The organism is Salipaludibacillus sp. HK11 (genome assembly GCF_047795645.1).
Lineage (GTDB): Bacteria > Bacillota > Bacilli > Bacillales > Salisediminibacteriaceae > Salipaludibacillus.
In genome coordinates this window covers 2,652,889-2,710,559 of the sequence record NZ_CP181045.1, presented here as the reverse complement: position 1 = coordinate 2,710,559, position 57,671 = coordinate 2,652,889, and the positions used below count along the sequence as shown (strand labels likewise).

Sequence of the window (57,671 nt, the reverse complement as noted above, 5' to 3'; positions counted from 1 at the left end):
ACGACTTACTTATTTGAGGAAGGTGTCGACAAGATTTTGAAAAAAGTCGGTGAAGAAGCTTCCGAAGTGATCATTGCTGCGAAAAATCGTGATAAAGAGGAATTAACGTGGGAAAGTGCCGATTTACTTTATCACTGGCTCGTATTGTTACGTGAACAGAAATTACCACTTGATAACGTTTTGCAGCGTCTAGCAGATCGTCATGCAGGAAAATAAATCAGGTTGTAGCCGTTACTTTCGGGTGGCGGCTATTGTTTTGTATATTGGAGTTTTATAGGTGAGGGGGCCGATTCGGACAGATAGGAACCAACTTCCAACAAATTTCGTAACGAGGTTTTATGAAAAAGAGGATGCCCGGGGGCAACCTCTTTTATATCTACTTCTGAAACTATTAACCGTTTTTTTGTTTCGTCTCGCTATCTTCCACATCATGCTTAATAAGATCAGCAGTAAGTTGTCCAGATAATGTGACCATTGGAACGCCGCCTCCTGGGTGTGTCGATCCTCCAGTAAAATAAAGGTTCTCGTATAAAGAACTTTTCGCGGGAATTTTGAAGCCACCATTCGTTGCTTTGTTAGCGGCAATACCATAAATTGAGCCACCGTTCGCTCCGTATAATTCTTCTATCGTATCAGGAGTGAACGCGTATTCAAATTCGATCGATTCACGAAGTCCAGACATTCCCATTCGCTCTAATTTGTCTAACACCACGTCACGATAGGCTTCCCAATCTCCGTCTTTTTTCATCGCTGTTTTCGGAGGAACGTGGGTTAAGACAAATAAATTCTCTTTGCCTTCTGGTGCCTGGCTCGGATCGGTTTTAGAAGAAATCCCGATATATACCGTTGGATCATCTGCTGGAATCCCTTTTTCAAAGATTTGTTTGAATTCAACCTCTGGATTTTCTGAGAAAAAAAAGTTGTGATGCTTCAAATCTTTAAATTCCTTATTTACACCAAGTAATAGAACAAGTCCTGAAACAGTAGGTTCATAAGTTTTTGAAAGCTGTTTGATTTCTTTTTTAGTTTTTCCATTCTTAGGAAGTAACGTTTGATAAGCCGGAATGACTTCTAAATTAGATACAACGACATCAGCTTCGTAAAAGTCACCGCTTTCGGTCATCACTCCTTTTGCCTTTGCGTCGTCAACGACAACATGTGATACAGGTGTAGCTGTTTTGATTTCTGCTCTTAGTTCATCTAATACTTTGTTCATACCTCTAGCAATGTTGTACATTCCGCCTTTGACATAATAAATTCCTAAGCCAAGTTGGACATATACGAGTTGATTTAAAATCGCAGGAGCTTGGTATGGATTTGAACCGACATACATCACAAAGAAATTAAATAGCTGTTCTAAATGTTTATTTTTAAAATGTTTTTTCGTGCCATCTGCAACGGTATGGAATGGATCCATTGCCAATAACTCTTTTAAGTTATGCTGGGTTCGTAAATCTTTTAAGCCGGAAATACTGGTCTTGTAAAAACTTTTCATACAAACTTCATACATTTCTTGAGAGTAGGAGAGAAATTTCATAAATGAAGAATCAGGATTGCCTTTCACTTTTTTCATTTCTTCTAACATACCTGGAATATCTGAGAGCACATCCAATGAATTACCATCTTCGAAGAAGGTCCGCCATTGTGGCTCAATACGTTCAATCTCCATGTAGTCTTCTAGGTTTCGATGAACGCTGTCAAACAGTTGTTCAAGTACCCAAGGCATCGTTAAAATCGATGGACCTGTATCAAAATTAAATCCTTTACCTGAACGGTGATTTAGTTTTCCACCAATCGTCTCATTTTTTTCTAATATTGTTACTTGATAACCGTCACCAGACAGGCGAATCGCAGCTGAAAGTCCAGCTAAACCTGCACCAATGACAACAGCTTTCTTGTTCTCACGCATACAAATGAGCACCTCCACATAGTTTCAAATTAACTTTTTATTCGATACTTTATATTTATCTTTCAAGATAACGAAATATAGAAATTACTTAATTTTAGTATATAAATGGCACTAGGCGACGGCGCGACTGACTCCATCTTACGTATTCTTGCCCAAATGATTTAATGAGAAGGGCCTCTTCTAAACGGATTCGTTTAAGTAGGAACGGTAAAAAAACAGTGAAAGTAATAATAAGCCCGAGGAGACTACCTGTATAGAAACTTATTCCAATCATTGTACTTAATAATCCGCTGTAAAGAGGGTGTCTTAAAAAGCGGAATGGACCACTCCCAATAATTTTATCCTCTTTATTGACGTTGACGTTCCTTGTGAATTGTTTTCCTAACGCCATCATTCCCCAATAACGAATGAAAACGCCAATAGCATATAAAAAAATACCTAGCCAAAGGATTGCGGTTAGATCAACGGCAAGAAACTGCCCTTCGCGGGAAATAATAGAAACTATGATGACCGCAAGAACAGAAAGAAATATCTTTGGAAATGAAGAAGTTTCTGTAGATTCTGTTTCGTCTAGTCTTCGATTTTTGAAGAAGATAAATTCACCAATCCAAATTATAGTGATAAACATAAACAAAATATCAATTAATGCCATCATACCCTCCAGCCTTTATTAATTTTGAACAGAGTCTTGTCTAAGAATCGATAGTATGTTGATACCCTAAAAAATGTGCTTTTAATCACTTGATTTTCAAAAATATTTAAGTTCCGAATGTGTTAGTCCCTGGGAAGTGTTCATTGTTCCATCAGTATAAGCGTGTTATAATGCACCTATATGTAACAGGAACAAAAGAAGCAATTTATTTTTAAACGTGAATGAAATGGAGGCATATTTAAATGCCAAGTATCGGAGCAAATGAAAGAAAAGGACAAGTCATTCCGTTTATGCAAGATGGCGGTTATTTTTATAAAAAAGGGATCGAAGCTTATCAAAGTAAATCAATTGAACGAGCAATCTCCTTTTTTGAACGGGCGATTAAGCTTGAACCTGAGGAACCTATCTTCGTTTGTCAGTTAGCGATTGTCTTATCAGAGGAAGGTAACTATGAAGCTTCGAATGAATGGCTTGAAAAAATAAAAAATGACATTGATCCATCAATGAGTGAGTGCTATTTTTTTATGGCTAATAATATGGCTCATATTGGTGAATTTGAACAGGCAAAAATTAATTTAGAAACGTATTTAGATATCGATGAAGACGGTGAATTTGTCGAAGATGCTGAATCATTGTTATCAATGGTAACTTCTGAACAACAAGAGTCTGGGATAGTGGAAGACTTGAGCAAAAACCAATCAGCAGAAGATAAAATAAATTTTTTGCTGATTGGATTGTTAAATCGTGGGGAGTATGCAGAAGTTGAAAATGAAGTGAGGAAGTTGATTGCGGAGAATCCGGACCATTGGAATTTATACGTTTATTTAGCAGAATCATTAATGTACCAAGACAAAAAAGCGGAAGCAGAAACACTGTTAAAAGACTTGTTATTAAAAGAAGAACCTAACTTTTTGGCACAGTGTCAAATGGCGGTTTTACTCCATCAACAAAACAATCCTCAAGCATGTATGTGGGTTGAAAATATCGTTAATTTACGTCCAATGAATAATTGGAATTGTTATTATCTAGCTCGTAGTCTTTACTTTGTTGGAGAATACGAAACGGCGTATGCTTGGTATGGCAAGTTATTGAATGGCTCCTCTTTTCCAAAACTTCCTCATCTGGATCACCAAATGGCCATATTAGCATGGCATTGCGGAGATTTAGATGTCTCAAGGAGTATTTGGGAAAAGATTAAAAAACTCGACCCTGAAAAACAATCTTTATTAGATGAGTTGTTGAGTGAGTTAGATAAAGGCAACTCTCCATCAAAAGATAAAAAGCAGTTTCTCTATCGTTAAATGAGGAACTGTTTTTTATACTTTAAGAATGTTTAACTTCGCTTAAGGGTTAAAGTATAAGATAAACGAAGGCTTTCGCCATAAAGGACTTGGCGACAAGCCAAGTTTTTTAATAGAGTGAACATAAAATATCTAATGTTTTAGCGAACGATACATGATAGCTTTCAACTAAGGTAAAATAGTACAATGAGCAAGTTTTTGGACTTCTGAGCGGTTTAAGAATAGTATAGACATTGAAGTAAAACAATTAGAATATTTCGCTAGGAGAGTGAAGTTATGAGCGAAGATAAAATTTATGATGTGATTATTATTGGAGCCGGACCGGCTGGTATGACTGCTGCAGTTTATGCCTCAAGAGCAAATTTAGCAACAGTTATGTTAGAACGAGGAATTCCAGGTGGGCAAATGGCAAATACGGAAGATGTTGAAAACTATCCAGGATATGACCATATCCTTGGGCCTGATCTATCGATGAAAATGTTTGATCATTCTAAGAAATTCGGTGCTGAGTACGCTTATGGTGATGTGAAAGAAATTATTGACGGAAAAGAATATAAAATTATCAAAACTGGTAGTGGTGAATTCAAAACTAGGTCTATTATTATCACCACAGGAGCAAAGTATAAAGCACTAGGAGTCCCCGGAGAAAAAGAGCTTAGCGGAAAAGGAGTCTCATATTGTGCAGTTTGTGATGGAGCCTTCTTTAAAAACAAAGAACTCGTCGTTGTTGGAGGGGGAGACTCAGCCGTTGAAGAAGCAGTTTATTTAACTCGATTTGCAAGTAAAGTTACTGTAATTCATCGTCGCGATGAATTACGTGCACAGAAAATCCTTCAAGAACGAGCATTTGCTAATGATAAAATTGAATTTATTTGGAGTCATGTTGTTAAAGAAATTAACGAAGAGAATGGTAAAGTTGGTAGCGTGACGCTAGTTAACAAAGAAGATGGTTCTGAGCGTGAATTTAAAACGGATGGAGCATTCATATATATCGGTATGTTACCAATTAATGAGCCTTTCTTGAACCTAGGTATTACAAATGAAGAAGGTTATGTTGAGACGAATGAAGATATGGAAACAAAAATTCCAGGTATTTTTGCAGCTGGCGATATTAGAGAGAAAATGCTTCGTCAAATTGTTACTGCGACAGGTGATGGAAGTATCGCTGGTCAACAAGCGCAACACTATGTGGAGAACCTGATGGAAGAGTTAAAAAGTACAAATCAGGTATAAGGATATAGGGATGAACCACACCTTTAAACAAGGTGTGGTTTTATTTTTCGCTTATTAAATAAGCGAAGAGAATTTTAACTTTCTCCCATTCCATAGATAAATCACAATCTTGAATTTACGTACTTCGGAAATGGAAGGGAAGTTTATAGACCTTATTTATAAATTTGAAATACCGCCAACCAATCTCCTGTTTTAGAACTGTATTACATAACCTTGTCCATCTGTTATACTAATGTTGAAAGGTCCAAACAAGTTAATTAATCAAGTGAGAGTGCATTAAAATCAAAAATTAACAAAACGTAATTGTCACTTAACTCTTCTGTAACAATGTTGCAATAAAAAAAGGTTATGATGTACTTAGTAATTGACCCCCTTTTTATATATTACTTTTGACACGAGCTTTTGCTCGTGTCCTTTTTTTTATACTTTTTTATACTTTAAGAATGTTTAACTTCGCTAAAGGATTAATTCAAGGCTTTCGCCATGAAGGACTTGGCGACAAGCCAAGTTTTTCTAATGTTTTAGTGCTGGTCTAAGAATTTAACTACCTACGTAAATGTTGTTCGAAATAAATTAGATGTAGTATACTAAAACAGAAGTACGTTCTTAATATTTGTTGATAAAATGTGAATTAGCACTACTTTTAAGCAAAATAATAACAAGCAATTTTAGTGAATAAGGTTCTGCGTATTTAGTGAGATGTGATAAGAAATCATTTCTAAAATTATTTCCTAAGAGGAAAGCAATTCATTGTTTTCCCTTTATAATGTTTCGTTTTAGCGTCATATACAGGGGGGATCATCATGCAGCGAGTAACGAACTGTATTTTAACGAAGAGTAACGAAGCCTTACTGTTAAGAAAACCGAGTCGCGGTTGGTGGGTCGCTCCGGGAGGGAAAATGGAATCTCGTGAGTCAATTCGTGAAAGTGTTATAAGAGAATGCAAAGAAGAAACAGGAATGGTAATAAATAATCCCGAACTAAGAGGAGTTTTCACGGTCGTTATCGAAGAAAAAGGTAGTATTGTTAAGGAATGGATGATGTTTACGTTTCAAGCAAACAATTTTTCAGGAAAATTGTTAAATAAATCGCCAGAGGGAGAACTTGCATGGACCCCAATTACAAAGATTCCTCATTTACCAATGGCTTCAGGAGATTATCCCATTTTTGACCACGTCCTATACGGTGAAGGATTGATTTATGGAACAATCACGTATGATGAAAACTTAAATCTTTTGTCTTACCGATTAGACACTGCAGGGGAGCAATTTCAAGAGTAAAAATATAATACGAAAGGGGATGATCTGATGCAAGACAAAAAAATAACACCGAATAAAATTGAATTAGTGATTATTACTGGAATGTCTGGAGCCGGGAAAACAGTAGCTGTTCAAAGTTTTGAAGACATGGGATATTTCTGTGTTGATAACTTACCACCAGCATTAATTCCCAAGTTCATAGATTTGGTAGAAGGATCCGGTGACAAAATGAAAAAAGTCGCCTTAGTAATTGATTTACGTGGACGTGAGTTTTTTGAGCACTTATTTGATTCTATTGATGCAATTTCAGCTGAGAGTAAAGTTACGCCACAAATCGTCTTTCTTGATGCAAAAGACTCAGCGCTCGTTCGCCGTTACAAAGAGACAAGACGATCTCATCCATTATCCGATGGCGGGGCTCCTCTTGAAGGGATTCATGCAGAGCGAGAGATTCTTAATGATCTTAGGGGACAGGCGAAGATTATCATTGATACGTCCGATTTAAAACCATTGGAACTTCGTGAACGGATATTAAAACAATTTTCATCAGAAGCGAAGGAAGCTTTTTCTGTGCAAGTGATGTCATTTGGATATAAGCATGGGCTTCCTATTGATGCAGATTTAGTTTTTGACGTCCGATTTTTACCTAACCCACATTATATTGAACACATGAGGTCAAAGACTGGACTTGAAAAAGAGGTTTCAGATTATGTATTGAAATGGACGGAAACCCAGCAATTCATTGAAAAATTAGATGATTTTCTTCAATACACGCTCCCCTTTTACAAACGGGAAGGAAAAAGTCAGCTTGTGTTAGCGATTGGATGTACTGGTGGAAAACACCGTTCCGTAACACTTGCGGAGTACTTCAAGGAACATCTTGAAAAGCTTGATTATTTCTCTTACGTGACCCATCGTGATGTGGAAAAAGGAAGAAAAGAAAATTGAAGAAAGCAAAAGTGGTCGTCCTAGGTGGGGGAACGGGTTTATCGGTTTTATTGAGAGGCTTGAAGACTTTCCCAGTCGATATCACAGCTATTGTCACGGTAGCGGACGATGGTGGAAGTTCCGGTAGATTAAGAAGAGAATTAAACATCCCACCACCAGGAGACATTCGAAATGTGCTTGTTGCTTTGTCAGAAGTAGAGCCACTTGTCGAAGAATTATTTCAGCACCGTTTTGAAAATGGTAATGGATTATCTGGACATTCATTAGGAAACCTTTTACTAGCAGGAATGACATCTATTACTGGAGATTTTGCAAAGGGAGTTCATGAAATAAGCCGCGTATTAAATGTTAGAGGAAAAGTATTGCCGGCATCAAATGATCAAGTAACATTACATGCAGAATATGAGGATGGTACTTTTACTGAGGGCGAATCAAACATTCCGAAAATCGGGAAGAAAATTAAGAAAGTGTTTCTTAAGCCGGAAAATCCAGAACCAATGAGAGATGCACTCCAAGCGATAGATGAAGCTGATTTAATCGTGCTAGGTCCAGGAAGCTTGTATACGAGTGTGATTCCTAATTTACTGGTACCTGGAATGGAAGAAGCTTTAATAAAAACAAGTGCTATGAAAGTTTATATATGTAATGTGATGACTCAACCTGGAGAAACAGATGGGTACACCGTTTCTGATCATGTGAAAGCGATCGATAATCACGCACGCGAAAAAATTATTGATGCAGTCTTATTGAATACACAAAAGATTCCCTTTTCATATGCTCAGCGGTATAAAAAAGATGGAGCAGAAGGTGTCGTTGTTGATGAAGAAGATTTAACAAAGATGGGGATCCTATTGATTGATGACCATTTACTCTATTTTGATGATGAATTGCTACGACATGATCCGATTAAATTGTCTCAGCGATTAGTTTCTCTGTTATAAAATCACCGTAGCCATGGTATAATAGTCTGATCATACACTGGGCGATGAGAATAGCTCGTTTTTAGAATATTGAACTACGTTAAGGAATAAAAGTATAGTGGTGATGAAGGTTTTAGAGGTTAGGGGTGAGACCATGTCCTTTGCATCTATGGTTAAAAAAGAATTGACGCAAATGGAAGTGCAGCCATGCTGCTCGAAAGCTGAATTAGCAGCGCTGATTCGAATGAACGGAGCAATTTCGATTCGTAATATGAAAATCACTCTCGATATTCAAACCGAGAATGCTGCGATAGCGAGAAGAATTTATACGTTATTAAAGTCAAATTACGAAGTTCACGTAGAATTGCTTGTACGTAAAAAGATGAGACTGAAGAAAAACAATGTTTATGTTGCTAGAATATCGAAGGATGCTCGAAAAATTTTGGAGACTCTTCACATAGTTGATGAAAATTTTGCTTTTACGAGAGAGATTTCTGAAGAATTAGTAAAAAAAGAATGTTGTAAAAGGGCATATTTACGAGGGGCATTCTTGGCTGGAGGATCAGTCAATCACCCAGAAACGTCTTCATATCATTTAGAGATTTTCTCTTTCTATGAAGAACATAATCGTTCTCTATGTGATTTAATTAGCCATTTTCATTTTAGTGCAAAAATGATTGAGAGAAAAAAAGGATTTATTCTATACTTGAAAGAGAGTGAAAAAATTAGTGAGTTTCTAAATGTAATTGGAGCTCATCAGGCTTTACTTCGCTTTGAAGATGTGCGAATCATGAAAGATATGCGTAACTCGGTAAATCGTCTAGTTAATTGTGAAACAGCAAATTTGAATAAAACTGTTGGCGCCGCAATGCGTCAAGTGGAAAATATACGCTTTATTAGAAGAGAAGTTGGTCTTGAAACGTTACCTGACAAGCTTCAAGAAATTGCCCAGCTTCGCATTGATCATCAAGATGTGACATTGAAGGAATTGGGTGAAATGATAGAGAGTGGGAAAGTAAGTAAATCAGGTGTAAATCATCGGTTACGAAAGATTGAAGAATTCGCTAATAAGCTCAGGGCAGGGGAAAAGGTATAATTCCCTGTTCTTCATAAATAATTATGAAAGCGTTTGAATCAATATTGGCAGTTAGATAATAATGAGGGGGATAATGAAATGATTGAAAAAACAGTAACCGTAACGAGAAAAACGGGACTTCAAGCACGACCAGCGGCATTGTTTGTTCAAGAGGCAAATCGGTTTGCCTCAAATATTTTCATAGAGAAAGATGGGAAAAAGGTTAACGCGAAAAGTATTATGGGAATTATGAGCCTTGCAGTTGGAGCGAATAAGGACATTCATTTGAAAATAGAAGGACCTGATGAGCAAGTTGCAATGGATACTTTGTGTTTATTTGTAAGCAAAGAAGAGTAGATTAGGAATAAATGTATGTGATAATTTATCCTCTTTCGATTTTTCTCTTTCAAAGTATGAAAGAATTAATTTATAAATTACGAAACGAATCATTAGAAAAACTTGGCTTGTCGCCAAGTCCTTCATGGCGAAAGCCTTCGTTTATCTAATACTTTAATCCTTTAGTGAAGTTAAACATTCATTAAGTATAAAAAGGGATAGTCAAATGACTACCCCTTTTTGTTTGCTATATTATGATTTAATGTCAGAACCTTTTTCCATAACTTCGTCAATCAATCCGTAATTTTTAGCATCAAGTGCAGACATGAAATTATCACGATCAGTATCTTTACGTACAGTTTCGATTGGCTGACCTGTTCGATCGGCTAATATTTGATTCAAATTTTCCTTCATTTCAACAATACGCTTAGCGTGAATCTCAATGTCAGAAGCTTGACCTTGTGTACCACCTAAAGGTTGGTGGATCATTACTTCACTGTTTGGAAGCGCAAAACGTTTCCCTGGTTCACCAGCTGCTAATAGGAAAGCTCCCATGGAAGCAGCCATTCCAATACAAATTGTTTGAACCTTAGGTTTAATAAATTGCATTGTATCGTAGATCGCCATCCCTGAAGTGATAGACCCGCCTGGGCTGTTAATATACAGTGAAATATCCTTATCGGGATCATCAGCAGTAAGGAAAAGCAATTGAGCTACGATTGAATTTGAGACATTGTCATCAATTCCGGAACCGAGCATGATAATGCGGTCCTTTAAGAGACGAGAATAAATGTCATAGGCACGTTCACCGCGATTTGTTTGTTCAATAACCGTTGGTACTAAGTTCATGGTTATATTCCTCCTTTATATTATCTTAAATTGAATTGCAGAGGTTGCTCCCTAATAGCGTCGATCTGCTTAATTAGGTCGATACTCTTTCTTCCTCTAAGTATGTTTCCATCATAACCTTAAAGGTCAATGAAGGTCAAATAATAATCACCTAAAATAAAGAAGAAAATCTTCCACTTTTAATCATAACCTTTCTTAAATGATTTCAAACATTAATTTGAAGTTCAATTGGTTGTTAACTACTATAATGTTAGAGATAAATCACGAGAGGTATTTGTTCATGTATAATATGAAGAAAAGGATTAATGAATAATACTATAAGGCATATTTTGTTGATTACTCTTCGTTAGGGGGATTTACTGAATGAATATGGACTATGGTTTATTTCAAAAGCAGTCAACGAAATTGGTCATGACAAATGAACTAAGGCAGGCAATTACTATCTTGCAATATTCTCTCCTAGATTTGAATGAATATTTACAGGAGCAACAATTGGATAATCCCCTTATTGAATTAAAGGATCAAGAAGTGCAAGAAGATTTAGTGCAACCAAAAGTCAATGATAGGTTGCCAATATACGATCAGAAATCAAAAAATCAAGCTGGTAGCGAAAATCCCTCAATGGATCACCTTAGAGAACAAGAAGATGGTTTGCAAGATTATTTATTAAATCAAATAAGACTTCTGCAACTGCAACCTAGAAAGCGGAGAATCATTTCCTACTTAGCGTTAAGTGTTGATGAAAATGGCTATTTGAAGCAAACGATCAATGATTTAGCTGTTGAAATGAGCGAGACATTAATTGCTGTGAAAGAGGGGATAAATCTATTACAAACGCTCGAACCTTATGGTGTCGGAGCATTTTCTTTACAAGAGTGCTTGCTCATTCAACTTGACCATTTGGAAACGAGAGACCCATTATCAGAAAGAATCGTACAGAACCATTTAGATAATTTGGCAACAAATAAGTACCGGAAAATAGCGAATCAAGAGAATGTAATGATTGAAAATGTGCAAATGGTTGCTGATTTTATTCAGACATTAAATCCGAAACCAGGGTCACTGTTTTGTCGTGCCCCCGCTAAATACGTTATTCCCGACGTAATAGTTACGAAAGTGAAAAATAAATTTTTAGTAAATTTGAATGAACAGCATATGCCAAAAATGTTAATCAACGAAGAATACAAAAAAATGATGGGAAATAAAAATGTAGAAACGAAAGAATATTTTAAACAAAAATTTTATCAGTTCCAATGGTTAAAACGGAGCATTGTCCAAAGACAACAGACGATATTAAGAGTGTCAGAAGCAATCGTCGATAATCAGCATGCCTTCTTTGTACACGGACCTACGCATTTAAAACCTCTTACATTGAAGAGAATTGCAGAAGAAATAAAGGTACATGAATCAACTGTTTCTCGAGCAACGAAGAATAAATATGTGCAAACACCAAGAGGATTGTATGAACTGAAATACTTTTTTAACGAAATGGTTGGACGTGATGCTGCTGAGTCTAGTTCATCAGCGGAGCGAGTGAAAATGTTTATAAAGAAAATGGTTGATGAAGAAAATAAACAAAAGCCTTTATCAGACCAGAAAATAGTTCATTTGATGAAAAGTGAGTTTAAAATTAATGTATCTAGAAGAACGATAGCGAAATACAGGGAAGAATTGCATATTGTTTCTTCAGCTCAGAGGAAAAGATTTTCTTAAGGAGGTACTAAGATCATGATCATTTATTTTTATACAAAAAAAGATTGTCCCCTTTGTGATAAAGGATTTGCAGAACTTCAGCTGTTAAAAAAAGAGGCCTCTTTCGACATTGAAGTAAGAGATATTTATACAGATGATATTTGGCTAGAAAAATATCAAATTCGTATTCCTGTTATTGAAGATAAAAATGGCAATGTACTTGATGAAGGGATTATATCGTATACTAAATTAAAAAAAGAATTGCTTGAATGACCGTTGGTATGAGTGGGGAAACCTTACATAACATAAATTGTTCACATGATAGTAGTTGATTAGCAGACTTTTCCTTGTTATACTAGTGGTGCAAGTGATTGAAAGCTTGCTTATCGTACGACTAAAGAAAGCAGTCTTTTTTTTCGCCATGCGGGACATAATATGTCTACAGGGGACGTGTCAAGTCCCTGTGAGATTGTGCGACAAAGGGGAATTGGCATGAACGTGCTTTTAGACTTGCAAAAAAAATTACTGCCTGATTTAATTGAAGTTCTAGGGCAACGGTTCCGTATTTTACGTTTTATTCGATTAATGCAACCGATTGGACGACGGACCTTAGCTACTAATTTAGACATGTCTGAACGAGTCTTAAGAAGCGAAGTGACTTTTTTAAAAGAACAAGGGCTAGTTGCATTTGCCGCAAGCGGAATGACATTAACAGATGATGGGCATAATTTACTTGGTCAATTAGAAGTGGTCATGAAAGAAGTGTTCCAAACAAGGTCGATGGAAGAAGAACTGCAAAACAAATTAGGTGTATCAGAATTACATATTGTTCCAGGAGATAGTGATGAATATTCATGGGTACAAAAAGAAATGGGTCGAGCTTGTGTCAATTTAGTTAAACAAAAAATGGCAACAAGAGATAATATTATTGCCATAACAGGTGGCACGTCGATTGCAGCTGTAGCAGAAATGCTCGTTCCAGATTCAAATTTGAAAGAAACATTATTTGTCCCTGCTCGTGGTGGATTAGGCGAGCAAGTAGAGAATCAGGCAAACACAATCTGTGCAACGATGGCTAGAAAAGCAATGGGTACGTATCGATTGCTTCATGTTCCAGATCAGCTAAGTAAAGAAGCTTATGAATCGTTGATTAATGAGACATCTGTAGTAGAAATCCTCGAGCTTATACATTCAGCAACAATGGTTATTCACGGTATTGGTGAGGCAAAGATGATGGCTGAACGACGGAACTCTACAAAAGAGGTATTGAAAAAGTTAGATGAGAAAAAAGCAGTTGCTGAAGCATTTGGTTATTATTTTAATCAATCAGGGGACATTATTCATAAAGTACTCACTATTGGACTTCAACTAGAAGATTTAAAAAATATACCCGATATAATTGCTGTAGCTGGTGGCACTTCGAAAGCAAAAGCGATTCAAGCTTATATGAAACAACGGCCGAATGAGGTTCTTGTCACTGATGAAGGCGCTGCTAAAGCAATTTTAAATAATTAAGTTTCAGTCTCGATAATTAAATTCGTTTATTCAAGGGGTATCCCCTTTGAAAATAAATATTAGCTTTACCACAAATAAGGAGGAATTTTATCATGGCAACAAAGATTGGTATTAATGGTTTTGGTCGTATCGGACGTGTCGTTTTCAGACAGGCTCTTGCAAATCCAAAGGTAGAAGTAGTCGCGGTTAATGACCTTACAGATGCAAATATGCTAGCACATTTACTACAATATGATTCCGTTCATGGAAAGCTTGACGTAAAAGTTGAAGCAAAAGGTGACAACCTTATCGTTGATGGAAAAGAGATCAAAGTAACAGCAGAACGTGACCCTGCAAATCTTAAATGGGGAGAATTTGGTGTAGAAGTTGTTGTTGAATCAACTGGTATTTTCACAAAGCGTGAAGCAGCTGCGAAACACTTAGAAGCTGGAGCAAAGAAAGTTGTTATCTCAGCACCAGCAACTGACGAAGATATCACAATCGTTATGGGTGTAAACGAAGATAAGTACGACGCTAAAAATCACCACGTAATCTCAAACGCTTCTTGTACAACAAACTGTCTCGCACCTTTTGCAAAAGTGCTAAACGATAAGTTTGAGCTTAAGCGTGGAATGATGACAACAATTCACTCTTATACAAATGACCAGTCTATTCTTGACTTGCCACATAAAGACTACCGTCGTGCTCGTGCTGCTTCGGAAAATATCATTCCAACAAGCACTGGCGCAGCTAAAGCGGTATCTCTTGTACTTCCAGAACTTAAAGGAAAACTAAATGGTGGTGCAGTTCGTGTTCCAACTCCAAACGTTTCTCTAGTAGATCTTACTGCTGAACTTGGTAAAGATGTAACAGCTGAAGAAGTGAATGCTGCATTTAAAGAAGCTTCTGAAGGTGATTTGAAGGGGATTCTTGGATACAGTGACGAGCCACTTGTTTCTCGTGACTATAATGGAAACACTGATGCATCGACAATTGATGCTCTTTCTACAATGGTTATGGAAGGTAACATGGTTAAAGTTATTTCTTGGTATGACAACGAAACAGGTTACTCTACACAAGTAATCAATCTTGTTGATTATATTATTGAACAAGGACTATAAGTCAAACGTAACATTACCATCCTTATAAGTCTTTTACTAAAGGAGGCGGGCCCGTGTCCTGCCTCCTTTATTTTTATGCATTGCGATGTAGAAGTTACTAAACAGCTCGTTAAGAAAATTAGCCCTTACCTAGGAGGCATTATTAATGAATAAGAAATCAATTCGAGATATAGATGTAAAAGGAAAACGTGTATTTTGCCGTGTAGACTTTAACGTGCCAATGAGCAATGGAGAAGTAACGGACGATACACGTATTCGTGCTGCTTTGCCTACGATTGAATTACTAATCGAAAAAGGAGCAAAAGTAATTCTTGCTAGTCATCTTGGTCGACCTAATGGCGAAGTTGTTGAAGATCTTCGTTTAGACCCTGTTGCTAAGAGCTTAAGTGATCTATTAAACAAATCAGTGTTAAAGACAGATGAAGTTTATGGTGATGAACCTAAAAAAGCGATTGCTGAATTAAATGAAGGTGACGTCGTTTTGCTTGAAAACGTTCGTTTTGAAGCTGGCGAAGAAAAAAATGACGACGGACTTGCGAAGCACATGGCAGAACTTGCAGATGTTTACGTGAATGATGCTTTTGGTGCCGCTCACCGTGGCCATGCAACAACTGCGGGGATTGCGAAACATTTACCGGCAGTAGCTGGTCTATTAATGGAGAAAGAGCTTGAAGTACTTGGAAAAGCGATGGCTGATCCTGATCGTCCGTTTACTGCCATCATTGGTGGTGCGAAAGTAAAAGATAAGATTGGTGTTATCGATAATCTCCTCGATAAAGTGGATAACTTAATTATTGGTGGAGGATTGGCTTATACTTTTATTAAAGCTCAAGGACATGAGATCGGAAAGTCCTTGTTAGAAGAAGACAAGATTGATCTTGCCAAGCAATTTATGGAAAAAGCTAAAAAGAACGGTGTAAATCTTTATTTACCAGTTGATGCAACTGTCGCTGATAAATTTGGTGAAGATGCAAACACAAAAGTTGTCAATATTGAAAAAATTCCGTCTGATTGGGAAGCGTTGGACATTGGACCTAAAACGTTAGAAACATTCCAAAAGGTGATTCAAGATTCCAAGCTTGTGATTTGGAATGGACCGATGGGTGTTTTTGAATTACCAAAGTTTGCTAAAGGTACAATAGGTGTAGCTGAAGCATTAGCAGATGCAGATAAAGCATATACCGTTATAGGTGGCGGTGATTCTGCTGCAGCGGTTGAAAAATTTGATTTAGCTGATAAAATGGACCACATTTCAACAGGTGGAGGAGCATCCCTCGAATTTATCGAAGGAAAAGAACTTCCAGGTGTTGTAGCATTAAACGATAAGTAAATTTTTTAAGGAGGCATTTTTATGCGTAAACCAATTATTGCAGGAAACTGGAAAATGAACAAAACAAAAGCAGAGGCTCTCGCTTTTATTCAAGAAGTAAAGGGTTCTGTTCCACCAAGTGCTAAAGTTGAATCGGTTGTATGTTCCCCACATCTATTCCTTGATGCACTTGTACAAGAAACTAAAGGGACGGACGTAAAGATTGGGTCACAAAACATGCACTTTGAAGAAAATGGTGCGTTTACAGGTGAAGTAAGTCCTGTAGCTTTGGCTGATCTTGGTGTTGCGTATGCAGTGATTGGACATTCTGAGCGTCGCGAATTATTCGGAGAAACAGATGAGAGTGTTAATCAAAAAGTACATGCAGCATTCAAACATGGTTTAGTGCCAATTGTATGTGTAGGTGAAACACTAGAGCAACGAGAAGCTAATAAAACTGCTGACGTTGTGACAACACAAGTAAATAATGGATTAAAAGGATTAACAGATGAGCAAGTCAAACAAACGGTGATAGCTTATGAGCCGATTTGGGCGATTGGAACTGGTAAAACTGCTTCTTCTGAGGATGCTAATGAAACGTGTGGAGTTATTCGAAATGTTGTTAGCAAGACGTTCTCAACAGACGCTGCTGAAGCAGTTCGTATTCAATATGGCGGTAGTGTAAAGCCTGCAAACATTAAAGAATTACTAGGGCAGTCTGATATCGATGGCGCTTTAGTAGGTGGAGCAAGCTTGGAAGCTCAATCATTTTTACAATTAGTGGAGGCTGGAAATGAGTAAGAAACCAAACGCATTAATTATTCTCGATGGTTTTGCGCTTCGAGAGGAGACGATGGGGAATGCCGTCGCTCAAGCAAACACTCCTAACTTTGACCGTTATTGGAACAACTATCCACACGCAACGCTTCAAGCGTGTGGACTGGCTGTAGGGTTACCTGAAGGTCAAATGGGGAATTCAGAAGTAGGTCACTTGAATATTGGTGCTGGTCGCGTTGTTTATCAAAGTTTGACTCGTGTTAATTTAGCAATAAAAGAAAAAGAATTTTTCAAGAATGATACGTTTTTGAACGCGATGAACCATGTGAAAGAAAAAGGAACGGCCCTTCACTTATATGGGCTCTTATCAGATGGCGGGATTCATAGTCATATTGAACACCTTTTTGCTTTACTAGAAATGGCGAAAAAACATGAAGTTGAGAAAGTATATGTGCATGGTTTTCTAGACGGTCGGGATGTCGGTCCACAATCAGCCGATAAATACCTTCAGTTGCTTGAGAGAAAAATGGAAGAACTTAAAGTTGGTGAGCTGGCTTCTATTCAAGGGCGCTATTATGCAATGGATAGAGACAAGCGTTGGGACCGAGTCGAAAAGTCTTACCGATCGATGGTTTATGGTGAAGGATTGAAGTTTACTTCTGCTACGGAAGCATTAAAAGCTTCGTATCAAAATAATCTTCATGATGAATTCTTACTTCCATCTGTTCTAACGAAAGGCGATGGGAAAACGCCAGTTGGAACGATTGAAGATGAAGATGCGATTATTTTCTTTAACTTCCGGCCGGACCGAGCGATTCAAATGTCACAAGTCTTTACGAACCCTGATTTTACTGATTTCGATCGAGGTGATCGATTCCCTAAGAATCTTCATTATGTTTGCTTCACGCATTTTAGTGAGTCTGTTAAAGGTTTTGTTGCATTCGAACCAAACAACTTGGACAATGTTTTAGGTGAAGTTGTATCAGATGCTGGATTAAATCAATTAAGAATTGCTGAAACGGAAAAATATCCGCACGTCACGTTCTTTTTTAGTGGTGGTCGTGAAGAGAAATTCCCTGGTGAAGAACGAGTTTTGATCGATTCACCGAAAGTTGCAACGTATGATTTACAACCGGAAATGAGTGCTTACGGTGTAACAGATGCATTGTTAAATGAAATTCGTGCCGATAAGCATGACATGATCATCTTAAACTTTGCAAATCCAGATATGGTTGGTCATTCTGGTATGTTAGAGCCAACGATTAAAGCAATTGAAACTGTCGATGAATGTTTAGGGAAAATCGTCGATCTCATTGAGGAAAAAGGCGGTAAGTCAATTATCACAGCAGATCATGGAAATGCGGATGTGTTAATTACGGAAGACGGGACACCAATGACGGCACACACAACAAATCCCGTTCCTGTGATTTTAACAGATAAACAAGTGCAAATTCGTGAAGATGGTGTACTTGGTGATCTTGCACCAACGATGCTACAATTACTAAATGTGAACCAGCCAAAAGAAATGACTGGTAAAACGTTGATTAAGAAGTAATAATAGGAATGTAGTGTGAAATAGGTAAGTCGACATAAGAACTTGCCAAATAATCAATTTTTTTAAAAAAACCGAGGAGTGTTTAGATTATGACATTAATTACAGATGTTTATGCACGTCAAGTATTAGATTCACGCGGAAATCCAACCGTTGAAGTAGAAGTTCACGTAGAAAGCGGCGCGTTTGGACGAGCAATAGTACCAAGTGGTGCATCTACTGGTGAATACGAAGCAGTAGAACTTCGCGACGGCGGCGATGCTTGGATGGGTAAAGGGGTTACTAAAGCAGTTGCAAACGTTAATGACGTCATTGCACCAGAACTAATCGGTTTCGATGCATTGGATCAACTTGGAATTGACCAATTAATGATCGAGCTTGATGGAACACCGAACAAAGCAAAATTAGGTGCTAACGCGATTCTAGGTGTTTCGATGGCAACAGCTCGTGCAGCAGCTGAATCACTAGGTCTTCCACTTTACGTGTACCTTGGTGGATTCAGTGCAAAAACTCTTCCAACACCAATGATGAACATCTTGAATGGTGGAGAGCACGCTGATAACAATGTAGATATTCAAGAATTTATGGTTATGCCTGTTGGTGCTGAAAGTTTCACTCAAGCACTTCAAATGGGAGCTGAAATTTTCCACAATCTTAAAAAAGTACTTAGCTCAAAAGGCTATAATACTTCTGTTGGTGACGAAGGTGGTTTCGCCCCGAACTTAGCATCAAATGAAGAAGCTCTTTCAACAATCATTGAAGCAATTGAAAAAGCTGGTTACAAGCCAGGAGAACAAGTTCAGTTAGCGATGGACGTTGCAGCATCTGAGATTTTCGAAGATGGTAAGTACCATCTAAAAGGTGAAGGCGTTGTGAAGACATCTGCAGAAATGGTTGATTTCTACGTTGAGCTTTGTGACAAGTACCCAATTATCTCCATTGAAGATGGCCTTGACGAAAACGACTGGGAAGGGTTCAAACTTTTAACAGAGCGTCTTGGTGATAGGGTTCAATTGGTTGGTGACGACTTATTTGTAACAAACACTGACAAATTATCTCGTGGAATCAAAGAAGGCATTGGTAACTCAATATTGATTAAAGTGAACCAGATTGGAACACTTTCTGAAACGTTTGATGCAATTGAAATGGCTAAGCGCGCTGGTTATACAAATGTCATTTCTCACCGTTCAGGTGAAACTGAGGACAGTACGATTGCTGATATTGCAGTTGCAACAAACGCAGGACAAATCAAAACGGGTGCTCCTTCTCGTACAGACCGCGTAGCGAAGTACAACCAGCTTTTACGTATTGAAGATGAGCTTCAGTTCATCGGTCAATATGCTGGAAAAAGTGCTTTTTATAACTTAAACAAATAAGCGTGTTACCTAGTAAGAGGCTGTCCCAAAATGCATTTTGGTGACAGTCTCTTTTTTGTTTGTTGGGGGGGATTGTGCAACGGTAGGAGTCTAGTTTTGCATGAATAAAGGAAGGGTAGAAAAGATACAGCAGAAGAGAGGGGGTCTTGTGTATTAAGGAAGCGAGGATTGAAAAGATACAGCACAAGAGGGAACGTCTTTTGCTTCTTTCCTGAATCATCTCGCTTAGGGTCACAAGATTCCCCAGCTTGTGCTCCTTCTTTCTTGAATCAGCTCGCTTTAGGTCACAAGACGCTCCTGCTAGTGCCCCTTCTCTTCGGATCCGCTCTCAGGCACAACCCCCCCTCTTTTTTTGTGCATAATAAAATCAAGTTCAGAAAACTCCAGCACATGAGAGACAAATTCCGAAAACTTCTTCCGGAAAGCTTCAATTAATCCTTGATTGACATCTTGCGTCTTGTCTTATTTCATGATATATTCTTAGAAGGTTTATTTGTTGGAGGTGGAGTATATGGAAGCAGTTGCATCCATTTTGCTAGTCATTGTATCAATTTTATTAATTGCGGCCGTATTATTGCAATCGGGAAAAAGTGCAGGGTTATCCGGTGCGATTTCCGGTGGTGCTGAACAGTTAGTAGGAAAGCAAAAGGCAAGAGGTTTAGAAGCTGTATTAGTAAGAGCTACAGTTGTACTAGGAACATTGTTTTTCTTGTTAACGTTACTTGTTGCTTTTTTCATGTAAATACGATATTCCAAGCAGCAGACTAACTTAGTCTGCTGCTTTTAAAGTTAGATTATTTTCTTTCTGAAATGGGAATACAGTTAATAGGATCTTTCTAGAACGAATGCGAAATTTCACGAAATGCTACGTATTTACATAGAATAAGATAGCATGGAATCTTACAACTCAGTTAAAAGTGTAAAGACTAGGAGTGATGAACATGATTGGATGCCTAATTATCCATGGTTTTGCTGGGACGCCTCAAGAGGTTGAAGATATTGAATATCACTTTAAGAAAAAGAATTGGCTCGTTTATTGTCCAGAATTACCAGGCCACGATGGTACGAGAAAAGGGTTAAAATCGGTTACTTATAAGCATTGGCTTTACAAGGCTAAAGTTGCATTAGAAGAGTTGTTAGAGCGGTGTGAAAAAGTTTATGTTATTGGCTTTTCAATGGGTGGAGTGATTGCTAGCTATTTATCCTCTCAGTATCCGGTTGATAGGTTGGTACTAATTAGTTCTGCCACTTACTATATTAATCCGAAACAGATCATTCAGGATGTAAAAGAGTGGTTTATTGAAGGGATTCAAGGCGAGTTGGAAAATGATGAGTATTACCAATTTTATCGCGAAAAAATTAAGCAAACACCAATGTCTGCAACAATTGAGTTTGCACGGATGGTTAAAAAACTTCGACCTCATTTAGATCAAGTCACGGTACCAACGTTGATTGTTCAAGGTGAAAGTGATGGTCTTGTACCTAAAAAAAGTGCAGATTATATTTATGAACGTATTCAATCCGATGAGAAAGAAATTTATTTTTTCCCAGAAGCGAAACATTATATTTGGTTTGGTGAAGAAAAAGAACAACTATTACATGAGATAGATGAATTTTTTGCAAAAACAACGAAGGAAATTGTGGAAATGCAGAAGTAGCTCTTCTGAATATGATGAAAAGTAGACATTGTCTGACTGGAATGAAAGGAAGATTTGAAGATGATGAAAGTTGCACAACCGAAACCATTTACATTCGAAGCAGGAGAACGCGCTGTTCTTCTTCTTCACGGGTTCACTGGAAATTCAGCGGACGTCCGCATGTTAGGCCGTTATTTAGAAAAAAGAGGTTATACATCGCACGCGCCTCATATGAAAGGGCATGGTGTCCCACCTGAAGAATTAGTTCACACAGGCCCTGATGATTGGTGGAAAGACGTCTTAGAAGGCTACCATCATTTAAAAGAAATGGGTCACGACGAAATCGCTGTCGCTGGATTATCGCTAGGTGGGGTATTTTCTTTAAAACTAGGGTACACATTACCTGTAAAGGGAATAATCCCTATGTGTGCTCCAATGCATATAAAAAGTGAAGAAATCATGTATCAGGGTGTGCTTGCTTACGCGAAAAAATACAAGAAGTGGGAAGGTAAAGACGAAGATACTATAGAACAAGAAATGGATCGCTTCAAAGAAACACCGATGACAACATTAACAGCTTTGCAAGAACTTAACGAAGAAGTACGCAAAAATCTAGACATGATTTATACACCTACATTTGTCGTACAAGCTCGTCAAGATCAAATGATTAATACGGATAGTGCGAATATGATTCATGACGAGGTCGAAAGTGATCATAAGAAGCTAAAATGGTTTGAAGAGTCAGGTCACGTGATAACATTAGATAAAGAGCGGGATCAATTACATGAAGATGTGTATGCTTTTTTAGAAGAATTGGATTGGAAGGAAAATTAATTATATTCAGTTCGTGTAGACATTTTTTCGTGTGATGAAGATTCACATTGAAAGGAGATATAAACAATGAAAGAACAGACAAAGGAAGGAATCCTCCATCATATGAAGCACGAAGTGGACAAGCCGTTATCCATTAAAGAAATGGAAGAAGCGTTTGGCCTCGAGGATTCCAGTCAATTTAAAGCTTTTGTAAAATTGCTAAATGAATTAGAAGAAAACGGAGATATCGTCCAAACACGGACAAATCGTTATGGACTTCCAGAAAAAATGGATTTGATTCGCGGTGAGGTGATCATGCATCCTAAAGGCTTTGCGTTCGTGAAAACGGAAGAAGGGATGGATGACATCTTTATTCCCGGTGCAGAAATGAATAGCGCTATGAACAAAGATTTAGTACTTGTGCGCATGCAAACAAATACGAGTGGCTCACGCCCAGAAGGCACGATTATTCGGATTCTTCAGCGTGGAGTGACGCAAACGGTTGGAACATATTCAGACGATAAGCATTATGGGTTTGTCATTTCTGATGATAAACGAATTCCAACAGATATTTTTATCCCGAAAAATCAAGAGTTAGGTGCAGTTGATGGCCATAAAGTTCTAGTTGAAATAACTAAATATCCTGAAGATAGAATGAGCGCAGAAGGTCATGTGACTAAAATACTGGGACATAAAAATGATCCTGGTGTCGACATTCTCTCCATTATTCATAAACACGGATTACCTGGAGAATTTCCTGAGGAAGCTGTTGAACATGCTAATCAAGTTCCAGATGAGATATCGCCTGAAGAGATCGAAGGCCGACGTGATTTGCGAGATGAAACGATCGTAACGATTGACGGTGCTGATGCGAAAGATTTGGATGATGCTGTTCAAGTGAAGAAGCTTGAAAATGGTAACTACTTATTAGCTGTTCATATTGCTGATGTGACGCATTACGTCAAGGAAGGCTCAGCAATTGATAAGGAAGCGGCAGATCGTGCAACAAGCTGTTATTTAGTTGATCGAGTTATTCCGATGATTCCGCACCGTTTATCAAATGGAATTTGCTCACTGAATCCGCAAGTAGATCGTCTAACACTTTCTTGTGACATGGAAATTTCTCCTCAAGGTGAAGTTGTGAATCATGATATTTACGAGAGTGTTATTAAAACAAATGAGCGAATGACGTATACCGATGTACGAAAAATATTGTTAGAAGAAGATCAAGAAGTAATGGATCGCTATGAGTACTTGATTCCATTTTTCAAAAACATGGAAGACTTGGCTGCAATTTTACGAAAAAAACGTTTCTCACGAGGTGCGATTGATTTTGACTTCAAAGAAGCAGGGGTTAACGTAAATGAAGAAGGAACGCCGACAGAGATTGTTATTCGAGAGCGCAGTGTTGCCGAAAAATTAATTGAAGAATTTATGCTTGCAGCAAACGAAACGATCGCTGAGCACTTCCATTGGATGAAAGTTCCGTTTGTATATCGCATTCATGAGGATCCAGACGAAGAAAAATTAAATCAGTTTCTTGAATTTATCACGACATTTGGTTACGTCGTGAAAGGGAAGTCGAATACGATTCATCCTCGGGCCTTACAAGAATTGCTTGAGCAAGTAAAAGGAGAGCCAGAAGAAGCGGTGATTAGTACGGTAATGCTTCGTTCAATGAAGCAAGCGAAATATGAACCGGAAAATATCGGACACTTTGGTTTATCTGCTGACTTTTATACGCACTTTACGTCTCCAATTCGACGTTATCCAGATTTAATTGTGCATCGCTTAATTCGCACGTATTTAATTCATGGCAAAACGGACGACAAAACGATCGAAAGTTGGAATGACAAGTTGCCTGAAATTACCCGCCATTCTTCTGAAATGGAGCGTCGTGCAGAAGGAGCCTCACGTGAAACAGATGAGGTCAAAAAGGTCCAGTATATGGAGGACAAAGTTGGTCAGGAATACGAAGCGGTCATTAGCGGAGTAACCAACTTTGGTTTATTTGTAGAATTGCCTAATACGATTGAAGGTTTAGTGCACGTTAGCTATTTAACAGATGACTACTATCACTATGACGAGAAGCGTTATGCGATGATTGGGGAGCGCACAGGGAACGTGTTCCGGATCGGTGACGAAATCGATGTTAAACTTACAAATGTAAATGTCGAGGAAAGAATTATTGATTTTGAAGTCGTCGGCATGAAACCACGGAAGGCGCGTAGGAACGATGCCCCAAGAGTGATTGAAGGTGGCAACCGTAAAAAAGGGATCAACTTAGGCGATAAGTCTAAATCTACTGGTAAAAAGAAAGATGACGCTAAGAAAAAAGGCAGAAAAAAACCATTTCATGAAGGAGCCCCAAAAGGTAAACGTAAAAAAGGCAAAAAGAAGAACAAATAACGACCAATATTGATGATTGTTGAGCTCATCCTGGTGGGATGAGCTTTTGTAATGGGGTGGGATGCTGCTGGTAATTCAGATTTATGCAGAAAATACTGGTTTTATGCTGATATTACAAGGCTCTTTGCACAAAAACCGAAGTTATATGCTGATATTAGAATAATTATCATCAGAAACCTGTAATCTGAGGCCATAAACCACTAACGATAAACAAATTGATGGCACACACAAATTTTGGTATAATTGCACAACGAGGAAGACAGAAAGGATGCAGGAATCATGGCAGCTGAAGGAAAACTGATCGCACAAAATAAAAAAGCAAGACACGACTTTCATGTCGAAGAAACATTTGAAGCAGGCATGGTTTTAACAGGAACGGAAATTAAGTCGATACGAAATCGAAGAGTAAATCTAAAAGATTCGTTTGCTAGAGTAACGGGAGGCGAAGTGTGGATGTCTAATCTTCACATTAGTCCATATGAACAAGGAAACCGTTACAATCATGATCCTGTTCGCGCGAGAAAACTATTGTTACATCGTAAGCAAATTAACGAGCTTATCGGGTTGACCCAGCAAAAGGGATACACAATTGTGCCGTTAAAGATTTACATTAAAAATGGCGTCGCAAAAGTACTAATTGGTATTGGTAAAGGGAAAAAGAAACATGATAAGCGTGAAGATTTGAAGCGAAAAGATGCAAATAGAGAAATTCAACGTGCAATGAAAGATGTGAATTTAGGTCGTTAGAATGGGGAAGCTTACCATTTGACTAGTAAGTCTCATATGTTATACTAATAGATGTCGTTAAACAAAAGTTTTATGAACAACCGATAAGATTTATCCCTTATCGTTCTCACTTACATGGGGACGTTCTGGATTCGACAGGGGTAGGTCGTGCTTTAGTGGCGAGTCGAGCTGGGTGTCCTCGTATAAAACGCCCAACGCCTATAGTTGGCAAACAAGATAACGATTTCGCTTTAGCAGCGGCGTAACAACCCTGCAAGCGGTTCCTCCCTACATCGCCCATGTGTTAGGATCAGGGACTCACTCTCAGTGGGATACGCCTGGAGTTCTCCACCTGAGGACAATAGGAAGAGATTAATCAGGTTAGCCTCAAAGAAGCCTGTCTGGTTGGCTGAAATGATGGCGAAATTCTAATAAACCGACTACACTCGTAGAAGCTTCTGTTGCGTTGCCTCTGGACGTGGGTTCGATTAGTAACATAGTCGCCTTGTGTGGTGACACACAAGTGAAAACTTGGCTTTATCGGTGAAACCTACCCTGTATTATAATGAATGGTCAAAACGAGGACAGCAAAGCCCTTCGTTTGGACATCGTTTACACAGTATGGCAATGCCGAGCGGTATGGGAAGCAATTCACCAGCCGTGTATCGACTTATAGACTGCCTTCAAGGTAGTACTAGGATGTGAAATCAGCCAATGAATGTTGGCAAAACTACATTTCACATAATACGCCAAGGGACTTAATTAGCTAGACGACATAGCGATTAAGTTCAAGATATAGTCAGTGCCATGACGAAAGCATGGAAATACACGTCCCACCGTCTCCACCATACATATTGCTATGGTGGTTTTTATTTTTGTGGTGTGCCCGGCATGTCTAACAACTTGGTGGTGAAAGTCCACTACAGGCTTGGTAGTAGGAACTGTTAGCGGAAGGCAAGTGTCTATCGTTCGTTGTAATACAAAGTGTAATCTACTTTCCCTTTTGAATAGGCGAACTATCTGGATTATCGGAAATCATAAGTTCTGTGTTTCCAATTTGTACCTTTGCATGTGCAACAAGGTTCTTCAGCTCAGCCGTAAAAGTATTAGGCATTTCCGGCATTTTTCCGTATGAAATGATTTCAAGAACTTTAGCATCGATTGCTTGTTCATAAAACTGAATAGCTTCCTTTGCATTTCCGTCCATCAATAAATAGGCTTGTATGTCTCACAGTCATTATTATTCCTCCTTGAGTTTTGATTAAGCACTAATTAACTATATCAAATCAAACGTTTTTTGATTTTTTTTCGATTGCTATCTTGAGAATTTTTTTTAAAACATTGTTGAACAATTACTGCACAGTACAAAGATATTTTGTTATAGAAAAATGATCTTCAACAATCTTGACAATAGTGAACAACGAAGGTAGAAAATAATCAATATTTTTTATAAATTGAAACTTAAATTTGCTGGAAAAGAATTCATTTTGAACAACTTTGTTCAAAATGGATTCTTTTTATTTATCGTAAAAATAGGATTGTGAGGTATTTTTTATCAGACTTTCTCTTCAAGTTAAAAAAAGTCCTGTAATCAACTTTTCTTTAGATGAGTTTAAATATTCTTTCAATAAATATAAAATATTTGAAACTAATGTATTGTTCAGTCGTCAATACATTAAGAAAAAAATTGGAGTGAAATTGATGAATGAACCATTTGAGGATTGTGATTATATAAAAAATAAAGAAGATTGGATCGGCATGATTTTTGATAAATATGGAGATCAGTTGCTTAGGTTATGTTTTAACTATGTTAAGGATTGGGGCAAAGCAGAAGATTTAGTTCAAGATGTCCTTATCCAGTGTTATATCAAAATTGATGAGTTTAGGGGAGATGCATCCTTAAAAAATTGGATTTACCGTATAGCTATAAATCGGTGCAAAGATGTTCTTAAAAGTTATTCGTTTCGAAGGGTATTCTTACATAATTTTCAATCTATTCGAATGACATCTAAGGAATATATACCAGAAGACACAATACTTCAAAAAGAGGAAAATGAGATATTAGTGAAACAAATTTTTAGGTTACCTATTAAATATCGTGAAGTGATTTTGCTTTATTACTATGAAGAACTTAGAATATCTGAAATTGCAAATATCCTTTCAATTAATGAATCAACAGTAAAAACTCGATTAAGAAGATCTAAACAAAAATTAAAAAAAGGGTTAGAAAGAGAGGGTAATATATATGGAAAAACAATTAGATGAACTGAAAAAGATATTAGACAACAGTTTATATCACGGGAAAAGTCTATCAGAAAAAAGTAGACAGTCAGTTTATAAAAGAATTAACGAGAAAAAGAATCGGTCAATTATTTCATTTCGTTGGAGTTATATTATAACTCTTCCTGCTGTTGGAGTCCTTTTATTTTTATTGGTCCAACCCATTCTTTCCGAAAAATTGACAGTAGATCAATTAAATTCTGGAAATTCAGCAAATAATTTTGTGAATAACGAAATGGTTAATGAATCTCTATTGTCAGAAGAAAAACCTATATCCCTTTTGATTACTAGAGAAAATAACGAAGCTATAAGTTCTTCTATTGTGTTGGCGTTATCCCCTAAAAAACAAGATAAAAAATTAGTAGACATTCCTTTTTTCTTAAATATGTCAATTAATGAAGACAAAATTCTAACCATCAATGATAGTTATGAAAACGGAGGATTCAAAGGAATAAGAGAGGACGTACAACAGTTTTATAATATTCCGATTAACCACCATATTCATATAACAGACAAAGAACTCGTAGAACTAATAAATAGTATTGATGGAGTAGATGTTACTAATCCATTTGAGTTCAGTTATGAGGGGGAAGATTTTTCTGAAGGAGATTTACATCTTAAAGGACAAGACGCAATTCTCTATGGAGAGATGAGAAAAGATGATCCTAGAGGAGAGTTGGGAAGTATTGAGAGGAAAAATGAAGTGTTACTAACAGTATTTGAAAAAGAGCTAGAAAGCAACGATATTATTAATCTTTTTAAGACTGAGATAAATAATGAAGAGGTTAATATACTATTAAAGTCATATCTAAATAATAGCAGGAATACTGATGTTTTAGAAATTAAAGGGACAGGTCGGTTGGTTAATGAGACCTACTTTTATGAGATTGATGATAAAACAAATTATGAAATAAGCGATGAGATAAATAATTACCTATTTGAGGAAGTTAATTAAAATATGAAGTATATTTTGTTATAAATATACTTGATTTAATAAAAGTGAGGCATAAATATGGAGAAATGAACAAATAGGGGAGACCAAATTTATATACAATTGAAAGTGGTGTTTTTGCAGACGAACTTGAGATAAATAATATATAAATTAGAAAGGATTCACATAATTATGGTTATAAGTGGACGTGATAGAAAAAAAAGTAAAATAAAAAATGTGATTTTCTTAACATTAACTATAATGTTATCTTTGGTTGTTGTAACATCAGTTTATGCTTATTTTGAATATAAACAAGGAGTTAAAGAGGCAATGGAGCTAACGGACAAATTAGATATCCCTAATGAAGAGGTAGAATTTAAAGGGGTTGAAGACAGTATTGGAAATGTTAATATTCTACTTTTAGGTGTAGATGCTAGAGGGAGTGAGAGTTCACGATCGGATACTATTATGATTTTTCAATATGAACCTGAAACGGGAACCTCTAAAATCGTCTCAATAATGAGAGATACCTATGTAGAAATACCGGGTTATAATAAACAAAAAATAAATGCAGCCCATGCATTAGGAGGGGCTGAATTAGTTAGAGAGACTATCAAGGAAAACTTTGATATAGATGTACAGTACTATGCAACCATTGACTTTAGTGGTTTCTCTCATCTTATTGATACAACTTTCCCAGATGGTATTCAGGTGGAAGTAGAAAACGAAATGTCTAAAAATATTGGGTTAACTCTTTATCCAGGAGCTCAGAAATTAAATGGAAAAGAATTGTTAGGATATGTGAGGTTTAGACACGATTCACAAAATGATTTTGGTAGAGTTGAAAGGCAGCAAGAAGTAATGAGTCAAATAGCTGATGAAGTGACTAGTATTAAAGGTATTACAAAAATTCCTAATATGATAGGAACAATCCAACCTTTTATAAACACCAATATTGATAATCAAACAATAATGTCAGTTGGGACAGAATTTGTTAGTGATGATACAAATATTGAAAATTTAAGAATACCTATTGATGGATCGTTTACATCTAAAACATATGATGGTGTAGGAGAAGTCTTAGATCCAGATTTAAAAGAAAATAGAGAAGTTTTACAAAAGTTTCTAAATCAAAACCCTGCTTAATTTGTTACCCATAAGGGGATGGAAACAATTTGAGGATTGAGAGGTTTAGGTTATAAATAACACATTTTTCTAGGGGATCTTAGTAACAAAACAACATAATAATTAATTCACTTTAAGTATTTGACACGCAGTAACTCGATAGTACACCTAAGCCCACTCTGTTCACAAAAGTGGGCTTTTCACATGTATTCAAAGACGTTATCTATCGTTCTATCGTGATAATTATAGTATAATTTCATTGGGAAACATTGGTATGATGTTTGCTTTTATTGAAAAACTTAAATTTTAGTTGTGAAAAATATAAATATCGTCACACGAAGCATAGGGGAGATAAATATGAACAAAATTTTAGTTGTTGATGATGATGTGAATATTCGCAAATTGATAAGACTGTATCTAGAAAATAAAAATTTCAATGTGGTGGAAGCTTCGAATGGACAGGAAGCATTAGACCTTTTATCTCATGAAACGATTGATTTAGCAATCATCGACGTGATGATGCCTGAGATTGATGGCATTGAATTAACAGAAGATATCCGATCATTTCTAAATATTCCGATTCTAATGGTTACTGCTAAAGGTGAATCACAGGATAAAGTAAGAGGGTTTAGCGCTGGAACAGATGATTACTTAGTAAAGCCGTTTGATCCAGTAGAATTAACACTGAGAGTAACGGCATTATTAAAGCGGTACAACTCTATTTCAACTAACGTTATCATGATAGGTTCATCAAAGTTAGACAAGGAACAATTATTTGTTCAGTCTTCAGATGAAACGGTATCTTTAAAAAGAAAAGAATGTGAGTTGTTATCAGAATTAGCGAGGTCACCTGGGAAAATATTTACTCGTTCACAATTAATTGAAAAGATATGGGGCTATGATTATGAAGGGGACGATCGAACTGTAGATGTCCACATCAAACGATTAAGAGAGAAGTTAGTTCCAATTGCAGATATTAAAATAACAACGGTTAGAGGACTAGGATATCGCTTGGAGGAATTTAATTGATTAAAAAAAGTCTTTATATGCGAATTATCCTAGCATTTATAAGTGTTGTTATCATAAGTATTTTTATTTCATACATGATCACTTCTCTGTTTTTTCACCAAGAAGTCATATTTGATGAAGAAGTTTCTAAAATAGCAACAGGAGTTTCTGACATAATTGAAATCACCGATCAGGAAAATGCTGATCTTGTCGTGGATACGCTAAGTGAGTTTAATTTTGAACTTTTGTTAATCGATGCAGAGGGTGTTTCATATTCGTCGAATGATGCGGCATTTTCAGTTGATGAGGAAACAAAATCAAGGTTTTTAGATGCTGAAATGAATCAAACTATATTACCGTATGATAAAAGAGATGCGACGAGAACTGTAGGTATGCCCTTAGAAATATCTAATGAGTCATATGCAATGTTTATTCATCTTAGTTTTGAGGATGAAGTGGCTGCTTTTAAAAAAATTATTATCGTCTCACTTTTTTTGGTGCTATTAATTGGTAGTTTGTTATTTTTATTTGCATCAAGGTATTTAGTTAATCCTATAAAGAAATTAACGAGCGCTGCAAAAGAGATGGCTACTGGGAATCTGTCCGTTCGTTTAAAGAGTAGAGATAAAGACGAAGTTGGAGAATTAATTTCAAGTTTTAACTATATGGCATCTGAGTTAGAAAAAATAGACAAAATGCGAGATGACTTTGTCAGTAATGTTTCTCATGAAATCCAGTCTCCGCTAACTTCAATAAAAGGATTTACGAAGGCGATTAGGGATGAAGTCGTCCCGGTAAAAAATCAACAAGAATACTTAGATATCATTTATCAAGAAACAGATCGATTATCTAGGTTAAGTGAGAACTTATTGCAGCTTGCGTCACTTGACTCCGAAAAACATCCATTTCATCCTGTTACATTTAATTTAGATGAGCAGATAAGAAGGGTTGTATTAGCAACTGAACCGCAGTGGAAAAAGAGAAACAACAAAATTCAGTTAGATCTGCAATCGGAAGAAGTGACAGTGGATAAAGATTTATTTGAGCAGGTATGGCTAAACCTATTAACTAATGCTATAAAATACTCCTCACCAAGTAGCGAAATAATGATAGTAATGGAAAGTAAGAGTCATGAAACAACTATAAAAATTAGTGATAGCGGAAAAGGAATTCCTAAGGAAGACATTCCATACCTATTTGATAGGTTTTATAAGGTAGATAAAGCTAGAAGTAGTGCAGAGGGAAGTGGCCTAGGTCTAGCGATCGTGAAGAGAATTCTATCGATCAATAATTGCACAATTGATTTAGAAAGTGAAGAAGGAATAGGGACAACATTTACGGTAAAAATTCCAAAAAACAAACTTGAGTGACAGTGATTAGGCCGGCAATCTATCGTTCGCTCGTATTTATTACATATTTTTAGTTCATTATTAGTTCATAAAAGTGATCTACAATAAATGAGTGAAAGTATGAATGCTTGTTAGAAGAGAAATAGATATACTAAGCTGGAATAGTCATTGACGAACGATATTTCTGTAAAGATATATTCTAGGTCTTGAGATAAATTCTTTTCCAGTTCATTTTGAGTTCATATTCACATGGTATCTTATTGTTAAGTTACTAAAGTGTTTATTAACTTAACTGTAGGGTGGGGTGTTAATGGACCGAAAGAAAATTATGAATGAATTGGAAGAGGTAGTTTTAGATATCAATATATTTTTAAGACACGAATTAGGTCGTGAGTTTGGTACTGAAATGGGCAAGAGAATGATGAACCTTTCCCATAATCAACAAATGGTTTTATTCTTAATAGAACATAAAGGAATCAATCATGTGAAAGATTTAGCAAGATACTTAAATGTCTCACCAAGTGCGGTGAGTCAGATCATTGCGAAATTTGAACAACAAGATGTATTAAAGAGGAAAGTTGAAGATTCGAATCGTCGAAGTACGTTAATAGAAATGGGACCAAAAGGAAGAGAAATACTCGATGAAATGAACAAGATAAGATCAACGGTTTTTCTGAAGTATTTATCTAAAATGGAAGAAGACGATCTACTAGTTATAAAAAGCAGCTTTAGTAAGTTTTATAATATCATTGTAGAAACCAAGGAGGAACACGAGTGAAGAATCTAACAAAATTTTCGATTAAAAGACCAATTTTTACAATAGTAACGATGGTTCTATTTTTACTATTAGGGGCTATTTCATTTACTAATATCCCATTACAATTAATGCCTGATATTGATCCACCAATAGGTGCTGTTGTGACTAGTTATCCAGATGCCGGACCAGAAGAAGTAGTCGAAAAGGTCTCCAGGCCGCTAGAGACAAGTTTAGCTACAGTGCCTGGGTTAAATAATATTAGTTCGATTTCCATGGAAGGATCTTCCATGACAATATTGGAGTTTTCTTGGGCAACGTCAATGGATGATGTAGAAAATGATATTCGAAGTCAGATGAGTCAAGCGCAATTACCGTCTGAAGCGGGATCACCAACCTTCTTGAAGTTTGATCCTTCTCAACTGCCAATTATGCAATTGTCGTTGTCATCGATTGGTGACGAAGATAACTTTAGTGAATTAGCAGAGGATTTAAGTATGGAATTGGCAAAGCTAAATGGTGTTGCTTCCGTTGATTTGACAGGTGAAGAAGTTGATGAAATTCAAGTAGAACTCGACCAGGATTCCCTCGAGGAGTATGGACTAGATCAGTCGAATGTGATTCAAATGATTCAATCCCATAATGTGACATCTCCTGGTGGTATCGTTGAAAGTGACGACCTTCAGTTTACAACTCGCGTGTTATTTGAAATGACAAGTATAGAAGATATTGAAAATGTTGTACTTACTGTCGATGCAGAGACAGGGGATGACGTAACCGTTGCAGATGTGGGCTCTGTTGAATTACTACCGGAAAACTCCGGAGCGATTACGAGAACAAATCAAGAACCTGCTATTATGATGAGTGTACAACAACAATCAGATGGTAACATGGCACAAATTTCGTCAGAAGTTAATGAAGAGTTAGCCCGATTACTAGATGAAAATAAATACAGTGATATTGAAATGGCGATGCTTTTTGATCAAGGAGAATATGTCGAAGAAGCTATTTCTTCCGTATCGTTAGCATTAATTGTTGGTGGATTATTTGCAGTTCTAGTCTTATTTGGATTTCTAAGAAGTGTGAAGACACCACTGATTGTTGGAATTGCGATACCCTTTTCAGTAATCGTAACGTTTGTGTTATTGTACTTTACAAATATGTCATTAAATATTATGACATTGGGTGGTCTTGCTTTAGGAATAGGAATGCTTGTAGACAACTCGATAGTTGTTATTGAAAATATTCACAGGCACTTGTCTATGAGAAAGGATCCGAAAACAGCTGCCTATGATGGGACGAAAGAAGTTGGGGGTGCGATAACAGCATCTACGTTAACGACAATTTCTGTTTTCTTACCGGTGGTCTTTATTTCCGGAATAGTCGGGAATATTTTCATGGAGTTTGCTTTGACTGTCTCATTCAGTTTATTAGCTTCACTTGCTGTAGCGTTAACAGTTGTACCGATGATAGCTAGTAGAATCTTGAAAACTCCGAAAGAAAATATGGAGGAGAAACGACAAAAAAGTAAATTTATTAAGGTTATTAGTAGTTCAGTTAAGTGGTCATTGAAACATCGGTTAGGAGTATTGGCAATTACATTCTTCCTCCTAGTTGCTGGTGTCTTCGGTGTCTCCCAAGTAGGAGTAGAATTTATTCCAGATACAGATGAAGGGTTCTTCGAAATTGGTGTGGAATTAGAACATGGAACACCACTTGAAGAGACGCTCGAATCAGTAGAAAACATTGAAGAAGTTTTAGATGATGAACAAGATATTTTACACTATATGAGTACAATTGGATCCACAGGACCAGAAGCAGCATTATTTGGAGGATCCGGATCAAATGAAGCGTCTATTTTTATTACGATGCAAGCTTTACAAGATAGAAATATTTCTACAATAGATTTTGCAGACTCTATCCGACGAGATGTTGAACGTGCAGCCCCAGATGCTGAAGTATCTGTCGAACAACAGGCAATGATGGGTGGGGCACCAAATACGCTATCATTTGACGTAACAGATGCCGATCCGACTCGGTTGGAAGAAGTTGCCGATGAGATTCTTGCAGAATTTGAAGACATGAGTGAATTTAATGAGGTATCGAATGATTTAACAGACACCGTTACCGAAATTCAATACAATGTCGATGATGAAGCTGCTAGAGAAAATGGCTTTGTTCCTGCACAAATTGCACAAATGATAAACGAAAAAATGAATGGAGCTTTTGCCACGCAAATTGTGACAGAGCAAGAAGATATTTATGAAGTACATGTCCGATATGGTGAAGAGTTTACGACTACTGTTGATGATGTAGAAAATTTATTACTTCGTAATGACGCTGGAGAATATGTAGAATTTGGTGAATTGGTTGAAGTAGAAGAAGGTGAAGGGCCAGCAACTATTAACCGGATTAACCAAGAGTCTTCCGTACAGTTTTCGTTACAGTATGGAAATCAATATAGTCTAGGCGAAATATCTCAATTAGCCGAAACGACCATCGATGATCTAGATATTCCAGATGAAACGACTGTGAATTTTACAGGGGATCAAGAATTACTTGAAAGTGCGATGAGTGATTTAACATTAGCGCTTATGCTTGCTCTTGTATTTGTGTATTTAGTACTTGCAGCACAATTTGAGTCATTTAAATACCCATTTGTAATCATGTTCAGTGTCCCATTGGTAATCATTGGTGTGGCGCTCGGATTGACTTTAACATTAACACCGTTAAGTGTAATGGCGTTTATTGGTTTAATAGTATTAGCAGGGATCGTTGTAAATAATGCGATTGTGCTAGTCGATTATATTAATAAAATGAAAGAATCAGGTATGCGAAGTTATGATGCAATTGTTGAAGGAGCGAAAGATCGTGCTCGTCCAATATTAATGACTTCAATCACAACGATTCTAGGGCTTGTACCATTAGCATTAGGAATGGGAGAGGGATCAGAAATTCAACAACCGATGGCAATCACGGTTATTGGTGGGTTGATAAGTTCGACATTCTTAACATTGTTCTTCATTCCTGTGATTTACAGTTTCTTTGATAAAGAAACGCGGCATTTGAATAAAAATTATGTAACACCTGATGGACAATTAATTCCAGCATATTTAATTGATGAAAGAAGTACCAACCAGAAAGATCAGCAAAAATATGCTTTACCATCAGATAGTTATCAGTCGCAACAGGAAGATTCCCTAGATCAAGAAGAATATTATCGGGAAATAACTGAAGACGAATATGACTATGATGAAGAGATACAGGATATCGAATTTACTGATCAAACTAGTGAAAACAAAAACGATACGAAAAACGATCGTGGAGAAACAAAGGAAGATAGAAGAGAAGAGTTATTAGATTTATTAGAAGATGTATTGAAAAAAGAACGAAGAAAAAACGACGGTGAGTAAGAAGCAATTAATTACAAAACAGATTCATTTTAGGCTATTGAGAGTATTATTATCTCAATAGCCTATTTTTGTTTGAAATTCGAAAACTTTTTTTATCAATTGGTTGAGATCGTCCCTTTATTGACGGTACGGATAACAGCGATAATCGCTCGACATAATAACAATTTAACAAATAAAGATATAAATGAGTGGTGCCATGTCCAACCATTTTTCCAAGTGATTAAGTCTGTAGTTTTTGCTAAATAAGTTTCAAACAATACTTGAGGAATGACAAAAGGAAAGACTTTCAAAAGAATGCCTAAAGGTTTGCTATTTAGCGTAAGTTGATTGAAATAAAGTAAAAGTAAAGGGTAGTGCACATAATCAAACGGCAAATGAATTGAAATTTTTTTTGGAAAAGGTCTTATTTTGTATTCCAGATACCCTCTTGACACAAGCAATCGATCTGCAAAAGAATTTCCAATAACACTGACAAGGTAAACAATAATCCAATCTTTGAATGAACGTTTTATGATGGCAAACGGTAATATGATTAGTGAAATGGTAGTGATGATTATTAAAAATTTCTTTTCTTTTTTTCTAGTCATGTTTCAACACCTCTTGTTATAGAGTGATAAATTACTTCAACTATTATTCATTTAGTCATTGATATGTTGAAGGAGTTAATTTCCATTGCACGTAACTTTAATAAAAAGACAGGGATTATTGTAACAACAGTTTTTATATAACCTCTATTTAGGGTCTACTGAATAACTTAAGTCTTTGCAAAGAAGGTACTATATTTATGAGAGTAGGATGCCTCTTTCATGGCTTCGCTTTCCGCGGTGAAGTCGTCAAGCCGCTTCGGGCAAATGCCCTGCAGGGTCTTGCCAGGACTTCCATTACCGCAGGAGTCTCGCCATGAAAGAGGCATCCTTAGTGTTTAAAGATGGCAAAACTCTCTAACCTGCAAGGTTTATGGCCTATGTTCCGATCAATCCTTTGCACTTTACTACGATAAAAAAGACGGTAACCCTATTAACAATTAGCATTTTTAATTATTCAGTAGTCCTTATTTATAATTGGAAAAAGGCTTTGGAGATTATCTCTCCAAAGCCTTTATCGTCAATTTCTTTTTTGCCGAGCTGCGCTGTAAAAATTAACTAGTACGTCCATGCCCTTGTCAAAATGATCTAGTGGGAAACTTTCATTCGGTGAATGAAGGTTGTCTTCTGGTGTGCCGAACCCAAGAAGAACAACAGGAATTTGAAAGAGTTGATCCAGTTGTTCGACGACTGGGATCGATCCTCCGAGTCGGACGAAGACGGTTTCTTTGTTGAAAGCAGAAGTTAGACTTTCAGCAGCTTTTTGTAAAAGGGCATGATTAGGGTCAACTTTGTATGCTTTCGCAGATAATGCTTCGCGTTTGACCGTTACAGTAACACCTTTTGGTACATTGTTTTCAATGTAGTCCACGAGCAAATCTTGTATCTTTTGCGGTTCTTGACCTGGAACTAACCGGCAGGTGATTTTTGCTGTTGCCGAGGAAGGAATAATTGTTTTCGACCCTTCTCCTTGGTACCCACTGTACATGCCGTTAACTTCAAGTGTTGGTCGTGCCATAATATGCTCGTTCACCGTGTAGTCGACCTCTGCTGTGGTTTCTGGAACACCCGTCGTTTCAAGGAAGTTTTCACCGGGCGCTTCGTTCATCAGCTTGCGTTCGTCTGTGGCTAGTTCTTCGACATCATCATAAAAACCTGGAACTGTCACGCGTTCATCTTGATTTTTCAGCGAGGCAAGTATATGACTTAGTGCCATCGCTGGATTTTTGACAGCCCCACCGTATAAGCCAGAGTGAAGATCACGATTTGGTCCGTTGACTGTCACTTCAAGCCCTGTAAAACCTTTGAGACCGTAAAGCATGGTTGGTTGGCCTTTATCAACCATACCTGAGTCAGAGATGAGGGCAAAGTCAGCAGATAGTAATTGTTTATTTTTTTCTAGGAAAGGATAAAGGTTTTCACTGCCAATTTCTTCTTCTCCCTCAATGATGACTTTGACGTTTACAGGCAGTCGCCCTTCCGTTTTCATAAACGCTTCAAATACGGCAAGATGCATAAATACTTGTCCTTTGTCATCACTAGCGCCACGTGCAAATATTTTTCCATTTCTCATTTCAGGCTTGAATGGCTCGCTGTCCCATAGTTCATAAGGGTCTGCCGGTTGGACGTCGTAATGACCGTAAAAAAATACAGTTGGAGCATTTTCTGCTTCAAGCCACTCTCCGTAAACGAGTGGATGGCCTCCAGTTTCTTTCATTTCAACGTTGTTAAAGCCGATCTCATTTAAATAATCTGCAACGAAATTGCCTGCTTTAAGTACATCCTCTTTATATAAACTGTCAGTACTAATACTTGGAATCGTTAGAAATTGAGTTAATTTATCTAGCAACACTTCACGGTTTTTCTGAAGATATTCTTGTACATTGGTTGTCATAACAATTCCCCCTTGAATGTTTAATTCTTTATGTGTTGAGATTATTTTGCCTAGTTCATTTGCTATTGTTTCATATTTCTCCGTAAAAAACCATTGTGAAAGGTGTTGTCACTTTTACAGGAAACATACAGGTGGGACTAGCATAGGCATAAACATACACAAAAAAAATGGCTACGCAGGGGGGAAGACAGATGACTGACAATATCCTTTTTGCTTTTAATATGACGTTGATCGCTGGGCTAGCGACAGGGATTGGTAGTATTTTAGCTTTTTTCACTTCAAAAACAAATACGACATTTTTATCGTTTGCGCTTGGATTTTCCGCAGGGGTGATGATTTACATTTCAATGGTCGATATTTTCTATAAAGCACGGATTCTTCTCGTTGCTGAATTAGGTGAGGTATCTGGTAATTGGGCGACGGTAGCTGGATTTTTCAGTGGAATGTTTATCATTGCGATTATCGACCAAGTGATCCCAGAACCTGGAAATCCTCACAACTTGAAAAAAGTTGAGGAGATGCAATATAAACGTACTTCTGTGGATGATGAGCAATTGTTGAAAATGGGCTCATTCACAGCACTTGCTATTGCGATTCATAACTTTCCGGAAGGGATGGCGACATTTATGGCTGCCTTGCAGGATCCAGCACTAGGAGTTGCGATTGCGATTGCAGTTGCGATTCATAATATTCCAGAAGGTATCGCAATATCAGTTCCTATATATTATGCTACTGGTGATAAAGCAAAGGCGTTCAAACTCTCATTTATGTCAGGACTTGCTGAACCATTAGGCGCAATCGTCGCCTTTCTAATTCTGATGCCCTATTTGAATGATGTATTGTTTGGCGTTGTGTTTGCTGCGGTTGCAGGAATAATGATCTTTATATCTTTGGATGAACTCTTACCTGCTGCGAAAAAATACGATGAAACGCATACTCCTATTTATGGTGTCATGACTGGGATGGCAGTTATGGCAATTAGTTTACTCTTATTAATCTGAATCAGAATCATAAAAAAGTGGTTAGATAATCATGTAGAGTAGGATAGTTATATTAGGAATGAAGTATTCACGAATTATTTGCTAAATACCATAGAAATAAATGTTTTCAGAAAACTCATTGCGTCGATGTGTTAAAATGAGTATGATAGGATTTATAACATCAATTTTTCAAAAGAGGGAAAAAAATTAAGTGAGATAATTGTTAAGGGGATGAAAATATGGATGACAAAAAAGATTTACGGATTCGCAGTCATGTAATTAGTGAAGGCGTGAACAGAATGCCAAACCGCTCGATGCTTCGAGCAGTTGGTTTTAAAGATGAAGATTTCAAAAAACCGATGATAGGTATCGCAAGTACGTGGAGTGAGGTTACGCCATGTAACGTACATATTGATGAATTGGCTCGCCAGGCAAAGAAAGGCGCGACAGTTGGTGGCGGTGCTCCGATGATTTTTAATACAATCATGGTCGCTGATGGCATTGCAATGGGACACGAAGGCATGAATTATTCGTTACCTAGTCGTGAAGTAATTGCGGACTCTATTGAAACAGTAATGGGCGGTGAAGCTCTTGATGGAATGGTGGCGATTGGTGCCTGTGATAAAACAACACCAGGCTGTCTGATTTCAATGGGACGGTTAAATTTACCAGCTGTTTACGTATACGGTGGAACAATCCAACCAGGGAAACTAAATGGACAAGATATTGATATCGTATCGTCGTTTGAAGCGGTTGGTCAGCACCAGCAAGGGTCGATTGATGATGATCAACTTCATAAAGTAGAATGCAGTGCATGTCCAGGACCTGGTGCATGTGGTGGAATGTATACAGCTAATACAATGGCTGCAGCTGTTGAAGCGCTAGGAATGAGTATTCCAGGTTCATCATCAACGCCAGCAGTAGATGATTATAAAGATCAAGAGTGTCATCAAGCAGGTGAATTAGTCATTCGACTTCTTGAAAAAGATATTCGTCCTCGTGATATCATGACGAAAGAAGCTTTCGAAAATGCAATTACGGTCGTAATGGCTCTTGGTGGTTCAACTAATGCATTTTTACACTTATTAGCGATGGCTCATGCAGCTGAAGTAGATTTGAGTCTAGATGATTTCGAACGTGTTCGACAAGACGTTCCGCATTTGGCTGACTTGAAGCCAAGTGGAAAATATGTCATGCAAGATTTGTTCGAAGTCGGTGGTGTTCCTGCAGTCATGAAACTTCTTCATGAGCATGGGTTGTTGCACGGCGACTGCTTAACGGTTACCGGAAAAACAATTGCAGAGAACTTAGCAGAAGTTCCATCTCTAACCGAGGGACAAGTTGTTATCAAACCGTTTGAAGAGCCAATTAAACCGAACGGACCACTTGTTGTGCTTCGCGGTAACCTAGCTCCAGATGGTGCAGTGGCAAAGATGTCAGGGCAGAAAATTAGTCGCTTTGAAGGAATTGCGAAAGTGTACGATAGTGAAGCGGATGCAACCGTCGCAATCGAAGCAAGAGAGATTGTCGAAGGAGATGTTCTCGTCGTCCGCCACGTTGGCCCAAAAGGTGGACCAGGGATGCCAGAAATGCTTTCGATTACGGCAATGATTGTCGGACAGGGGTTAAACGGCAAAGTTGCTCTTATGACAGATGGACGTTTCTCTGGAGGCTCGCACGGATTTGTTATCGGGCACGTAGCTCCTGAAGCGTTTGTTGGAGGTCCAATTGGTCTCTTACAAAACGGAGACAAAGTGACGATTGATAGTGGAACACAAGAGATTAATATGCATGTAAGTGACGAGGAATTAGCGCGCAGAAAAGCGGAATGGAAGCAACCTGCATTGAAGTATAAGAGAGGTATTCTCGCTAAGTACGCCAAGCTTGTAGGATCTTCATCCAAAGGTGCAGTAACAGACGACGATTTAGAATAATAGTTAAGAGATGAAGCACAGCCTAATCGGCTGTGCTTTTTGTGTTTTTTGGAAGAGGGAGACGGTCAGCAGGATCAGTGGTAATGGACATCGATATGCTGTGCGCTTAACTTAGCAGAACGGACTTGGAAAGGGTACATGGAGCAAGGAAATGTACCCTTAGTGAACTTGAATTTGGGAAGAAGGGTCACAAGAAGAGGTAGCTTGTACCCTTAGTGAACTTGAATTTGGGAAGAAGGGTCACAAGAGAGAACAGCTTGTGCCCATAGTGAACTTGAATTTGGGAAGAAGGGTCACAAGAAGCGGTAGCTTGTGCCCATAGTGAACTTGAATCTGGAAAGAAGGGTCTCAAGAGAGAACAGCTTGTGACCAATACGCCACCTGATCACAAGAAGTAGCGCTAATATCTTTCCGAATCCTCTATCCGTCTGAATTCTTCTCTCATTCAATCGTTTCCTCAAGAAGAACTCACAAAGGGCACAAACAAAATCCAAAAATCGTTAAAAACTCTATTACTACCATTGTTAAATTGGAAAAATCTTAAAAACATTGACCAAAACGTGAAAAACCTCATTTAAGTGATTCACATCACATCAGGCAATCCTCCCCCATGATATTCTTTTAATGAAAACAGTTATCAATTAGACGCAGAAAACCAAAATCTTTAAACATCACAATAAAGAGGTGATGAATCATGAAAGAAATATCTTTAAAGAAATCAGTTTATGAATTGTGCTCAGAACATCCAGAATTAGCTGATGTCATGCGCGGTATTGGATTTGTCAATATTACTAAACCTGGAATGCTGCAATCAGCAGGAAGAATTATGACGATTCCAAAAGGGTGTCGGGCAATGGGGATGTCGCTTGAAAGTGTCTGTGAACAACTAAATAATCATGGGTATAAAACGACCGATTAGAGGAGGAAATATAATGAGTGAAATGATTAATAACCGAGAAATGAGTGCGGTTGAAAAAACGGAGCGTCAGGCGTTATTGAAAGATATCATCAAAGAACTACATGAGGGAAAAAACGTTGAGGATGTTCGCGCACGATTTGAAAGCGCGATTGACTCCATTAGCGTGAGTGAAATATCACAAATGGAACAAACATTAATGGAAGAAGAAGGAATCTCAGTAGAAGAAGTTCAACGTTTATGTTCCGTTCATACAGCAGTTTTCAAAGGGTCAATTGAAGAAATTCATGGATCTTCGGCAAATGATCCGCAAAATCGACTAGGTCATCCAGTCCACACTTTTTTTCAAGAAAACAGAGAAATTGATCACCATGTGAACTTTAAATTAGCATTACATCGAGATCAATTTGAGAAGGAACCATCCGAAGAAAAGGCTGCTAAAATTCTTGCCGACATCACTGCCTTGCTAGAGTTAGATAACCATTATAGTCGAAAAGAAAATCTACTCTTTCCCTACTTGGAGAAATACGGTATTTTTGGACCGACAAAAGTCATGTGGGGCGTTGACGACCGCATTCGCGCAACGATAAAAGAGTTGAGATTAGAGCTAAATGAGGACACGTGGACAAAAGATAGTGTGATTGATTTGGTTAATGAGATTGTTCATGAAGTGTCTGAAATGATATATAAAGAGGAAAATATCCTCTTACCGATGGCACTCGAAAAGCTGACTGAAGATGAGTGGTTGAAGATTGAAAGGGAAGGAGACGTCATCGGGTACACATTTATAGAACCACCAGCCCCATGGCAACCGGATCGAGCTGATTTAACCAATGATGGAACATTTATGAAAGAGGGCGTAATTCAATTAGAGACAGGCATTTTATCTGTCCAACAACTCGAACTAATGATGAATCACTTACCCGTGGATATTACGTTTATTGATGAAAACGATGTTGTACGTTATTTTTCACATGGAAAAGAAAGAGTCTTCCATCGCACAAAGTCAATTATTGGTCGAACGGTGCAAAACTGCCATCCGCCGCAAAGTTCTCATATCGTCAATGCCCTTCTCGATGAATTCAAGTCGGGTGAAAAAGATGTGGAAGACTTCTGGATTCCGTTCAAAGATAAATATGTGTTAATTCGTTACTTTGCTGTTCGCAATGAACAAGGAGAATACAAAGGCACGTTGGAGTTTACACAAAACATCAAGTCTATTCAGGAAATTACGGGTGAAAAGCGATTGATGTCTTAAAACAGATAACAGAAATATCTAGAAAATATTGAGTCAATCATTAACAATATGAGGAGGAACAAACAATGACACAAATAATAGAAGAAAAAGTGTATGAAGCATTAGGAGAAGTGGTGGACCCAGAAATTAATATGGATATAGTCAATCTTGGGTTAGTTTATAATGTGAAAATTGGAGATAAAAATGATGCACATATTGAAATGACGCTTACTTCAATGGGATGCCCGATGGCAGGACAAATCGTCACAAGTGTGAAAACAACAGTGGCAAACATGGTTGAAGAGATTGAACATGTCGAAGTGGATATCGTTTGGAGCCCAGTGTGGGGAAAAGAACGCATGTCTCGCTATGCGAAAATGGCATTGCGAATTCCAGGTTAACACGTCACCGGTAATAAATGTCTTAAAAAATAGAATTGACGAATCTAATCATGCATGGTACTATTCATACTAATCAAAACATCAATTTATCATAGTTAAATAGTAAGAAAACTCTTATCGAGAGCGGCGGAGGGACTGGCCCTATGAAGCCCGGCAACCATTGTAAGAGATAGAAATTCGTGTGGACGTTATTATCCACAACTTGACTTCTATCAGACAAAAGGTGCCAATTCCATCAAAGGTTTCTGACCTTTGAAAGATGAGAGAGACTTTTCTGCCGATAGGTATATTTTCGTCTCTCTGTCTTTATTTGACAGGGAGGCTTTTCTATTTTTAATGACGTTTATTACAAAGTCGAAGAAGGGCGTGTTAAGCATGAGTGAATTGGTAAAAAAAGTCGGTATCATTGGGTTTGGAACGGTCGGTAGTGGAGTATACGAAACGTTACTAAATAAACGAGCGAAAATAGAAGAACTAATTGATGGGTCATTTGAAATTCCAGTGGTACTAGTGAAAGACTTAAATAAAGCGAGAGAAATGAATAGTAATACAACTCTTACAGCAACATTTGAAGATTTGGCTAAATTTAATTTGGATGCAGTCATTGAAGCGTCCCCAGATGCCGTTACTGGTTATCCATATGTCAGACAGTTATTGCAAGAAGGAATCACTGTAGTGACAGCGAATAAAGAGTTGATGTCAAAGCATGGAGAAGAATTGTTGGAACTAGCGGACCGTTTTCAGTGTCGCTTGTTTTTTGAGGCGGCAGTTGCTGGTGGAATTCCACTTCTAACTAGTGTTCGTCATACATTGAAAACGAATGATGTTGAGCAAGTAGAGGGAATAGTTAACGGGACGTCTAACTTTATTTTAACGAAAATGCGCGAAGATGGAGAGTCTTTTCATGATGCGTTGGCACAAGCTCAACAACATGGATATGCCGAGGAAGTGCCTGATAAAGATATTGATGGCTGGGATGCTTATTATAAAACGACGATATTAAGTCAATGGATTTATCAGACTGCACCTAGTTGGGTAACGCAAAATCCAGTTGGTATCAGAGGGATAGATTCGCGAGATTTAAAGTTAGCAGAAAAATTTAATGGACGGATTAAGCATATAGCTTCATTGAAAAAGAACTCGCGAGGTATAACTGCGTCTGTCAGACCACAGCTTGTCTTAGCAACAAATCCACTTTATGGTGTAGAGGGTGTAAATAATGGCGTTCATATCAAAGGCGATATTGTCGGCTCATTACTTTTTCAAGGAGCGGGAGCCGGAAAATACCCTACATCGAGTGCTATGATAGAAGATTTAGTAAACGATTGGACTGGCACTAGCGAAAAAATCCCATTCGACGTTTATAAATTTGCAGCGGAACCTTCGTCTGATCAGTTAAATAAATTGATTAAAAGTGTCAGTCAAGAGGTTACGTTTTGGTTTGTGTCTGGAGAACAGTTAACATTGCCGCTAGATAACAATAATCTGATTGAAAAATTAACGCATATCAAGAATTTTGACGGAAGAGAGGCAATGATCGTCAAAGGTGAGGAGACAAAAGTGATCGAATTAATCGGTTCACAAAACCAAAATGTTGTTATTTATCCGATATCTGGTGATAAAGAGGAAATTTTTCAACTGGACGGTGCAAAAGAACCAACTTTTTTATAAGCTTGAAAGTGTGATTGGATAAAGGTTTTTACACATTTAAAAAACTAAATGTCACAATAAATTTACAATAAATAGTCTGTTTTATGAGATATTTTAAAATTTTTCTAACATTTCACGAAAAATGTGGTATTCTGTAATGGTAGTTATCGTAATAGATTTATACATATTTTTATAGAGTAGAGGTGTGTTCTATGTTTAAGACATTACAGAATATTTTTCGTGTTGGGGATCTAAGGAACAAAATCATGTTTACGCTTGCATTGCTTATTGTTTTTAGAATCGGCGCTCATATTCCAGCTCCTGGAGTAAATGCGGATGTGGTGAACTTTGATGGTCTCGCTGCATTAGGGTTCTTAAACACGTTTGGAGGAGGCGCTTTAGAGAACTTCTCGATTTTTGCAACTGGAATCATGCCTTATATTACTGCTTCTATTATTGTTCAGTTGTTGCGAATGGATGTCGTTCCTAAGTTTTCAGAATGGGCAAAAGAGGGGGAGTCAGGTAGGAAAAAGCTTGCGCAAGTTACGCGTTATGGTACTATAGGAATTGCATTTATCCAAGCAATAGGAATGTCTATCGGTTTCAATAATATTATGCCGGGATTGGTTCCCGATCCTTCATTAGTGACATATTTAACGATTGCGCTTGTTTTAACAGCAGGAACTGCATTTCTACTTTGGTTAGGTGAGCAAATTACTGCGCACGGAGTGGGGAATGGGATATCGATAATGATTTTTGCCGGTATTGCAGCAGGTATTCCGAATGGAGTGAATCAACTCTATGGTATGTATTTAGTCGATGCTGGAGAGCAGCTATTTATTAATATCGTTATAGTCTTACTCATTTTATTGGTAATTCTATTGGTTGTAATTGGTGTTATATTTGTTCAGCAGGCAGTTCGTAAAATTCCTGTCCAATATGCGAAAAAAATGTCTGCGGGAGGGAAGCCAACAGGCGGTCAATCTTCTCATTTACCTATAAAAGTAAATACAGCAGGTGTTATTCCAGTCATTTTCGCGATGTCGCTGTTTATTTTCCCACCAACGGTTGCCAATTTCTTTGGTGAAGGAAGTCCAGTTGCAAGTTGGATTGTAAATACATTTGACTACACAAATCCTATAGGGATGGTGGTTTACGCTGCTCTTATTATCGCCTTTGCATATTTCTATACATTTGTGCAAATGAACCCAGAACAGATGGCAGATAATCTTCGAAAGCAGAATGGGTTTATACCGGGTATCCGCCCAGGAAAAACAACAGAAAAATATATCGTTAAAGTGTTGTATCGGTTGACGTTTGTTGGTTCTTTATTCTTGGCTACTGTCGCTATTTTTCCATTAATATTCGCTCAGTTTGCTGGCTTACCGCCTTCTGTTCAAGTAGGTGGAACAGGACTATTGATCGTCGTTGGCGTCGCATTAGATACGATGAAGCGAATCGAAAGTCAATTAATTGATCGTAAATACACAGGATTCATGAAAAGAAGTTCGTAATTAAAAAGGTTGCCTCCTCAAAAGTTTTGGGAAGGCAATCTTTTTTTGCGCAATGGCACATTATTGCTGATCTAATAAAAAAACGGTAGAAGTCTAAATCTGTGTTTACACCAATACGTATAAATTTCACCGTATTTTTTTTCTAAATACCTTTCTTCCTGTTTCATTACTGGGTGGAGGGAACTTCCCAGTAAAATAAAGATAACAGGAAAAGCAAACCAGTGGTTGCTAATAAACAAGCCGCATCCTAGTGTAATTAGAAATAGACTTGTATGAAACGGGTGTCTGTGGTATCGAAAAGGTCCATGGCTATAAAGCGGGCGTTCAAAAAATGGCAAGATCAAATGGTTTGATGGAACCATCACGATCTGATAAGTCCAAAAGCGAATCAATAGACCGTGGATAAGAAAGTAAAATCCGGTCATTTTTGCATAGTTGCTTGAAGGCGGCATGTGATCTTTTAATAAATAACATAGGAAAAGAGACGTAATTAAAGTGACTAGCACAAAGACGTACCCGGTTCCCTCCTTCCTTTTGTCCTCTCTTTTCTTGAAAAAGAAATACTCCGCCGTCATACCTAATAAAAGAATGCTGATAAAAACGGTTTGATTAGTCATATGAGTAGTGTGAGCTGAATTTAATGAAAATAGTCTTATTTGAAAGAAATAGCTGGCTGGAGAGTTGGATGAAATATGGGGATTACGTGTAAAGATTAGAAGGGGAAAGAAAGTTATATAATAGCGTATTTGTGCCTTGTTCAGAAAAGTTTGAAGGGAGAATCGAATTCGATTCTCCCTTCATTTGTTAAAACAAACTAATTACATTATTAGGGTTCAATAGATCAAATTTTTATAAGCTTGACTCTATTTTTGAATCACCTGTATATGGAGCACAAGAAGTATCAACTTGTGCCCCATGAATTGGAGAACAGCTCGCTAAAGGGCGCAAGGAACAATACTTGTTCCCAATCACCTTGCTTTTCTAATTTAATTATACGGAAATTGGTTTGAATATCCTTGAAACTGTTGATGAGTTTGATTCATTTTTTGTGCGTCTTCTGCTTCAAAGCTATACCAGCCTTTTTCAAACATAAGGTTGAATAAGTTTCGTTGGCATTGCTGAGACTCGTTAAATATCCCTTGAATATCTCCATAAAGAGCTTGATGGCTAGCTTCATTTAAAGCTGTTGAATAAGAACTAGTCATATATTTTTCAGTTGCCAACATGTCATTGATGTAATCACGGTCGTTCATTTGCGGGGTTTTAGGAATTTGAGTTTCTGGATTCTCTATTTTCGTTCCACTTTGTTGTTGTTGCTGGTTCATCAAATCACTACTCCTTTCATCAAATGGGTAACATTCTGTTCGACAAGATGACCACGTTATTGTACCTACTACTGTAATGTTCCTTGTTGGCCAGGGGTTTGTAAGTGACTTAACAACTTTTGGTAATGCTCGTAATGCATCTTTCCGGCTTGATCTAATGCTTGCGAAATCTGTTGATCCGCACATTGTTCAGCAAATGCATGTGCTTTTTTCATAGCAAGTAAATTCCACGATAGCATATCACTAATATACAAGTGGTCTTTATTTGTTACCACATTAGGCGGTTGAGGCATTGTCTGCCCCTGGTTCATTGACTGTTGCTCCATAAAGCAATCCTCCTTCAGTTTGATGGGGATAGTAACGTTTCGGAGATAGTTTTTACGAAAAATCACTTTCTATTCGTTAGCATGTAGTATAAAAACGTCTTATCTGAAAGCCAATTCTCTTTCTGTGAAGAGAAATAATCATATTTTTGAAAAAAACTATAAATATTTAAGCGTTTCCACTTGCGTATTAGCGGAAAGTTTACTATCATTATAAATGTAGACATTTGGTGACAAAATTGTGTTCAGAAAAAAAATAAAATTTTTTGCCCCAAAAATGAATGAGTATTCATTCAAGTAGAAAGAAGGAGGTACTTCATGACTAAAAGAATCGGTAAAGTTGCTGTGTTAGGCTCTGGAATCATGGGTTCAGGTATCGCGGCTCATTTAGCGAATATCGGTATACCTACACTTTTGTTGGATATTGTTCCAAGAGAACTAACGGAAGCTGAAGAAAGAAAAGGACTTACTTTAGAAGACAAAGTGGTTAGAAATCGATTAGCGGCAGATTCGATTGAGAAATTGAAGAAACAAAAGCCAGCTCCTCTTGCAAAAAAAGGTAATGTGGATTTCATTGAAGCGGGAAATATGGAAGACGATATGAAACGCCTTGCAGAAGTAGATTGGGTATTAGAAGTTGTTGTGGAAAACCTAGATATTAAAAAGAAGGTTTTTGCTCAAGTAGATGAATATAGAAAACCAGGATCGATTGTTAGTTCAAATACATCAGGCATTTCTGTTGAAGACATGGCCGAAGGAAGGTCAGATGATTTTCGAAGTCATTTCTTGGGAACACATTTTTTTAATCCACCAAGATATTTGAAACTTCTAGAAGTGATTCCTACAAAGGACACATCGAAAGAGATTCTCGATTTCATGCGTCAGTTTGGTGAGGATACTTTAGGTAAAGGTGTTGTTGAGGCGAAAGATACACCGAACTTTATTGCTAATAGGATTGGAACATATGGATTACTCGTTACTGTTCGTGAAATGGTTGAACGTGGATTTACCGTTGGAGAAGTGGATTCAGTTACAGGCCCTGCGCTCGGAAGACCAAAGAGTGCGACGTTCAGAACCCTTGACGTTGTCGGTCTGGATACGTTCCTACACGTAGCGAAAAACGTTTATGACCTCGTTGATGGAGACGAAAAAGAAGTGTTTAATCCACCGGCATTCATGATAGAAATGGCAGAGAAAAAGATGCTTGGAAGTAAAACAGGGAAAGGATTTTATCAAAAAATAAAAGGTGAAAATGGTAGTGAAATCCTTGAGCTTGATTACAAGACAATGGAATATGGTGAACAAAAGAAATTAAAAGCGCCATCAGTACAGCAAAGTAAGCAGGCAAAAGGTAAGGCAGCAAAGATGAAAGCGCTTATTTACGCGAACGATCGCGCTGGGGAATTAGTGTGGAATGTGCTAAAACCAACATTGCTATATGCCGCGGAGAAATGTTCTGAGGTGGCTCACTCGATAAATGATGTTGATCAAGCAATGAAATGGGGATTCGGCTGGGAATTAGGGCCATTTGAGACCTGGGATGCTATTGGTGTTGAAAAATCTGTTGCCCGCATGAAAGAAGAAGGGGAAACGATCCCTGCATGGGTGGAAAACATGTTGGAAAAAGGGATCACGAGTTTTTATGAAGGCGTCGACTCGTACTATCACGATGGGGAATACGCAAAAGCAAAGGTGAACCCAAAAGTGATTCATTTGAAGTCACTAAAAGACAATGACAAGGTGATTATCAAAAATGCAGGGGCATCGCTAATTGATCTCGGTGATGGTATTGCCTGTCTTGAATTCACGTCTCCAAATAACTCTATTGGTCTTGACGTGTTGCAAATGATTAATAAATCGGTTGACGAAGTGGAAAAAAATTATAAAGGACTTGTGATTAACAACCAAGGGAAGAATTTCTGTGTTGGTGCGAATTTGATGATGATGTTAATGGAAGCGCAAGATATGAACTTCCCTGAACTTGATCTCGTTATTCGCCAATTCCAGAAATCAATGGCTAAAATCCGCTACTCCGGTAGGCCTGTTGTCGCAGCTCCATTTGGAATGACATTAGGTGGGGGAACAGAAATATGTTTGCCATCTGCTAGCATTCAGGCTTCGAGCGAAACGTATATGGGGTTGGTTGAAGCAGGCGTCGGATTGATTCCAGGCGGAGGCGGTAACAAAGAGCTTTACCTCAGACAAATTGAACGTCTTCCTGAAGGTGTGCCAGTAGATCACCAAGCTATTGCGAACCGCGTGTTTGAAACGATTGCGATGGCGAAAGTTGGCACGAGTGCACAGGAGGCAGAAGAGCTTGGTTTCATTCGGCCACAGGATAGTATCAGTGTTAATGGCGATCACTTATTACATGACGCAAAACAAAAAGCACTTCATTTAGCCAATGACGGTTATCAACCACCGAAAAGAAAAAAGATTCAAGTTGTTGGAGAAACTGGATATGCGACGATGCTTCTCGGAGCAAAGACAATGAAATTCAGTGGGTACATTTCCGATCACGATTTGAAAATAGCTGATAAACTCGCCTTTACCCTTGCTGGCGGTAGAGTAGCAAAAGGGTCGAAAGTGGATGAACAGTATTTACTAGATATTGAGAGAGAAGCATTTTTAAGTTTAATAGGAGAGCCGAAAACGCAACAGCGTATGCAACATATGCTTTCAAAAGGAAAGCCACTACGTAACTAGTTCGACTAAAGGAGGGGAATTTCTTGAGAGAAGCCGTAATTGTAGCAGGTGCTAGAACACCTGTAGGAAAAGCTAAAAAAGGAAGTTTTGCGAGTGTAAGACCGGATGATTTAGGAGCTATTACAATTAAAGAAACGTTAAGAAGGGCAAAAAACTTTGATGCTAATCGCATTGAAGATGTCATCATTGGTTGTGCGATGCCAGAAGCAGAGCAAGGAATGAATATGGCGCGAAACATGTCTGCTATTGCAGGATTGCCAGATCATGTTCCAGCGATTACGATTAATCGCTACTGTTCTTCAGGTCTGCAAAGTATTGCTTATGGTGCGGAAAGAATTATGCTCGGACATTCGAAAGCGATCATTGCTGGTGGTGCTGAATCTATGAGTCTTATACCGATGGGCGGACACGTGATTGCACCAAACCCAAGTTTAGTAGAAAATGCACCGGAATATTACATGGGCATGGGTCACACGGCAGAAGAAGTAGCAAAACGATTTGACGTTAGTCGAGCAGATCAAGATGCGTTTGCCGTTGAAAGTCATAAACGGGCAGCGAGAGCGATTAAAGAAGGAATGTTCAAAGATGAAATTGTTCCTGTTCCAGTTACATTCCGTTCCGTTGATGAGAATCATAAGCTCGTCGAAAAAGAAGTAAGTGTTGATACAGACGAAGGGGTCCGTGAAGGAACAACGGCAGAAACATTAGCAAAACTAAAGCCTGCTTTTAACGTCCAAGGTGGAACGGTCACTGCTGGGAATGCATCGCAAATGAGTGATGGTGCAGCGTCAGTTCTCGTTATGGACCGAGAAGAAGCTGAAAAAGATGGATTAACGCCATTAGTGAAGTTTCGCTCCTTTGCCGTTGCAGGGGTTGCTCCTGAAATTATGGGGATTGGTCCCGTAGAAGCGATTCCAAAAGCGGTGAAATTAGCAGGTTTAGAGATGTCAGACATAGGTCTCTATGAGCTCAATGAAGCTTTTGCTTCGCAGTCCTTGCAAGTAGTGCGGCAGTTAGGTTTAGACCACGATAAAGTAAATGTCAATGGCGGTGCGATTGCACTTGGACATCCACTTGGATGCACAGGAACAAAATTAACATTAGGGCTTATTCATGAAATGAAGCGACGCAATGAACAATTCGGTGTTGTCACGATGTGTATTGGTGGCGGCATGGGTGCGGCAGGAGTATTCGAACTACTTTAATATAAATGCAAAAATCAAGATAATATGAGGAGGAACGATAATGACGACAGCAGATAAAATCATCAAAGGCGGTAGCTTTTTATTAGATGATATTTCTCCAGATCAAATTTTTACCCCAGAGGATTTGACTGATGAACATATTATGATTGCTAAAACGACAGAGGATTTTGTGAAAGAAAAAGTCGTGCCAGAAATAGAATTTATTGAGAATCATGAATTTGACCGTTCTGTCAGACTTTTAAAAGAAGCTGGAGAATTAGGTTTATTAGGCGCAGATGTGCCTGAAGAGTATGGCGGAATTGGATTAGATAAAATTAGCTCATCTTTAATTACAGAGAAGTTTGCGCTAGCTGGATCATTCTCTTTGTCACACGGTGCTCACGTAGGTATCGGTACGTTACCGATCGTCTTTTTTGGAACAGAAGAGCAAAAGAAACAATATCTTCCGGATCTTGCTAGTGGTGAAAGATTAGCTGCTTATGCATTGACAGAACCTAGTTCAGGATCTGATGCATTAAGTGCAAAAGCAACAGCTAAGTTAAACGAAGCAGGAACTCATTATGTATTAAATGGTGAAAAACAATGGATTACTAATGCTGGATTTGCTGATGTGTTTGTTGTTTATGCGAAAGTTGATGGTGAGAAATTCTCTGCTTTCATCGTAGAAAAAGACTATCAAGGAGTTTCAACAGGGCCAGAAGAAAAGAAAATGGGCATAAAAGGTTCATCGACACGTACGTTAATTCTTGAAGACGCTCTTGTTCCGAAAGAAAATGTACTTGGCGAAATTGGCAAAGGTCATGTGATTGCTTTTAACATTCTGAACATCGGACGTTACAAGCTTGGCGTTGGCTGTATTGGTGGAGCTAAACGCGCGATTGAAATTTCAGCGAAATACGCAAATGAGCGTAAGCAGTTTAAGATACCAATTTCAAAGTTTACCTTGATTCAGAAAAAACTAGCCGAAATGGCAGCGAAAACTTACGCAATGGAAAGTACCATTTATCGTTCAGGTGGTTTAATTGATAAAGCTTTTGATAGTCTCTCAGAAGAAGAACAAAAAGATGGAGCTAAAGTAGGGAAAGCAATTGGAGAGTATGCGATTGAGTGCTCACTAAACAAGTTCTTTGGTTCAGAAGTGCTCGATTTCATTGTAGACGAAGCAGTACAAATCCATGGTGGGTATGGTTTTATGGCAGAGTATGAAGTCGAATCTATGTATCGAAACTCACGGATCAACCGGATTTTTGAAGGGACAAATGAAATCAATCGGATGCTTGTACCCGCTACAATCATGAGAAAAGCGATGAAAGGTGAATTGGCTCTTCTCGAACAGGCAAGTGGACTTCAAGAAGAATTGATGATGATGATGCCAGAAGAAGTCGGCGATGAGCCTTTAGAGCAAGAGAAATATTTGTTAACAAACGCAAAGAAAATATTCTTAATGATTGCGGGAACAGCAGTACAAAAATACGGTGAAAAGTTGCAAAAAGAGCAAGAAATGTTAGCTAATATTGCAGACCTTGTTAATGAGATATTTAATATTGAGTCGTGCGTGTTACGTACAGAAAAGGCAATTAATAAAGACGGATTAGACAAATCGAATCAAAAAATGCTGATGACAGAAATTTATTCACAAGAAGCGTTCAATCATATTGAAGCAATTGCTAAAGAATCACTCGTAGCACTTGAAGAAGGAGATAGCTTACGTACGATGCTGTCGATTTTAAAGAAGTTGACTCGTCACACACCAGTTAATTTGATTGCAAAAAAGCGTGAACTTGCAGTGCGGATCGTCGAGCAAGAAAAATACGTTTTGTAACATCGGTCAGTATTTCAATAAATTACGTTAGACATTTTGGGGCACTCCCCTGCCCCAATGATAATAATACACCTTCTTTCTAAAAGAAGGCATTCTCTTCTCTTAAGCGCAGGAGTCCTATGGAATCATAGGGCTCCTTTGCTATTTCATGAGGTAGATTTCAGGAAGTTCTCGCTGATTATTGATGCGGCCTTTTGCGCCCCAGATATATTTCTAGCAATTGGTCCGATCTCCAACTCCGCTAGCGCTCCTGTTACAAATAATCCGTCCGCCCACATAAGTGAGCGACTGACTATCGGATAGCCACATTGTGCGCAAGGAAGAGAATATCGGCTGATTAAATCCTTTAACCAAGTTCCTCCAGGTAAAGAAGGTTCAAATCCGGTGCAACAAATGATAGTACTTGCTTTCTCGTCAACACCTTTTTCATCATCAGTAATTGAAAGTATTTTATTTTCTTCACAAGAAATGTCTGTTATATTCATCGTTTGGATTGTTAATTCGCTATTCCTTTCGAGTTTTTTGATTTTCAGATACAATTCACGTGTGATCGAACCGCGATGTCTCGCTTGAAAAATAGATTTTCTTCGTTGTTTATAATCTGTCAATTTCGAAAAGCGATGCATGTTTTTTGGGCCGAGCCAACCAGGGTCACTGTCAAAAGAATGAACTCTAAACGGGTGACGTTTAATGAGTGTTACGTTTCGAGGATATTTGTCAACCAAAGATATTGCAGTGTGAACTGCTGTGATTCCTCCACCAACGATTGCAATTGGGTGCTGAAGTTTTTGCAAATCCAATCCTTCTTCAAAAATATGATGAACGGCTGCACCTTGTTCTCTAGCCTTTATTAAATTGTTCGGAATAAACGGTTGTTGACTTAATCCTAATGCAAGAATGACATGTTTTGCATGGATTGTTTCTCCAGAGTCAATCTTGACATGCCAACCTTCTGGCGACTTTGTTAATCCATTTACAGATCCTTTTAACCATGATTTTTCAAGTTGATGATGATTGATTAATTCATTACAATGTTCATTGAAAAAAGTTAACTTAGGACGATGATAGCGTCCGAGAAATACTTTTTGTTGATTTTGATACTTTTTCCCAAATTGATCGAGTGAGAACGGAGAAGAAGATATGTGATGAACGAAAGGAGAACGTAAAAAAGGCATGCTAATACGACTAGTCATTTGCTTCCACTTTTCCAATGGATGATCATGAGGATCTATAATTAGAATGTCTTTAGTTGTAGCGACCTCTTTTTCCAACAAGTGGACAGCTATGGTTGTCCCTTGAATTCCTCCACCGATAATGACCCATTTTCGCATAAAACCCCTCCTTTTTTGTAGTGGTTTTCTTAAAACGTAACTATTACGTTTTATATTATATTGGTTTAAAGAAGTATTAACAAGGGAAAATTATTAACTGAGCAGGAAATGTGATAATAACATCGAAAGTAGTATACGATAGAGATAATTGTCTTTTCTATCAAGGATTACATTTAATCTTAATGAAATAAGCGTAGTAGTGAGAAGGCATATCAATCTAGTTCTACCTAGCATGCACCAAAAGGAGGTTTTTAAATGAGTGTAATTTTTTACCATTACCCTAAATGTGGCACTTGTCGCAAAGCAAAAAAATGGCTTGATGAACATGAAGTGACTTATGAGGCGATTGATATTGTTGAATCTCCGCCTAGTAAAAAAGATCTTCACTCGTTTTATCAAGCAAGTGGGTTGGAGTTAAAAAAATTCTTTAATACGAGTGGAAAAAAGTATCGTGAATTGGGATTGAAAGACAAAGTAAATACAGCTTCTGAGGACGAATTGTTAGAAATCCTTGCTTCAGATGGGATGCTGATAAAGCGGCCACTGACAACAGATGGTGAAAGTGTCACGGTAGGCTTCAAAGAAGAAGTTTTTGATGAGGTTTGGAATAACAAGTAGTAAAATTTTGCAACTTTGTTGCTCTACTTTCTTCATATGTATTATAGTAAAAGAGAGTGTCGAGCTGCAATGTACATAAGAAGCTTGAAACGGCAGTTCACTTTTGTTAGACGTTAAGATCCATTGCTTGGACGTTTGAAAATTTAGAGAAACATTACGGAGGGACTAAACATGAATTTACCAAAAGATTTTAAGTATTCAGAAGAACATGAGTGGGTCAAAATTGAGGGAGAAAAGGTACGGATTGGAATTACAGACTTTGCGCAATCCGAATTAGGAGATATCGTGTTTGTAGAACTCCCTGAAGTTGGGGATGAACTTGAAGCAGACGAGCCTTTCGGAAGTGTAGAGTCGGTTAAGACAGTCTCTGAACTTTATGCACCAATTTCTGGTAAAGTTGTCGAGGTGAATGAGGAGTTAGATGATTCACCGGAATTTGTAAATGAGTCACCATTTGAGAAAGCATGGATGGTTGTTATTGAGCCATCTGATCAGTCAGAAATCGATAAGTTAATGGATGCAGAAGCTTATGAAAAAATGACGAAAGAAGACTGATATTTCAACATTTAACCCTGGATGCTAATGGCATTCAGGGTTTTTTGAGTGCGAAATATCTAACCTTGGAGTGGCTAGTTGTTGTCGTGATATCGAATAAATTCTTTCCCATTGATGATACTAAGTAATAAAAGGAGGCTATAATAACTATGGAAAGAGTAGATTATTTTAATGAAATGGGAGAAGAAGAATTAGACCCAAAGTCTCTAAATAAAAGTATGAACGGTGAAGCCAAGTCTCGTGTCGACATATCTAATCAAATTGAAAAAAAGCAAGAAACGGATGATGAAACGGCCATTTATTTTCAGTCCGAAAAAATAGGGCATATTGTTAAAAAAGGACCTGGATATTTATATGAAATGTCTGAAGGATTTGAATTTGAAAATGAAACATTTTATAAAGATGATCAATATGAACCAAGGAAATAT

General features: G+C 37.8%; 51 protein-coding genes, 1 other RNA gene and 1 riboswitch (2 of these 53 only partly in view). Of the genes, 42 read left to right on the top strand and 10 right to left on the bottom strand.

Annotation, left to right across the window (positions count from 1 at the left end; translation table 11 throughout):
* A protein-coding gene (hisIE, locus tag ACM26V_RS13175) for a bifunctional phosphoribosyl-AMP cyclohydrolase/phosphoribosyl-ATP diphosphatase HisIE (protein ID WP_416147167.1) crosses the window boundary here: on the top strand, positions 1-216 show its end. The gene continues 438 nt to the left of window position 1, outside the view; only the last 216 of its 654 coding nucleotides appear in the window; its start codon lies off the left edge, out of view; its stop codon occupies positions 214-216.
* A 175-nt stretch (positions 217-391) separates the two neighbouring features.
* Here the strand turns inward: hisIE and ACM26V_RS13170 are convergent, their stop codons facing one another.
* Entirely contained in the window at positions 392-1,909 is a 1,518-nt protein-coding gene (locus ACM26V_RS13170; protein ID WP_416147166.1) for a phytoene desaturase family protein, read from the bottom strand.
* 94 nt (positions 1,910-2,003) lie between these two features.
* Positions 2,004-2,564, bottom strand: coding sequence for a methyltransferase family protein (locus tag ACM26V_RS13165; protein WP_416147165.1), 561 nt, complete (start codon positions 2,562-2,564; stop codon positions 2,004-2,006).
* 239 nt (positions 2,565-2,803) lie between these two features.
* Between ACM26V_RS13165 and ACM26V_RS13160 the strand changes: the two genes are divergently transcribed.
* The 7 genes from ACM26V_RS13160 (at position 2,804) to ACM26V_RS13130 (ending at position 9,654) form a co-directional block, all read left to right on the top strand.
* The gene (locus tag ACM26V_RS13160) at positions 2,804-3,862 is read left to right on the top strand and encodes a tetratricopeptide repeat protein (protein ID WP_416147163.1); all 1,059 of its coding nucleotides are present in this window, start codon (positions 2,804-2,806) and stop codon (positions 3,860-3,862) included.
* Between the two features lie 276 nt (positions 3,863-4,138).
* The gene (trxB, locus tag ACM26V_RS13155) at positions 4,139-5,095 is read left to right on the top strand and encodes a thioredoxin-disulfide reductase (protein WP_416147162.1); all 957 of its coding nucleotides are present in this window, start codon (positions 4,139-4,141) and stop codon (positions 5,093-5,095) included.
* An 803-nt stretch (positions 5,096-5,898) separates the two neighbouring features.
* Positions 5,899-6,375 (top strand): NUDIX hydrolase, encoded by a 477-nt coding sequence (locus ACM26V_RS13150; RefSeq protein ID WP_416147161.1) that lies wholly within the window; start codon positions 5,899-5,901, stop codon positions 6,373-6,375.
* Between the two features lie 27 nt (positions 6,376-6,402).
* On the top strand, positions 6,403-7,302 hold the full coding sequence (gene rapZ / locus ACM26V_RS13145) for an RNase adapter RapZ (RefSeq protein ID WP_416147160.1): 900 nt from the start codon (positions 6,403-6,405) through the stop codon (positions 7,300-7,302).
* Positions 7,299-8,243, top strand: coding sequence for a gluconeogenesis factor YvcK family protein (locus tag ACM26V_RS13140; protein ID WP_416147159.1), 945 nt, complete (start codon positions 7,299-7,301; stop codon positions 8,241-8,243). The genes rapZ and ACM26V_RS13140 overlap by 4 nt, the downstream gene beginning before the upstream one ends.
* A 133-nt stretch (positions 8,244-8,376) precedes the next feature.
* Positions 8,377-9,318, top strand: a complete 942-nt coding sequence (gene whiA / locus ACM26V_RS13135) for a DNA-binding protein WhiA (protein ID WP_416147158.1) — start codon at positions 8,377-8,379, stop codon at positions 9,316-9,318.
* A 78-nt stretch (positions 9,319-9,396) separates the two neighbouring features.
* A complete protein-coding gene (locus ACM26V_RS13130) occupies positions 9,397-9,654 on the top strand; it encodes an HPr family phosphocarrier protein (RefSeq protein ID WP_416147157.1) in 258 nt (85 codons plus the stop codon).
* A 231-nt stretch (positions 9,655-9,885) separates the two neighbouring features.
* Here ACM26V_RS13130 and clpP read toward each other — a convergent pair whose 3' ends face one another.
* A complete protein-coding gene (clpP, locus tag ACM26V_RS13125; RefSeq protein ID WP_416147156.1) occupies positions 9,886-10,482 on the bottom strand; it encodes an ATP-dependent Clp endopeptidase proteolytic subunit ClpP in 597 nt (198 codons plus the stop codon).
* 363 nt (positions 10,483-10,845) lie between these two features.
* Between clpP and rpoN the strand changes: the two genes are divergently transcribed.
* From rpoN to ssrA, 14 genes are all read left to right on the top strand, one after another.
* A complete protein-coding gene (gene rpoN, locus ACM26V_RS13120; RefSeq protein ID WP_416147155.1) occupies positions 10,846-12,195 on the top strand; it encodes an RNA polymerase factor sigma-54 in 1,350 nt (449 codons plus the stop codon).
* Between the two features lie 15 nt (positions 12,196-12,210).
* Complete coding sequence (locus tag ACM26V_RS13115) at positions 12,211-12,447, top strand: glutaredoxin family protein (protein ID WP_416147154.1); 237 nt, start codon at positions 12,211-12,213, stop codon at positions 12,445-12,447.
* A gap of 219 nt (positions 12,448-12,666) precedes the next feature.
* A complete protein-coding gene (locus ACM26V_RS13110; RefSeq protein ID WP_416147153.1) occupies positions 12,667-13,689 on the top strand; it encodes a sugar-binding transcriptional regulator in 1,023 nt (340 codons plus the stop codon).
* Positions 13,690-13,781: 92 nt separating this feature from the next.
* Positions 13,782-14,789, top strand: coding sequence for a type I glyceraldehyde-3-phosphate dehydrogenase (gap, locus tag ACM26V_RS13105; RefSeq protein WP_416147152.1), 1,008 nt, complete (start codon positions 13,782-13,784; stop codon positions 14,787-14,789).
* A 145-nt stretch (positions 14,790-14,934) separates the two neighbouring features.
* On the top strand, positions 14,935-16,119 hold the full coding sequence (locus tag ACM26V_RS13100; protein ID WP_416147151.1) for a phosphoglycerate kinase: 1,185 nt from the start codon (positions 14,935-14,937) through the stop codon (positions 16,117-16,119).
* A 21-nt stretch (positions 16,120-16,140) separates the two neighbouring features.
* Positions 16,141-16,899: a triose-phosphate isomerase gene (gene tpiA / locus ACM26V_RS13095; RefSeq protein ID WP_416147150.1), complete on the top strand. Its 759-nt coding sequence runs from the start codon at positions 16,141-16,143 to the stop codon at positions 16,897-16,899.
* Positions 16,892-18,430, top strand: a complete 1,539-nt coding sequence (gene gpmI / locus ACM26V_RS13090; protein WP_416147149.1) for a 2,3-bisphosphoglycerate-independent phosphoglycerate mutase — start codon at positions 16,892-16,894, stop codon at positions 18,428-18,430. Before tpiA ends, gpmI begins: the two co-directional genes overlap by 8 nt.
* 89 nt (positions 18,431-18,519) lie before the next feature.
* Entirely contained in the window at positions 18,520-19,803 is a 1,284-nt protein-coding gene (gene eno, locus ACM26V_RS13085; RefSeq protein WP_416147148.1) for a phosphopyruvate hydratase, read from the top strand.
* A gap of 511 nt (positions 19,804-20,314) precedes the next feature.
* Complete coding sequence (gene secG / locus ACM26V_RS13080; protein ID WP_416147147.1) at positions 20,315-20,545, top strand: preprotein translocase subunit SecG; 231 nt, start codon at positions 20,315-20,317, stop codon at positions 20,543-20,545.
* A gap of 199 nt (positions 20,546-20,744) precedes the next feature.
* Positions 20,745-21,461, top strand: coding sequence for an alpha/beta hydrolase (locus ACM26V_RS13075; protein ID WP_416147146.1), 717 nt, complete (start codon positions 20,745-20,747; stop codon positions 21,459-21,461).
* Between the two features lie 63 nt (positions 21,462-21,524).
* A complete protein-coding gene (locus ACM26V_RS13070; RefSeq protein ID WP_416151880.1) occupies positions 21,525-22,274 on the top strand; it encodes an alpha/beta hydrolase in 750 nt (249 codons plus the stop codon).
* A gap of 66 nt (positions 22,275-22,340) precedes the next feature.
* Positions 22,341-24,662, top strand: coding sequence for a ribonuclease R (rnr, locus tag ACM26V_RS13065; protein WP_416147145.1), 2,322 nt, complete (start codon positions 22,341-22,343; stop codon positions 24,660-24,662).
* A gap of 276 nt (positions 24,663-24,938) precedes the next feature.
* Entirely contained in the window at positions 24,939-25,409 is a 471-nt protein-coding gene (smpB, locus tag ACM26V_RS13060) for an SsrA-binding protein SmpB (protein WP_416151879.1), read from the top strand.
* Positions 25,410-25,533: 124 nt separating this feature from the next.
* Positions 25,534-25,879: a transfer-messenger RNA gene (gene ssrA / locus ACM26V_RS13055) on the top strand.
* Between the two features lie 500 nt (positions 25,880-26,379).
* On the opposite strand, the gene ACM26V_RS13050 is transcribed toward ssrA, so the two are convergent.
* Entirely contained in the window at positions 26,380-26,595 is a 216-nt protein-coding gene (locus tag ACM26V_RS13050; protein ID WP_416147144.1) for a hypothetical protein, read from the bottom strand.
* A 494-nt stretch (positions 26,596-27,089) separates the two neighbouring features.
* Between ACM26V_RS13050 and ACM26V_RS13045 the strand changes: the two genes are divergently transcribed.
* The 7 genes from ACM26V_RS13045 to ACM26V_RS13015 all read left to right on the top strand — a co-directional run bounded on the left by ACM26V_RS13045 (position 27,090) and on the right by ACM26V_RS13015 (position 36,248).
* Complete coding sequence (locus ACM26V_RS13045; protein WP_416147143.1) at positions 27,090-27,653, top strand: sigma-70 family RNA polymerase sigma factor; 564 nt, start codon at positions 27,090-27,092, stop codon at positions 27,651-27,653.
* Complete coding sequence (locus tag ACM26V_RS13040) at positions 27,634-28,623, top strand: LCP family protein (protein ID WP_416147142.1); 990 nt, start codon at positions 27,634-27,636, stop codon at positions 28,621-28,623. The genes ACM26V_RS13045 and ACM26V_RS13040 overlap by 20 nt, the downstream gene beginning before the upstream one ends.
* Positions 28,624-28,791: 168 nt before the next feature.
* On the top strand, positions 28,792-29,745 hold the full coding sequence (locus ACM26V_RS13035) for an LCP family protein (protein WP_416147141.1): 954 nt from the start codon (positions 28,792-28,794) through the stop codon (positions 29,743-29,745).
* Between the two features lie 336 nt (positions 29,746-30,081).
* Positions 30,082-30,753 carry a response regulator transcription factor gene (locus ACM26V_RS13030; protein WP_416147140.1) on the top strand — a complete coding sequence of 224 codons (672 nt, stop codon included), beginning with the start codon at positions 30,082-30,084 and terminating at the stop codon, positions 30,751-30,753.
* The gene (locus ACM26V_RS13025) at positions 30,750-32,102 is read left to right on the top strand and encodes a sensor histidine kinase (protein ID WP_416147139.1); all 1,353 of its coding nucleotides are present in this window, start codon (positions 30,750-30,752) and stop codon (positions 32,100-32,102) included. Before ACM26V_RS13030 ends, ACM26V_RS13025 begins: the two co-directional genes overlap by 4 nt.
* A 289-nt stretch (positions 32,103-32,391) precedes the next feature.
* Complete coding sequence (locus ACM26V_RS13020) at positions 32,392-32,859, top strand: MarR family transcriptional regulator (protein ID WP_416147138.1); 468 nt, start codon at positions 32,392-32,394, stop codon at positions 32,857-32,859.
* Complete coding sequence (locus ACM26V_RS13015) at positions 32,856-36,248, top strand: efflux RND transporter permease subunit (protein WP_416147137.1); 3,393 nt, start codon at positions 32,856-32,858, stop codon at positions 36,246-36,248. Before ACM26V_RS13020 ends, ACM26V_RS13015 begins: the two co-directional genes overlap by 4 nt.
* Before the next feature lie 95 nt (positions 36,249-36,343).
* Here the strand turns inward: ACM26V_RS13015 and ACM26V_RS13010 are convergent, their stop codons facing one another.
* Positions 36,344-36,835, bottom strand: coding sequence for a CBO0543 family protein (locus ACM26V_RS13010; protein WP_416147136.1), 492 nt, complete (start codon positions 36,833-36,835; stop codon positions 36,344-36,346).
* A gap of 517 nt (positions 36,836-37,352) precedes the next feature.
* On the bottom strand, positions 37,353-38,726 hold the full coding sequence (locus ACM26V_RS13005) for a dipeptidase (protein ID WP_416147135.1): 1,374 nt from the start codon (positions 38,724-38,726) through the stop codon (positions 37,353-37,355).
* 191 nt (positions 38,727-38,917) lie between these two features.
* On the opposite strand from ACM26V_RS13005, the gene zupT reads away from it, so the two are divergent.
* The 7 genes from zupT to secY all read left to right on the top strand — a co-directional run bounded on the left by zupT (position 38,918) and on the right by secY (position 47,358).
* Positions 38,918-39,727 carry a zinc transporter ZupT gene (gene zupT, locus ACM26V_RS13000; RefSeq protein WP_416147134.1) on the top strand — a complete coding sequence of 270 codons (810 nt, stop codon included), beginning with the start codon at positions 38,918-38,920 and terminating at the stop codon, positions 39,725-39,727.
* 218 nt (positions 39,728-39,945) lie between these two features.
* The gene (ilvD, locus tag ACM26V_RS12995) at positions 39,946-41,640 is read left to right on the top strand and encodes a dihydroxy-acid dehydratase (RefSeq protein ID WP_416147133.1); all 1,695 of its coding nucleotides are present in this window, start codon (positions 39,946-39,948) and stop codon (positions 41,638-41,640) included.
* A gap of 694 nt (positions 41,641-42,334) precedes the next feature.
* Complete coding sequence (locus tag ACM26V_RS12990) at positions 42,335-42,559, top strand: DUF1858 domain-containing protein (protein ID WP_416147132.1); 225 nt, start codon at positions 42,335-42,337, stop codon at positions 42,557-42,559.
* Between the two features lie 13 nt (positions 42,560-42,572).
* Entirely contained in the window at positions 42,573-43,814 is a 1,242-nt protein-coding gene (locus ACM26V_RS12985) for a DUF438 domain-containing protein (protein WP_416147131.1), read from the top strand.
* Between the two features lie 65 nt (positions 43,815-43,879).
* Positions 43,880-44,194 (top strand): metal-sulfur cluster assembly factor, encoded by a 315-nt coding sequence (locus ACM26V_RS12980; RefSeq protein ID WP_416147130.1) that lies wholly within the window; start codon positions 43,880-43,882, stop codon positions 44,192-44,194.
* Between the two features lie 111 nt (positions 44,195-44,305).
* Positions 44,306-44,460, top strand: a riboswitch (SAM riboswitch).
* 109 nt (positions 44,461-44,569) lie between these two features.
* On the top strand, positions 44,570-45,865 hold the full coding sequence (locus tag ACM26V_RS12975; RefSeq protein WP_416147129.1) for a homoserine dehydrogenase: 1,296 nt from the start codon (positions 44,570-44,572) through the stop codon (positions 45,863-45,865).
* 191 nt (positions 45,866-46,056) lie between these two features.
* Positions 46,057-47,358, top strand: coding sequence for a preprotein translocase subunit SecY (gene secY, locus ACM26V_RS12970; RefSeq protein ID WP_416147128.1), 1,302 nt, complete (start codon positions 46,057-46,059; stop codon positions 47,356-47,358).
* Positions 47,359-47,429: 71 nt separating this feature from the next.
* Here the strand turns inward: secY and ACM26V_RS12965 are convergent, their stop codons facing one another.
* From ACM26V_RS12965 to ACM26V_RS12955, 3 genes are all read right to left on the bottom strand, one after another.
* Positions 47,430-47,783, bottom strand: coding sequence for a methyltransferase family protein (locus ACM26V_RS12965; protein ID WP_416151878.1), 354 nt, complete (start codon positions 47,781-47,783; stop codon positions 47,430-47,432).
* Between the two features lie 561 nt (positions 47,784-48,344).
* Positions 48,345-48,683: a spore coat protein gene (locus ACM26V_RS12960; RefSeq protein ID WP_416147127.1), complete on the bottom strand. Its 339-nt coding sequence runs from the start codon at positions 48,681-48,683 to the stop codon at positions 48,345-48,347.
* A 68-nt stretch (positions 48,684-48,751) separates the two neighbouring features.
* Complete coding sequence (locus ACM26V_RS12955) at positions 48,752-49,009, bottom strand: hypothetical protein (protein WP_416147126.1); 258 nt, start codon at positions 49,007-49,009, stop codon at positions 48,752-48,754.
* A 315-nt stretch (positions 49,010-49,324) separates the two neighbouring features.
* Here ACM26V_RS12955 and ACM26V_RS12950 point away from each other — a divergent pair, with 315 nt between their 5' ends.
* From ACM26V_RS12950 to ACM26V_RS12940, 3 genes are read left to right on the top strand one after another with little or no spacing between them, the layout of a single operon-like run.
* On the top strand, positions 49,325-51,712 hold the full coding sequence (locus ACM26V_RS12950) for a 3-hydroxyacyl-CoA dehydrogenase NAD-binding domain-containing protein (RefSeq protein ID WP_416147125.1): 2,388 nt from the start codon (positions 49,325-49,327) through the stop codon (positions 51,710-51,712).
* Between the two features lie 23 nt (positions 51,713-51,735).
* Positions 51,736-52,917, top strand: coding sequence for an acetyl-CoA C-acetyltransferase (locus ACM26V_RS12945; RefSeq protein WP_416147124.1), 1,182 nt, complete (start codon positions 51,736-51,738; stop codon positions 52,915-52,917).
* A 40-nt stretch (positions 52,918-52,957) separates the two neighbouring features.
* Positions 52,958-54,739 (top strand): acyl-CoA dehydrogenase family protein, encoded by a 1,782-nt coding sequence (locus tag ACM26V_RS12940; RefSeq protein WP_416147123.1) that lies wholly within the window; start codon positions 52,958-52,960, stop codon positions 54,737-54,739.
* Between the two features lie 146 nt (positions 54,740-54,885).
* On the opposite strand, the gene ACM26V_RS12935 is transcribed toward ACM26V_RS12940, so the two are convergent.
* A complete protein-coding gene (locus ACM26V_RS12935) occupies positions 54,886-56,070 on the bottom strand; it encodes an FAD/NAD(P)-binding protein (protein ID WP_416147122.1) in 1,185 nt (394 codons plus the stop codon).
* A 255-nt stretch (positions 56,071-56,325) separates the two neighbouring features.
* Between ACM26V_RS12935 and ACM26V_RS12930 the strand changes: the two genes are divergently transcribed.
* The 3 genes from ACM26V_RS12930 to ACM26V_RS12920 all read left to right on the top strand — a co-directional run.
* Complete coding sequence (locus ACM26V_RS12930) at positions 56,326-56,688, top strand: arsenate reductase family protein (RefSeq protein WP_416147121.1); 363 nt, start codon at positions 56,326-56,328, stop codon at positions 56,686-56,688.
* A gap of 171 nt (positions 56,689-56,859) precedes the next feature.
* Positions 56,860-57,243: a glycine cleavage system protein GcvH gene (gene gcvH, locus ACM26V_RS12925; RefSeq protein ID WP_416147120.1), complete on the top strand. Its 384-nt coding sequence runs from the start codon at positions 56,860-56,862 to the stop codon at positions 57,241-57,243.
* Positions 57,244-57,392: 149 nt separating this feature from the next.
* Positions 57,393-57,671: the 5' portion of a DUF2553 family protein gene (locus ACM26V_RS12920; RefSeq protein ID WP_416147119.1), read on the top strand. Its footprint extends 42 nt past the window's final position; only the first 279 of its 321 coding nucleotides appear in the window; the start codon lies at positions 57,393-57,395; the stop codon falls past the right edge of the window.

Bases quoted from the DNA above. Each gene is read 5' to 3' on its own strand.
- ilvD (WP_416147133.1), top strand. From the start codon at position 39,946: ATGGATGACAAAAAAGATTTACGGATTCGCAGTCATGTAATTAGTGAA.
- ACM26V_RS13075 (WP_416147146.1), top strand. From the start codon at position 20,745: ATGATTGGATGCCTAATTATCCATGGTTTTGCTGGGACGCCTCAAGAG.
- ACM26V_RS13050 (WP_416147144.1), bottom strand. From the start codon at position 26,595: ATGGACGGAAATGCAAAGGAAGCTATTCAGTTTTATGAACAAGCAATC.
- ACM26V_RS12930 (WP_416147121.1), top strand. From the start codon at position 56,326: ATGAGTGTAATTTTTTACCATTACCCTAAATGTGGCACTTGTCGCAAA.
- ACM26V_RS13040 (WP_416147142.1), top strand. From the start codon at position 27,634: ATGGAAAAACAATTAGATGAACTGAAAAAGATATTAGACAACAGTTTA.
- ACM26V_RS13165 (WP_416147165.1), bottom strand. From the start codon at position 2,564: ATGATGGCATTAATTGATATTTTGTTTATGTTTATCACTATAATTTGG.
- ACM26V_RS12980 (WP_416147130.1), top strand. From the start codon at position 43,880: ATGACACAAATAATAGAAGAAAAAGTGTATGAAGCATTAGGAGAAGTG.
- secY (WP_416147128.1), top strand. From the start codon at position 46,057: ATGTTTAAGACATTACAGAATATTTTTCGTGTTGGGGATCTAAGGAAC.
- ACM26V_RS13045 (WP_416147143.1), top strand. From the start codon at position 27,090: ATGAATGAACCATTTGAGGATTGTGATTATATAAAAAATAAAGAAGAT.
- ACM26V_RS13100 (WP_416147151.1), top strand. From the start codon at position 14,935: ATGAATAAGAAATCAATTCGAGATATAGATGTAAAAGGAAAACGTGTA.
- rapZ (WP_416147160.1), top strand. From the start codon at position 6,403: ATGCAAGACAAAAAAATAACACCGAATAAAATTGAATTAGTGATTATT.
- ACM26V_RS13170 (WP_416147166.1), bottom strand. From the start codon at position 1,909: ATGCGTGAGAACAAGAAAGCTGTTGTCATTGGTGCAGGTTTAGCTGGA.
- ACM26V_RS12955 (WP_416147126.1), bottom strand. From the start codon at position 49,009: ATGGAGCAACAGTCAATGAACCAGGGGCAGACAATGCCTCAACCGCCT.
- ACM26V_RS13010 (WP_416147136.1), bottom strand. From the start codon at position 36,835: ATGACTAGAAAAAAAGAAAAGAAATTTTTAATAATCATCACTACCATT.
- ACM26V_RS13035 (WP_416147141.1), top strand. From the start codon at position 28,792: ATGGTTATAAGTGGACGTGATAGAAAAAAAAGTAAAATAAAAAATGTG.
- eno (WP_416147148.1), top strand. From the start codon at position 18,520: ATGACATTAATTACAGATGTTTATGCACGTCAAGTATTAGATTCACGC.
- ACM26V_RS13020 (WP_416147138.1), top strand. From the start codon at position 32,392: ATGGACCGAAAGAAAATTATGAATGAATTGGAAGAGGTAGTTTTAGAT.
- ACM26V_RS12975 (WP_416147129.1), top strand. From the start codon at position 44,570: ATGAGTGAATTGGTAAAAAAAGTCGGTATCATTGGGTTTGGAACGGTC.
- secG (WP_416147147.1), top strand. From the start codon at position 20,315: ATGGAAGCAGTTGCATCCATTTTGCTAGTCATTGTATCAATTTTATTA.
- ACM26V_RS12990 (WP_416147132.1), top strand. From the start codon at position 42,335: ATGAAAGAAATATCTTTAAAGAAATCAGTTTATGAATTGTGCTCAGAA.
- gpmI (WP_416147149.1), top strand. From the start codon at position 16,892: ATGAGTAAGAAACCAAACGCATTAATTATTCTCGATGGTTTTGCGCTT.
- ACM26V_RS13160 (WP_416147163.1), top strand. From the start codon at position 2,804: ATGCCAAGTATCGGAGCAAATGAAAGAAAAGGACAAGTCATTCCGTTT.
- clpP (WP_416147156.1), bottom strand. From the start codon at position 10,482: ATGAACTTAGTACCAACGGTTATTGAACAAACAAATCGCGGTGAACGT.
- ACM26V_RS13005 (WP_416147135.1), bottom strand. From the start codon at position 38,726: ATGACAACCAATGTACAAGAATATCTTCAGAAAAACCGTGAAGTGTTG.
- rpoN (WP_416147155.1), top strand. From the start codon at position 10,846: ATGAATATGGACTATGGTTTATTTCAAAAGCAGTCAACGAAATTGGTC.
- tpiA (WP_416147150.1), top strand. From the start codon at position 16,141: ATGCGTAAACCAATTATTGCAGGAAACTGGAAAATGAACAAAACAAAA.
- ACM26V_RS12960 (WP_416147127.1), bottom strand. From the start codon at position 48,683: ATGAACCAGCAACAACAACAAAGTGGAACGAAAATAGAGAATCCAGAA.
- ACM26V_RS12950 (WP_416147125.1), top strand. From the start codon at position 49,325: ATGACTAAAAGAATCGGTAAAGTTGCTGTGTTAGGCTCTGGAATCATG.
- ACM26V_RS12940 (WP_416147123.1), top strand. From the start codon at position 52,958: ATGACGACAGCAGATAAAATCATCAAAGGCGGTAGCTTTTTATTAGAT.
- gcvH (WP_416147120.1), top strand. From the start codon at position 56,860: ATGAATTTACCAAAAGATTTTAAGTATTCAGAAGAACATGAGTGGGTC.
- zupT (WP_416147134.1), top strand. From the start codon at position 38,918: ATGACTGACAATATCCTTTTTGCTTTTAATATGACGTTGATCGCTGGG.
- ACM26V_RS12985 (WP_416147131.1), top strand. From the start codon at position 42,573: ATGAGTGAAATGATTAATAACCGAGAAATGAGTGCGGTTGAAAAAACG.
- ACM26V_RS13070 (WP_416151880.1), top strand. From the start codon at position 21,525: ATGAAAGTTGCACAACCGAAACCATTTACATTCGAAGCAGGAGAACGC.
- ACM26V_RS13030 (WP_416147140.1), top strand. From the start codon at position 30,082: ATGAACAAAATTTTAGTTGTTGATGATGATGTGAATATTCGCAAATTG.
- rnr (WP_416147145.1), top strand. From the start codon at position 22,341: ATGAAAGAACAGACAAAGGAAGGAATCCTCCATCATATGAAGCACGAA.
- ACM26V_RS12965 (WP_416151878.1), bottom strand. From the start codon at position 47,783: ATGACCGGATTTTACTTTCTTATCCACGGTCTATTGATTCGCTTTTGG.
- whiA (WP_416147158.1), top strand. From the start codon at position 8,377: ATGTCCTTTGCATCTATGGTTAAAAAAGAATTGACGCAAATGGAAGTG.
- ACM26V_RS12935 (WP_416147122.1), bottom strand. From the start codon at position 56,070: ATGCGAAAATGGGTCATTATCGGTGGAGGAATTCAAGGGACAACCATA.
- gap (WP_416147152.1), top strand. From the start codon at position 13,782: ATGGCAACAAAGATTGGTATTAATGGTTTTGGTCGTATCGGACGTGTC.
- ACM26V_RS13110 (WP_416147153.1), top strand. From the start codon at position 12,667: ATGAACGTGCTTTTAGACTTGCAAAAAAAATTACTGCCTGATTTAATT.
- ACM26V_RS13150 (WP_416147161.1), top strand. From the start codon at position 5,899: ATGCAGCGAGTAACGAACTGTATTTTAACGAAGAGTAACGAAGCCTTA.
- ACM26V_RS13130 (WP_416147157.1), top strand. From the start codon at position 9,397: ATGATTGAAAAAACAGTAACCGTAACGAGAAAAACGGGACTTCAAGCA.
- trxB (WP_416147162.1), top strand. From the start codon at position 4,139: ATGAGCGAAGATAAAATTTATGATGTGATTATTATTGGAGCCGGACCG.
- ACM26V_RS13115 (WP_416147154.1), top strand. From the start codon at position 12,211: ATGATCATTTATTTTTATACAAAAAAAGATTGTCCCCTTTGTGATAAA.